General features: G+C 43.4%; 53 protein-coding genes (1 of these 53 running past the window's edge). 17 read left to right on the top strand and 36 right to left on the bottom strand.

Annotated elements, in window-relative coordinates; all coding sequences use genetic code 11:
- The 6 genes from ACTWPM_RS14450 to ACTWPM_RS14425 form a co-directional block, all read right to left on the bottom strand.
- A protein-coding gene (locus ACTWPM_RS14450; RefSeq protein ID WP_443133733.1) for an IDEAL domain-containing protein crosses the window boundary here: on the bottom strand, window positions 1-26 show its 5' end (the start). The gene continues 433 nt to the left of window position 1, outside the view; 26 of the gene's 459 nt are visible here — the first part of the coding sequence; the start codon lies at window positions 24-26; its stop codon lies off the left edge, out of view.
- Between the two features lie 232 nt (window positions 27-258).
- Window positions 259-1,965 (bottom strand): phospho-sugar mutase, encoded by a 1,707-nt coding sequence (locus ACTWPM_RS14445; protein WP_443133732.1) that lies wholly within the window; start codon window positions 1,963-1,965, stop codon window positions 259-261.
- Window positions 1,966-1,997: 32 nt separating this feature from the next.
- Window positions 1,998-2,957, bottom strand: coding sequence for a mannose-6-phosphate isomerase, class I (gene manA, locus ACTWPM_RS14440; RefSeq protein ID WP_443133731.1), 960 nt, complete (start codon window positions 2,955-2,957; stop codon window positions 1,998-2,000).
- 189 nt (window positions 2,958-3,146) lie between these two features.
- Complete coding sequence (locus ACTWPM_RS14435) at window positions 3,147-4,553, bottom strand: sucrose-specific PTS transporter subunit IIBC (protein ID WP_443133730.1); 1,407 nt, start codon at window positions 4,551-4,553, stop codon at window positions 3,147-3,149.
- A 174-nt stretch (window positions 4,554-4,727) separates the two neighbouring features.
- Window positions 4,728-5,717 carry a LacI family DNA-binding transcriptional regulator gene (locus ACTWPM_RS14430; RefSeq protein WP_443133729.1) on the bottom strand — a complete coding sequence of 330 codons (990 nt, stop codon included), beginning with the start codon at window positions 5,715-5,717 and terminating at the stop codon, window positions 4,728-4,730.
- 177 nt (window positions 5,718-5,894) lie between these two features.
- A complete protein-coding gene (locus tag ACTWPM_RS14425) occupies window positions 5,895-6,134 on the bottom strand; it encodes a hypothetical protein (protein WP_014644723.1) in 240 nt (79 codons plus the stop codon).
- Between the two features lie 359 nt (window positions 6,135-6,493).
- On the opposite strand from ACTWPM_RS14425, the gene ACTWPM_RS14420 reads away from it, so the two are divergent.
- From ACTWPM_RS14420 to thrB, 3 genes are read left to right on the top strand one after another with little or no spacing between them, the layout of a single operon-like run.
- On the top strand, window positions 6,494-7,789 hold the full coding sequence (locus tag ACTWPM_RS14420; RefSeq protein WP_443133728.1) for a homoserine dehydrogenase: 1,296 nt from the start codon (window positions 6,494-6,496) through the stop codon (window positions 7,787-7,789).
- A 1-nt stretch (window position 7,790) separates the two neighbouring features.
- Window positions 7,791-8,846, top strand: coding sequence for a threonine synthase (gene thrC / locus ACTWPM_RS14415; protein ID WP_443133727.1), 1,056 nt, complete (start codon window positions 7,791-7,793; stop codon window positions 8,844-8,846).
- Complete coding sequence (gene thrB / locus ACTWPM_RS14410; protein ID WP_443133726.1) at window positions 8,843-9,763, top strand: homoserine kinase; 921 nt, start codon at window positions 8,843-8,845, stop codon at window positions 9,761-9,763. Before thrC ends, thrB begins: the two co-directional genes overlap by 4 nt.
- Window positions 9,764-10,479: 716 nt before the next feature.
- Here the strand turns inward: thrB and ACTWPM_RS14405 are convergent.
- The gene (locus tag ACTWPM_RS14405; RefSeq protein WP_443133725.1) at window positions 10,480-10,962 is read right to left on the bottom strand and encodes a VanZ family protein; all 483 of its coding nucleotides are present in this window, start codon (window positions 10,960-10,962) and stop codon (window positions 10,480-10,482) included.
- 153 nt (window positions 10,963-11,115) lie between these two features.
- On the opposite strand from ACTWPM_RS14405, the gene ACTWPM_RS14400 reads away from it, so the two are divergent.
- Window positions 11,116-11,490 carry a hypothetical protein gene (locus ACTWPM_RS14400; protein WP_443133724.1) on the top strand — a complete coding sequence of 125 codons (375 nt, stop codon included), beginning with the start codon at window positions 11,116-11,118 and terminating at the stop codon, window positions 11,488-11,490.
- A gap of 7 nt (window positions 11,491-11,497) precedes the next feature.
- Here the strand turns inward: ACTWPM_RS14400 and ACTWPM_RS14395 are convergent, their stop codons facing one another.
- The gene (locus ACTWPM_RS14395; protein ID WP_443133723.1) at window positions 11,498-12,022 is read right to left on the bottom strand and encodes a sigma-70 family RNA polymerase sigma factor; all 525 of its coding nucleotides are present in this window, start codon (window positions 12,020-12,022) and stop codon (window positions 11,498-11,500) included.
- A 221-nt stretch (window positions 12,023-12,243) separates the two neighbouring features.
- Here ACTWPM_RS14395 and ACTWPM_RS14390 point away from each other — a divergent pair, with 221 nt between their 5' ends.
- Together ACTWPM_RS14390 and ACTWPM_RS14385 are read left to right on the top strand one after the other, a co-directional pair.
- Entirely contained in the window at window positions 12,244-12,525 is a 282-nt protein-coding gene (locus ACTWPM_RS14390) for a hypothetical protein (protein ID WP_443133722.1), read from the top strand.
- 88 nt (window positions 12,526-12,613) lie between these two features.
- A complete protein-coding gene (locus ACTWPM_RS14385; protein WP_443133721.1) occupies window positions 12,614-12,784 on the top strand; it encodes a hypothetical protein in 171 nt (56 codons plus the stop codon).
- 107 nt (window positions 12,785-12,891) lie between these two features.
- Here ACTWPM_RS14385 and ACTWPM_RS14380 read toward each other — a convergent pair whose 3' ends face one another.
- Complete coding sequence (locus tag ACTWPM_RS14380; RefSeq protein ID WP_443133720.1) at window positions 12,892-13,263, bottom strand: hypothetical protein; 372 nt, start codon at window positions 13,261-13,263, stop codon at window positions 12,892-12,894.
- Between the two features lie 508 nt (window positions 13,264-13,771).
- On the opposite strand from ACTWPM_RS14380, the gene ACTWPM_RS14375 reads away from it, so the two are divergent.
- Window positions 13,772-14,773 carry a linear amide C-N hydrolase gene (locus ACTWPM_RS14375; RefSeq protein WP_443133719.1) on the top strand — a complete coding sequence of 334 codons (1,002 nt, stop codon included), beginning with the start codon at window positions 13,772-13,774 and terminating at the stop codon, window positions 14,771-14,773.
- A 118-nt stretch (window positions 14,774-14,891) separates the two neighbouring features.
- Here ACTWPM_RS14375 and ACTWPM_RS14370 read toward each other — a convergent pair whose 3' ends face one another.
- A complete protein-coding gene (locus ACTWPM_RS14370) occupies window positions 14,892-15,788 on the bottom strand; it encodes an AEC family transporter (RefSeq protein ID WP_443133718.1) in 897 nt (298 codons plus the stop codon).
- Window positions 15,789-16,008: 220 nt separating this feature from the next.
- Here ACTWPM_RS14370 and ACTWPM_RS14365 point away from each other — a divergent pair, with 220 nt between their 5' ends.
- Entirely contained in the window at window positions 16,009-16,566 is a 558-nt protein-coding gene (locus tag ACTWPM_RS14365) for a transposase (RefSeq protein ID WP_443133717.1), read from the top strand.
- A gap of 29 nt (window positions 16,567-16,595) precedes the next feature.
- On the opposite strand, the gene gnd is transcribed toward ACTWPM_RS14365, so the two are convergent.
- Window positions 16,596-17,492 carry a phosphogluconate dehydrogenase (NAD(+)-dependent, decarboxylating) gene (gene gnd / locus ACTWPM_RS14360; RefSeq protein ID WP_443133716.1) on the bottom strand — a complete coding sequence of 299 codons (897 nt, stop codon included), beginning with the start codon at window positions 17,490-17,492 and terminating at the stop codon, window positions 16,596-16,598.
- Window positions 17,493-17,681: 189 nt separating this feature from the next.
- On the opposite strand from gnd, the gene ACTWPM_RS14355 reads away from it, so the two are divergent.
- Window positions 17,682-18,539: a MurR/RpiR family transcriptional regulator gene (locus ACTWPM_RS14355; protein ID WP_443133715.1), complete on the top strand. Its 858-nt coding sequence runs from the start codon at window positions 17,682-17,684 to the stop codon at window positions 18,537-18,539.
- A gap of 217 nt (window positions 18,540-18,756) precedes the next feature.
- Here the strand turns inward: ACTWPM_RS14355 and ACTWPM_RS14350 are convergent, their stop codons facing one another.
- The 4 genes from ACTWPM_RS14350 to ACTWPM_RS14335 form a co-directional block, all read right to left on the bottom strand.
- On the bottom strand, window positions 18,757-20,415 hold the full coding sequence (locus ACTWPM_RS14350) for a sodium:solute symporter family protein (RefSeq protein WP_443133714.1): 1,659 nt from the start codon (window positions 20,413-20,415) through the stop codon (window positions 18,757-18,759).
- A 15-nt stretch (window positions 20,416-20,430) separates the two neighbouring features.
- Complete coding sequence (locus ACTWPM_RS14345) at window positions 20,431-20,733, bottom strand: DUF4212 domain-containing protein (protein ID WP_443133713.1); 303 nt, start codon at window positions 20,731-20,733, stop codon at window positions 20,431-20,433.
- Between the two features lie 32 nt (window positions 20,734-20,765).
- Window positions 20,766-20,951: a hypothetical protein gene (locus tag ACTWPM_RS14340; protein ID WP_443133712.1), complete on the bottom strand. Its 186-nt coding sequence runs from the start codon at window positions 20,949-20,951 to the stop codon at window positions 20,766-20,768.
- Between the two features lie 316 nt (window positions 20,952-21,267).
- Window positions 21,268-22,122 (bottom strand): peptidoglycan-binding protein, encoded by an 855-nt coding sequence (locus ACTWPM_RS14335; protein WP_443133711.1) that lies wholly within the window; start codon window positions 22,120-22,122, stop codon window positions 21,268-21,270.
- 120 nt (window positions 22,123-22,242) lie between these two features.
- Between ACTWPM_RS14335 and ACTWPM_RS14330 the strand changes: the two genes are divergently transcribed.
- The 4 genes from ACTWPM_RS14330 to ACTWPM_RS14315 all read left to right on the top strand — a co-directional run bounded on the left by ACTWPM_RS14330 (window position 22,243) and on the right by ACTWPM_RS14315 (window position 28,536).
- Window positions 22,243-23,070: a hypothetical protein gene (locus tag ACTWPM_RS14330; protein WP_443133710.1), complete on the top strand. Its 828-nt coding sequence runs from the start codon at window positions 22,243-22,245 to the stop codon at window positions 23,068-23,070.
- A 1,226-nt stretch (window positions 23,071-24,296) separates the two neighbouring features.
- A complete protein-coding gene (locus tag ACTWPM_RS14325; protein ID WP_443133709.1) occupies window positions 24,297-26,111 on the top strand; it encodes a glycoside hydrolase family 2 protein in 1,815 nt (604 codons plus the stop codon).
- Window positions 26,112-26,130: 19 nt separating this feature from the next.
- A complete protein-coding gene (locus ACTWPM_RS14320) occupies window positions 26,131-27,525 on the top strand; it encodes an MFS transporter (protein WP_443133708.1) in 1,395 nt (464 codons plus the stop codon).
- Window positions 27,526-27,618: 93 nt separating this feature from the next.
- On the top strand, window positions 27,619-28,536 hold the full coding sequence (locus ACTWPM_RS14315; protein WP_443133707.1) for an ArsR/SmtB family transcription factor: 918 nt from the start codon (window positions 27,619-27,621) through the stop codon (window positions 28,534-28,536).
- 642 nt (window positions 28,537-29,178) lie between these two features.
- Here ACTWPM_RS14315 and ACTWPM_RS14310 read toward each other — a convergent pair.
- The 3 genes from ACTWPM_RS14310 to ACTWPM_RS14300 form a co-directional block, all read right to left on the bottom strand.
- On the bottom strand, window positions 29,179-30,171 hold the full coding sequence (locus tag ACTWPM_RS14310; protein ID WP_443133706.1) for a bile acid:sodium symporter family protein: 993 nt from the start codon (window positions 30,169-30,171) through the stop codon (window positions 29,179-29,181).
- Window positions 30,168-31,565: an FAD-binding oxidoreductase gene (locus ACTWPM_RS14305; protein ID WP_443133705.1), complete on the bottom strand. Its 1,398-nt coding sequence runs from the start codon at window positions 31,563-31,565 to the stop codon at window positions 30,168-30,170. Before ACTWPM_RS14305 ends, ACTWPM_RS14310 begins: the two co-directional genes overlap by 4 nt.
- A gap of 116 nt (window positions 31,566-31,681) precedes the next feature.
- Window positions 31,682-32,080 carry a cytochrome-c oxidase gene (locus tag ACTWPM_RS14300; RefSeq protein WP_443133704.1) on the bottom strand — a complete coding sequence of 133 codons (399 nt, stop codon included), beginning with the start codon at window positions 32,078-32,080 and terminating at the stop codon, window positions 31,682-31,684.
- Window positions 32,081-32,113: 33 nt separating this feature from the next.
- Here ACTWPM_RS14300 and ACTWPM_RS14295 point away from each other — a divergent pair, with 33 nt between their 5' ends.
- Window positions 32,114-32,881 (top strand): DsbA family oxidoreductase, encoded by a 768-nt coding sequence (locus ACTWPM_RS14295; RefSeq protein WP_443133703.1) that lies wholly within the window; start codon window positions 32,114-32,116, stop codon window positions 32,879-32,881.
- Between the two features lie 100 nt (window positions 32,882-32,981).
- On the opposite strand, the gene ACTWPM_RS14290 is transcribed toward ACTWPM_RS14295, so the two are convergent.
- From ACTWPM_RS14290 to ACTWPM_RS14240, 11 genes are all read right to left on the bottom strand, one after another.
- Window positions 32,982-34,289 carry a (Fe-S)-binding protein gene (locus tag ACTWPM_RS14290; RefSeq protein WP_443133702.1) on the bottom strand — a complete coding sequence of 436 codons (1,308 nt, stop codon included), beginning with the start codon at window positions 34,287-34,289 and terminating at the stop codon, window positions 32,982-32,984.
- Window positions 34,282-35,685: an FAD-binding oxidoreductase gene (locus tag ACTWPM_RS14285; RefSeq protein ID WP_443133701.1), complete on the bottom strand. Its 1,404-nt coding sequence runs from the start codon at window positions 35,683-35,685 to the stop codon at window positions 34,282-34,284. The genes ACTWPM_RS14290 and ACTWPM_RS14285 overlap by 8 nt, the downstream gene beginning before the upstream one ends.
- A 201-nt stretch (window positions 35,686-35,886) precedes the next feature.
- Entirely contained in the window at window positions 35,887-37,839 is a 1,953-nt protein-coding gene (locus ACTWPM_RS14280) for a beta-galactosidase (RefSeq protein ID WP_443133700.1), read from the bottom strand.
- Complete coding sequence (locus ACTWPM_RS14275) at window positions 37,840-38,790, bottom strand: aldose epimerase family protein (RefSeq protein ID WP_443133699.1); 951 nt, start codon at window positions 38,788-38,790, stop codon at window positions 37,840-37,842.
- 15 nt (window positions 38,791-38,805) lie between these two features.
- Window positions 38,806-40,317: a UDP-glucose--hexose-1-phosphate uridylyltransferase gene (gene galT, locus ACTWPM_RS14270; RefSeq protein ID WP_443133698.1), complete on the bottom strand. Its 1,512-nt coding sequence runs from the start codon at window positions 40,315-40,317 to the stop codon at window positions 38,806-38,808.
- Window positions 40,318-40,338: 21 nt separating this feature from the next.
- Window positions 40,339-41,328, bottom strand: a complete 990-nt coding sequence (gene galE / locus ACTWPM_RS14265; RefSeq protein ID WP_443133697.1) for a UDP-glucose 4-epimerase GalE — start codon at window positions 41,326-41,328, stop codon at window positions 40,339-40,341.
- On the bottom strand, window positions 41,329-42,498 hold the full coding sequence (locus ACTWPM_RS14260) for a galactokinase (protein ID WP_443133696.1): 1,170 nt from the start codon (window positions 42,496-42,498) through the stop codon (window positions 41,329-41,331). It abuts the gene before it with no gap.
- 47 nt (window positions 42,499-42,545) lie between these two features.
- Window positions 42,546-44,765: an alpha-galactosidase gene (locus ACTWPM_RS14255; RefSeq protein WP_443133695.1), complete on the bottom strand. Its 2,220-nt coding sequence runs from the start codon at window positions 44,763-44,765 to the stop codon at window positions 42,546-42,548.
- A 25-nt stretch (window positions 44,766-44,790) separates the two neighbouring features.
- A complete protein-coding gene (locus tag ACTWPM_RS14250; protein ID WP_443133694.1) occupies window positions 44,791-45,618 on the bottom strand; it encodes a carbohydrate ABC transporter permease in 828 nt (275 codons plus the stop codon).
- Window positions 45,618-46,532, bottom strand: a complete 915-nt coding sequence (locus ACTWPM_RS14245) for a carbohydrate ABC transporter permease (protein WP_443133693.1) — start codon at window positions 46,530-46,532, stop codon at window positions 45,618-45,620. The genes ACTWPM_RS14250 and ACTWPM_RS14245 overlap by 1 nt, the downstream gene beginning before the upstream one ends.
- A 222-nt stretch (window positions 46,533-46,754) precedes the next feature.
- Window positions 46,755-48,074 carry an ABC transporter substrate-binding protein gene (locus ACTWPM_RS14240; RefSeq protein WP_443133692.1) on the bottom strand — a complete coding sequence of 440 codons (1,320 nt, stop codon included), beginning with the start codon at window positions 48,072-48,074 and terminating at the stop codon, window positions 46,755-46,757.
- A 246-nt stretch (window positions 48,075-48,320) separates the two neighbouring features.
- Here ACTWPM_RS14240 and ACTWPM_RS14235 point away from each other — a divergent pair, with 246 nt between their 5' ends.
- Window positions 48,321-49,532 carry an ROK family transcriptional regulator gene (locus ACTWPM_RS14235; protein WP_443133691.1) on the top strand — a complete coding sequence of 404 codons (1,212 nt, stop codon included), beginning with the start codon at window positions 48,321-48,323 and terminating at the stop codon, window positions 49,530-49,532.
- Between the two features lie 77 nt (window positions 49,533-49,609).
- Here the strand turns inward: ACTWPM_RS14235 and ACTWPM_RS14230 are convergent, their stop codons facing one another.
- Entirely contained in the window at window positions 49,610-49,960 is a 351-nt protein-coding gene (locus tag ACTWPM_RS14230; protein WP_443133753.1) for a hypothetical protein, read from the bottom strand.
- 138 nt (window positions 49,961-50,098) lie between these two features.
- A complete protein-coding gene (locus ACTWPM_RS14225; RefSeq protein WP_443133690.1) occupies window positions 50,099-50,992 on the bottom strand; it encodes an ROK family protein in 894 nt (297 codons plus the stop codon).
- Window positions 50,993-51,139: 147 nt separating this feature from the next.
- Here ACTWPM_RS14225 and ACTWPM_RS14220 point away from each other — a divergent pair, with 147 nt between their 5' ends.
- On the top strand, window positions 51,140-52,075 hold the full coding sequence (locus ACTWPM_RS14220; protein ID WP_443133689.1) for an LCP family glycopolymer transferase: 936 nt from the start codon (window positions 51,140-51,142) through the stop codon (window positions 52,073-52,075).
- Window positions 52,076-52,230: 155 nt separating this feature from the next.
- On the opposite strand, the gene ACTWPM_RS14215 is transcribed toward ACTWPM_RS14220, so the two are convergent.
- The 4 genes from ACTWPM_RS14215 to cidR form a co-directional block, all read right to left on the bottom strand.
- Window positions 52,231-52,632: a hypothetical protein gene (locus ACTWPM_RS14215; protein ID WP_443133688.1), complete on the bottom strand. Its 402-nt coding sequence runs from the start codon at window positions 52,630-52,632 to the stop codon at window positions 52,231-52,233.
- An 885-nt stretch (window positions 52,633-53,517) separates the two neighbouring features.
- Entirely contained in the window at window positions 53,518-53,892 is a 375-nt protein-coding gene (locus ACTWPM_RS14210; RefSeq protein ID WP_443133687.1) for a hypothetical protein, read from the bottom strand.
- Window positions 53,864-54,421, bottom strand: coding sequence for an acyl-CoA thioesterase (locus tag ACTWPM_RS14205; RefSeq protein ID WP_443133752.1), 558 nt, complete (start codon window positions 54,419-54,421; stop codon window positions 53,864-53,866). Before ACTWPM_RS14205 ends, ACTWPM_RS14210 begins: the two co-directional genes overlap by 29 nt.
- Before the next feature lie 195 nt (window positions 54,422-54,616).
- Window positions 54,617-55,528 carry a cidABC operon transcriptional activator CidR gene (cidR, locus tag ACTWPM_RS14200; protein WP_443133751.1) on the bottom strand — a complete coding sequence of 304 codons (912 nt, stop codon included), beginning with the start codon at window positions 55,526-55,528 and terminating at the stop codon, window positions 54,617-54,619.
- Window positions 55,529-55,717: 189 nt separating this feature from the next.
- Between cidR and ACTWPM_RS14195 the strand changes: the two genes are divergently transcribed.
- On the top strand, window positions 55,718-57,079 hold the full coding sequence (locus ACTWPM_RS14195) for a TrkH family potassium uptake protein (protein ID WP_443133686.1): 1,362 nt from the start codon (window positions 55,718-55,720) through the stop codon (window positions 57,077-57,079).
- A 177-nt stretch (window positions 57,080-57,256) separates the two neighbouring features.
- Here ACTWPM_RS14195 and ACTWPM_RS14190 read toward each other — a convergent pair.
- On the bottom strand, window positions 57,257-57,671 hold a 415-nt coding region (locus tag ACTWPM_RS14190; protein WP_443133685.1), incomplete at its 5' end, for an RNA-guided endonuclease TnpB family protein.

Below are 57,671 nucleotides of genomic sequence, written 5' to 3'. Positions count from 1 at the left end.
GGTTTTAGCATTTTAATATTTAACACGTTGCCCACCCCTTTAATTTAATCTGAATTTTCAGTATTTTATTCTATTATCGCTGATTTGTCAACAAATTGAAAGTCTTTTATCTCGAAGTCCCGTAGAATTTCAAATATTTTTCAAAACCACTTCCCCGCCCTGATAGAATTCACGTCTATTCTCCTTAAAATTATAGTTAATTTTTCAGTGCAAAATAAAAAAGTCCCTGCTTTCCATAAGGAAAGTAGGGACTCTTCGTTAAATCAAAGCATGCAAACGGTCGTTTACAGTTGCTTTTAATGCTTCAAGGATATTCTCGCTATCTTTTCGGGAACCGGATTTAGCTCCATAGTAAAATTTAATTTTCGGTTCTGTTCCCGATGGACGTAAACAGAACCAGCAGTCGTCCTCTAAAATAAACTTCAGCACATTCGAAGTCGGAAGTTCAATCTCTTCGGTAGCGCCTCCCTCTACATAATGACGAGTCATTGTAGAATAATCCTCAACGGCTACTACTTTCTTACCGCCTGCTTCAGTAATACCTGCGTCACGGAAATCTTCCATAATCGTCTTGATTTTATCCGCTCCTGATTTTCCTTCCAGTTTTACAGATTGAAGATCTTCAAGGAAGTAACCATGCTTCTGGTAAAGCTCTTCCAGTGCATCCAGCAATGTTTTCCCTTGATTCTTATAATAAGCGCCTACTTCTGCAATAAGAATAGCGGCCTGCACGGCGTCTTTATCACGAGCAAATGGTTTAACTAAATAGCCGTAGCTTTCCTCATATCCGAACATGAACTCGTATTCTCCGCTTTGCTCGTACTCTTTAATTTTTTCACCAATAAACTTAAAGCCTGTCAGTGTATCAAGCGTACCGATGTTATGAGCATCTGCAATCACTCGGCCGAACTCAGAAGTTACAATGGTCTTAATGAGAAGTCCATTGTCTGGTACATCAGGGAAATGCTCCAAAATGTAATCAAGCATAAGAGCACCGGTCTGGTTCCCGGTTAATACCTGATATTCACCGTTTTCATCTGGTACAGCCGCTCCCATGCGGTCGGCATCAGGGTCGGTCGCAAGCAGTAAGTCTGCTCCTACCGCCTTTCCTTGTTCAATCGCCATAGCAAAAGCCTGGTGTTCTTCCGGATTCGGAGAAGCAACCGTCGAGAATTCAGGATCCGGCTGTGCCTGCTCTTCTACAATATGAACGGAAGAAAATCCGCTCTGCTCCAGGCCTTTTTGCACGAGATCACGTGCGGTTCCGTGAAGAGGCGTAAATACTAGAGAAATGTCTTTTTTAATATCCGGCTGGATCGTTACGGATTTAAGCTGCTCTAAATATTCGGCATCTACTTTTTCATCGATCCAGTTGAGCAGACCATCCTCTTCTAATTGCTTCTGATCGGCTGCATCTACATTCAGTTCATTTTCAACTTTATTAACAAAATCAATCATGGCTTCAGCCTGAAGGGGAGGAAGCTGGCCGCCGTCTTCATTATAGGCCTTGAACCCATTGTACTCCGGCGGGTTATGACTGGCTGTGACCACGACTCCTGCAGCGGTCTTCAAATGACGCACAGCAAACGAAAGCTCTGGAGTCGGGCGTAAAGAAGTGAATACATAAGAAGGAATACCGTGGTATCCAAGTACGCGGGCTGTTTCTACTGCAAATTCTTTGGACATATAACGGGAATCATAAGCGATGGCGACCCCGCGGTTAGAGAGACCCTGATCATTTACATAGGTAGCAAGCCCCTCGGCAGCTCTTCTGATCGTATAGATGTTCATACGGTTCGTACCGGGACCGAGCTTACCGCGCATTCCACCCGTACCAAACTCAAGGTTCTTATAAAAAGCGTCTTCTAAAGATTGCTCGTCGTCTTCAATTTCTTTTAATTGCGAAGATAACTGTTCGTCCATCTCTTTAAATTCTTTCCAGCGACTGTACTCATTTTTCCACATCCATCCATCACTCCTCTTGTAGTTTATAATGATTATGACTTATTGGAACGGGAGACGATCAAAGAAGCGTTTCCTTCTAATTCGAACGTGTCTACCGTAGCAGGGATAATAAAATGATCTCCTTTTGAAAACGAAAACGTTTCCTGGTCAATCCTGACTTCTCCATTTCCCTGGAGAGCGCTTACTAATAAATAAGGATTGGGTTGAAGTTCCCCGCTTTTCCCTTCCAATTGCCAATGAAAAACAGAAAAATATTCTTCTTCAATCAAAGTTTCCTGCCTGAGGTCCGACTGAACCGCGTCTGATCGATCAATTTGAGGGTCCCTATGTGGTACCGTTGTTACTTTAAGTGATTTATCCAGGTGCAGTTCACGTTTTTCTCCGTCATTTCCAACACGATCATAGTCGTAGACGCGGTACGTGATATCCGAACTCTGCTGGGTTTCAAGAATCTGAATGCCAGCGCCGATCGCGTGGATCGTTCCACTTGGTACATAAAAGAAGTCCCCAGGCTGAACAGGAACCCGCCTAAGCAGCCTCTCCCATTCTTCATTCTCCACCATATCCTGTAATTCCTTTTTATTCGAGGCGTGATGACCAAAAATAATTTCGGAGCCTTCCTTACAATCGATTACATACCAGCATTCGGTTTTTCCGTAATTCTTACCTTCGATTTCGCGCGCATATGTATCATCTGGGTGGACTTGAACAGATAAGTCCTTCGCAGCATCCAAAATCTTCACTAACAATGGAAATTCTTCACCTTCTTCATGGGCGAACAACTCCCGGTGTTCCTTCCATGCTTCAGCCAGCGTTTGTCCAGCTAATGGTCCATTCTTAATCGTGTTCGGCCCATTCGAATGACCGGAAATGCACCAGGCTTCTCCTGTCTGATTTGAAGGAATGTCGTATTGAAAAATCTCATTAAGGGCCGTTCCGCCCCAAAGACGTTCTTTAAATTCAGGCTGTAAAAAGATAGGTTCCTTATACATGGCAACTCACCTCTTTCTCTCATGATTACCCTTTATTATATCATACTGCCTACCACAAAAAGACAAAAAACAAACCAGGCCAACTGGAAAATACTGTTTGACCTGGTCCTCTAGTTATTTCCATATTCCCCACCCCGTCCTGGTAATTACTGGAGGAACTGAGGTGAAAGGAATTGGAATAAATGGTTATTATTTGTTTTTGTCGAGCATGCCGTCTTCGTAACCGAAAGCCCATGTAAGACCGAAGGCTACTCCAATAGCAATTGCGTTCGAAATGATGTAATTGGCAAATGGAAACAACCCGTCCAAGTATAGAAGCATACCAGGAATTACGGTGATAGCCATCCCGGTTCCTGCAAGTCCCATCAGGGATGCATAGAACCCGCCGGCAGCACCGCCGATCAGACCCATAACAAATGGCTTCACATAACGAAGGTTAACACCGAAAATCGCAGGTTCAGTGATTCCTAGAAATGCCGAAAGTGAAGAAGGAAGAGCTAAAGCTTTCATTTTCTTCTCTTTTGATTTCAAACCAACTGCTAGTGCCGCTGCACCTTGAGCCGCGATACCTGCTGAAATTAATGGGTTGAAAGGATTCTCTCCTAGTCGTTCAAGCAATTGAATTTCAAGCAAGTTGAAGATGTGGTGCACCCCTGTAATAACGATCACCTGGTGCAAACCACCGATAATCAGACCACTGATTCCTAATGGTAGTTCCAGAACTACACGTGTAGCAGCAAATATTCCATTTTCTACAATGTGGAAAATCGGTCCAATGATAAACAAGGCTGCTGTAATCATGATTAATAGAACTAAGAATGGTGTCAGGATTAAATCCAGAGATTCTGGTATTTTCTTCCTTAAAGCTTTCTCAAGCTTGGCCCCTAATATACCCGTGAAAAAGGCAGGAAGCACAGATGCCTGATAACCAACGACAGGGATAAAGCCAAAGAACATAATCGGTTCAACTTCTCCGGAACCGATATCCCAGGCGTTCGGAAGCGAAGGTGACACGAGCATCAATCCAATGACAATCCCGAGCAGCGGACTGCCGCCAAACACTTTAAAAGTGGACCAGGCGACCAGTGCCGGCAGGAATATAAAAGCGGTATCCGTTAGAATCTGAGTATATAGAAGAAAGTTCTCTGAGATATCTTCAGGAGCCAGTCCAAATAATTGTAAAACCTGCGGCTGAGTGACAAGTCCGCGCAGACCCATGAAGAGCCCGGTAGCAACAAGTACGGGTATGATCGGAACAAACACATCTCCGAATGTACGGATCCAGCGCTGTAAAAAGTTCCCCTGATTCTTCGTTTCTTCTTTCATGTCTGATTTTGTTGTTCCTTCAACGTTCAGCTTCGTCACTTCTTCGTAAATACGGTTAACCGTACCTGTTCCAAAGATAACCTGCAGCTGTCCCGAGTTGTAAAAGGCACCTTTTACTTTGTCGATCTCTTCAATTGCAGAAATGTCGGCTTTCTCTTTGTCGTGCAGCATAATCCGAAGGCGGGTGGCACAGTGAGCTACCGAAGCGATGTTTCCTTCGCCGCCAGCAGCCTCAATGACGTCTTTTGCGATTTGAGAATTCTCGGCCATTATGAAAACCCCTTTCTTGTATTAGCATTGGCATGTAATCGATTACACATTTCATAAAAAAATAAACAATCAATGATTTCCTATAATGAGTGCGTAATCTACTGGGTTTCTTTAAGAATTAAATTGTGTCCCTGAAATGTGTGAACGATTACATGATTGCGTTTTCAATTAGAACTATACACTATCTCGTAAAATTAGTCTATACGTTAGCTCAAATTTTAGGTTTACTTTTTCATTTTTTAATTTTGCCAGTAATAGTTCGGCTGCCTGCTGACCAGCTTTCTTATTAAAATAATCGATCGTTGTCAGGGAAGGGCTGACATATTGAGACAAACTCGATGCTCCAATTCCAACGACAGCCATGTCTTCAGGAATCCGGTAGCCTTGTTCCTTTAAGTATTCCATAGCCCCGATAGCCATTCGGTCCGTAACAGCATATACCGCACTCGGCCTGGTTTCGCCGCTTGCTCTTAAAATCTTTTTCATCTCTTCATAACCGGAATCAATCGAAAAATCCCCTGTTCCTATCCAGTGACCTTTGATCTCTCCTCCTTCTCTCTCCATCACATCGCGAAAAGCCTGTTCTCGCAAGACCCCAACGGAAGGGTCTTTATGGCTCACCCCAATGAAAGCAATTTTATGATGCCCTTTATGAATCAGCATATTCGTCAAGTCTGCAGATGCATGGTAGTCATCATATACAAGAGAAGTTACTCCAGGAAGGTCCTGCCCGATCGCAAGGAAAGGAATATCCACTTCACCTATCGTTTGAATTAATTCTTCATTAACATTAGTGGCAAGCAGGATAATTCCATCCACGTGTCTGCTTTTCAGTAAGCGAATGTATTCAATCTCTTTTTTTCTGTCCAGTTCTGTATCTGTTAACAGAATTTGAAAACCTTCTTTAGCTAATACTTCATTAATACCATTCACTACACGAGTGGAAGTTTCCGTACTTAGACGCGGCAGAATTACACCAATAACGCCTGATCGCTTTGTCCGGAGGGATTTCGCTGATTGATTAGGCATATAGCCGGTTTCTTCGACAATTTTCATAATTCTTTTTCGGGCTTCTTCACTTACGTATCCACTATTGTTCAAAGCTCTTGAAACGGTAGTCCGGGAAACGTTGGCCCTTTTTGCGATGTCATTGATTGTTGTCATAGGTTTCATCCTCCATGGAATCCTTTTCACATCATATCGTATTGAAAAAATTGGGCATTGTCTAGCTTTTGGTAAAAAAATTTCCGTTCCAAGTCCTGCTCATTCAAAAATCTTCCACCAAAAAAGACTCTGGAATTTACATGATTCCAGAGTCCATCCCTTCTATGTAACCTTCACTCAGCTGCCAAGAAGTTCAAGAAAACGCTGGCGGATCGTACGGTACATATACGTATCTTTATTCATATCCGTTATAATGGAGTAGAAGGCCGTCTCCGCTTTATAAACCGCCTGCTTCCCTTCATCCTTGAATTCCTCCATCTTCCCCTCTACTCCCATCTCCCTGATGATCTGATCGATGACCGCGTCATACTTCCTTAATGAATCAGGAAGCGGACCGGAATATAAACTGTCCATCATTGCTGTCCTTCCCCCTTACTTTTTTATAGGTACAATTATTTATATTTTATTTGTAAAAATAAGTCAAGATACTAAAAATTAATACAATAGTTTCATTTTTGTCGTTTTATGTCGAATAATTGACTATTTTTTAATATTTATAAACTTTCTTCTATAAATTTACCTGTTTTATTCACTTTTAACTAATAAAAATAGCTAAATCAATCTAATGTAAAGTTTTTAAAAAAACGTCTATTTCCTATCTTTTATAAAAATTCGAATCGTCTGAGAATTCGCTCTTGTACTTGACTTCCCTTTCCGTTACAATGTCCTTTATATAAAGAATAATGTATATTTCAAGTGGACAAGGAGTGTGAACGATGAAAAATACCATTACCGTAGGGTTATTAGGTTTAGGGACTGTAGGAAGTGGAGTGATTGAGATTCTCCATGACCATAAGGAGCGTATTCAGCACAGAACGGGGTGCGAAGTAACGATTAAGTCCGTATTGGTCAATAATGTCGAGAAACCTCGAGAGCTTCCTGATGACTCAACGAACCTGACCGATCGATACGAAGATATCACCCGCGATCCAGAAATCGATGTAGTAGTAGAGGTGATGGGTGGAATCGATCACACGCTAACCATATTATTAGAAGCGATTCAGCACGGGAAACATGTGGTGACGGCCAATAAGGATTTAATCGCCCAGCACGGAGCCGAACTTTTCGCCGCCTGTCAGGAAAGCGGCAGTGATCTCTATTATGAAGCCAGTGTAGCTGCAGGTGTACCGATTATCCGCTCCATTATGGACGGCTTATCCTCTGACCGCATCACAAAAATGATGGGAATTGTTAATGGAACAACAAACTATATCATGACGAAAATGTCTCAAGACGGAGCTGACTTTGACAGTATATTAAAGGAAGCACAAGATCTTGGTTTTGCCGAAGCCGATCCTACAGCCGATGTTGATGGTCTTGATGCAGCACGGAAAATGACCATTCTTTCAATCTTAGGATTCTCCATGCCGTTTAATCTGGAAGATGTAGAAGTCAAAGGGATCCGCGGCTTATCTCTTTCCGACATTCACTACGCTGAAGAACTTGGCTATCGAATTAAATTAATCGGCATTGCTGAAAATGATGTGAATGGCGTTTCTGTAAGTGTGGAACCTACCTTCCTGCCTGCAACTCACCCACTTTCCTCCGTGAACGATGAGTATAATGCGGTGTATGTGTATGGTGATGCCGTAGGAGAAACGATGTTCTATGGTCCGGGAGCCGGAAAGCTTCCAACCGCTACAGCAGTCGTATCGGATTTAATTGCTGTGTTAAAAAATATCCGCCTGGGTACCACAGGCACTGCTTACGTGCAGCCTCAATTCCCTAAGCAAGTCATGCCGAAGGACCAGCAAATGACGAAAAAGTATATACGTCTGCACGTACTCGATCAAACAGGCATGTTAATGGAAATAACGAAAATTTTTGCTCAGTACAATATATCGTTCGATCAAATCATTCAGCGTTCCTATGAGGAAGATGGAGAACGTGAACTGATGATGGTCACTCATCAAGTTAGTGAAGAAGACTTTTCCCAGGCGATGAAGGAAATTGAAACGCATCATTCCGTGAAAAGTGTTGAAAGTATCTTCCGAGTAGAAGGGGGCAGCTAAGATGTGGCAAGGATTGCTTCATCATTATCGTGAATTTCTTCCTGTTACTGATCAGACGCCGAATCTGTCTTTACAGGAAGGCAATACTCCCCTTTTATCCATACCTACGATTTCTAAGGAGTATGGAATTGAAGGGTATGTAAAAATTGAAGGCGCCAACCCAACCGGATCGTTTAAAGACCGCGGGATGGTGATGGCGATGGCGAAAGCAATTGAAGAAGGCTCGAAAGCTGTCATCTGCGCATCAACCGGCAACACATCTGCTTCTGCGGCAGCCTTTGCCGCCCGTGCCGGTCTCCGGTGCATCGTAGTCATACCTGATGGCAAAATCGCTCAAGGGAAACTCGCCCAGGCCGTCATGTACGGTGCTGAGATCTTCTCCATTAAAGGGAATTTTGATCAGGCATTGAAAATGGTAAGAGAAATAGCTGAACGCGAACCAGTAACGCTTGTAAACTCTTTGAACCCTTACCGGATCGAAGGCCAGAAAACCGCTGCCTTTGAAGTATGTGATGTTCTAGGCGAAGCGCCTGACGTTCTATCTATTCCGGTTGGCAACGCTGGCAACATTACTGCTTATTGGCGCGGCTTCCAGGAATATCACGAAAAATATGGTCATCAGCTTCCTAAGATGATGGGCTTTGAAGCCAGTGGTGCGGCTGCCATCGTCCGTAATCAGGTCATTGAAGATCCTGAAACGCTGGCAACAGCGATTCGGATTGGTAACCCCGCAAGCTGGGAGAAGGCGATTCATGCAAAAGAACAATCAGGCGGCCTAATTGATGAAGTAACGGATGAGGAAATCGTAGAAGCGTATCAGCTCCTGGCTCAAAAAGAAGGAGTGTTTGCTGAACCTGCTTCATGTGCGTCGATCGCAGGTATGCTTAAGAAAGTGAAAAGCGGCGATATTCCACAAGGGGCAAAAGTGGTGCATGTTCTGACTGGGAACGGACTGAAAGATCCAGCTGCCGCGATTGATACAAGTCCGGTCAAACCAACCGTTATCGAAAACGATATCAATCAGTTTGCCGATGCGATCTCAGGAGTACGCTCATGAATACGTTTCAAATCCGGGTCCCCGCAACTTCCGCTAATCTAGGTCCAGGATTTGACTCCATCGGCATTGCCCTTTCCAAATACGTGACGCTCCAATGCCAGCCTGCAGATAAGTGGTCGTTCGGCGTGCCTGATGAGGATAAGCCTCATATCCCATCCGGAAAAGATAATTTAATTTACATGACCGCCATCTATACCGCAACGGCTTACGGATATGATGAACTCCCTCCGTACCATGTGGAGTTAATCAATGATGTACCGGTTGCCCGTGGTCTTGGCAGTTCCTCTACCGCTGTTGTAGGAGGAATAGAACTAGCTAACCAGCTGCTGAACCTTAACCTTAGCCGTTATGATAAATTACAGCTTGCCTGTGCTATTGAAGGTCACCCGGATAATGTCGCTCCGGCCATCTACGGAGGAATCATGGTCTCAAGTTATGACGGGAACCATTTAGATTTTGTCCATTTTACCAAAGGACTGGAAGACCTGACCTGGCTTGCTATAGTCCCCGATTTCCATCTGGAAACGGAAAAAGCACGCAATCTGCTGCCTCAGGATATCAAGTATAAAAAGGCCGTTCATGCCAGCGGGACAGCCAATGTGCTTGTTGCTGCCCTGGCTGCCCAGAACTGGGAACTGGCTGGCAAAATGATGATGAAAGACCAGTGGCACCAGCCGTACCGGAAAGAGTTAATTCCTGATTTTGATGCCATAGCAGTCAAAGTGAAGGAACTGAATGCAGCCGGAATGTATATTAGCGGCGCAGGTCCAACAATGGTGGCTTTATTTGAACAATTAAGCGAAGAGAAACTTGTTCTTCTGCAAAAAGAACTTCCCGCCTATCAAGTGGAAGCTTTACAAGTGGATAATCATGGATTGGAAGTGACTTCTTCTAGTCTTCCAAGCAGACACGCTTAGTAAAAAGATCCCGGTGATGGTTAAATCACCGGGATCTTCTATGCTTTATAAAAGTTGGTTTAGATAAAACTGCTGTTTAGTCTTTCTCTCACGTAGATTGTTACACTATCTGGCCGTATACTGTAAGAGTTGAATTCGAGATAAATGGGGTCCGTTTACGAAAAGCAGATGAGGGTGGCTACAGAAACAACTCGCTTTCCTGCGGGGGAACTGGCAAGCCTCCTCGGTCGCTGTCACTCCCTGTGGGGTCTCGCCTAGCTCCTTCTCCCGCGGGAGTCTCCTTGTTTCCTTCGCCACCCTATGATTGAAAAGTAACGGACCCTTTCTATATACGATTGGGGTGTATGGTCCTGCTCAAATGCTTCTATAGCGGGAAGTAGCCACACATACACGCTCATGGTTTTAAGTTTATCTCCATCATAATCTGGAGCGTTACAAGCATGATTTCGAGCTCCATATTTCGCAAGGTCCGGAGGGGGGCGACGAAGACGCCTGCGGGATGAACATGATCGGTGATATCCCGCAGGGCTGTTAAGCCCGAGGAAGCTTACCACAGAAGAGGAGGTTCGACTAAGAACTCCACGTCCTGTGGCAACGTCGAACGACCCTGCATCGTGCAGGGCCGGAAAGCGAAATCGTCCCACGAAGGACCTTCCTCATAACCAATCACTTGAAATTAAGCCTTACAGTAACGGGAGCTTTTCTGTAATATGGTTTTAGTGGAGTCTTTTATAAAAAATAGAAAGTAGGACTACACCTGTTAAAGCCCCGGCTGTATCGATCATCACATCTCCTATGTATGGAGTTCGGTTAGGGGTTAAGGACTGGTGAAATTCATCAAATGCGGCATAGAGGACCGTTATGCAAAGGGCATACAGGAGTTCACGGCCAAACGGCAGCCGCCACGTTTTGTGAATAGCGTTCCATAAAGTTACCATAAGCAAAAAGAACATAAAAAAATGAGCGGACTTCCGTATTAAAAATTCAATAACACCATCCACGCCTTGGGTTTCAACACTGACTTCCTCCCCGTGGTAAGTGAAGTGAATAGGATCCGCTAGAGGCCGCAGCCATTCCACTGGAATCCATTGGTTCATCGCTGGTTTAATATTTTGTTCCTCATAAGGCTGCGAAGAAAAAATAAATAAAATAATCATAATAGTAACGGGCAATAGTTGATAAATTACATTTTTAAACATATCATTACACTTCCTGTGATCTTTTGTACCTTTCTATACTATTAGTTTACTATACCTTCCACTATGAAAAACATTAATTAATATTTCACACTATTAATAATTGATATTTTTGTATACAATATATTTGTAGATTAGAAAAAAGGGGATTTTTACATGGCGAAGAGAAGCAAACAATATGATTACGACCTGAGTGAAGTAAAGCGATTAATCAGTGAATCTGATAAAAACTATCGCGAAATCTCCGCTGAGACTGGCTGCCCATATGCTAGTGTAGTCTATCATGGACGCAAAATACGCGGCCGAGTAAACCGCATGCATAATCAGCAGGCCAGTGAAGAGCAGGAGAGCATCGTCCTTCCTATCACGGAAGAAACCGAAGAGACACCTACAATGATGTCTGGCGGGACAGCATTAAGTATCTCAAGAAATGACGTACACATTCAGGATGCCGAGCAGGAAGCTGCTAAAATGATTAAAGCAGCGAAAGCCTTAGGATTAAGTAAAATCAACATAACTATAGAAAAATAAGCTTTTGTCAGGCCCTGGAATATTTCTCCAGGGTTTTTATATTAAGAGCCGCACTGTTTTCCAGCTTTTTTCTGGCATGCCGTCCCCAGTTCTTAACGGCATCTCTGGTTACTCCCTCTCTAACAGCGATTTGATCCACAGAAAAGTCATGGATAATCGAATAATAGATCCATTTCCACTGATTATCGGTAAGCAGTCTTCGAATACTTTTCCATAAATACGGGTCAAACACCACATCCTCCACTTGATAAAGTTGCATATGAATCACATGGTCCTGAAACCGCGTTTCTGATTCCACCGTCCGATTATCTTTTCTTATTTTATCGATCAATGTGTTGCGAATCTTCCAATTGATGTAAGACTTCAGGGTACCCGCTTCTTCATCATATGTATCATAGGCCTGCCACAAGGCATACAGCCCCTCAGCGAAAAAATCCCCATTCCGGTCAATAATGTTCAGTTTTCTTATATGGTAATAGATTAACCGTTTATTTTCCTCAACAACTTTTGCAAAATCACGATCCTTTATCATGAATGACACCCGCTTTCGATTTTTTTCATTTCATAATTATAATCGATAGAAAATTAGATTTTGGTGTCATCTTTTTGCATAATTTTTTAATTTTTAACAAAAAGTGAGGTTAAAAATTGGTTTTTCAGTCTTAAACTCTATTGATTTAACATCTTCAAATGTTTATGGTTTACCGAATTAGGCAATTGAATAATTAAATGATAATTACGGAGGCGTTATTCTTGAATTCGCCACGCTCCTTATATCCTCTTGTTCGCATCTGGTTGGATGGGACCCCCACGACCTTCATGCACGCTTTTTTTGAAGAGCTTGCTTATGAGTGGATTGTGGAAATTGTGAATCCTCATCCTTTGCCGCTTATGGAAGACAAAGAATACGTAATGAATCTATCTTTTGAATTGGACGATGGAACGATGTATTCTTCACTTGCGATTCAATCTTATACAATGGAACAAGGAAATGAGTTTACGGTTTATCGCTTTTTTATGTATCCTCATATTTAAAATCTCCTCGATCATCCCAGGCTCTTTTCTTCTATGGATCATCTAATGTTATACTAAAAAGAACGTTTGTGAAGAAAGGAAGAGACCTGTGTCTTATCTATTATTTGCCTTGTTCTTTGTCGGCTATTTGCTCGTTGGATCTTTCACCGACCTGGTGGAACTATCCTCTTTTGCAACGATGATATCGATAGCACTGATATTTACGAACTTATATTTGTTCATTAAATCCAGAAAGAATACGGATAAAGAAGAAACGTAACAAAAAAGTCCCGCCAAAATGGCAGGACTTTTTCTATATCAGTCATAAAGCTGCTTCGATCATTTAATTAAAAAAGAGTCAGAGAATTCTTCTGACTCTTTTTTTATTTAGTCTAGTTCTGCTAACAGCTTAGCAATTATTTCAATAGCTGTCTGAACGATTACTTCTGTTTGTACTTCTGTTTGTCTGACCGTTATACCCTCTGAATATTCAATTACAATATTCTGGTTTTGAACTTGAACAGCAGAAATATCTTCTGCAAGTTTTTCTAATTTACTAGTATCTCTGCTATTTACTTGAGAATCGAATGTTAGAATTGCTGCTTCAATTACAGCGGCAAGAGAACTTTGAACCAATACCAATGTCTGAACTTCAGTTTGAGTAACGTCAATGTTTTGGCTGTTGCGAATATATAAACCTTGCGATTCTGTATTAACTCCTGTAGCCTCTTGCAAACTTTCATATTCAGTTTCATTCATTTTTTGGCAACTCCCCATGTTATTAAACCTCCTTTATCATTTTTTGTCTTACATGGTAGCTTATTCACATTGGTAATTTTTGTATAGAACAAATAACTAGATTTTACTATTTTTTCAAATCTTCCATACTAAGAAGTTACGTCCCTATGAAGTCTCGCTTTTTGTATCCACTTCCTATAGGGATCTTCAAGACAAGTTGAAGTTCTTTTTTTGTACCACATAGATACTAGAAAAAACGATCCAATAGGTTTAACAAATGCATACAAATCTAATATTGCATAACAGCTCCATTTCGAAAGCTTACATAGAATCACCAAAATAAACCTACCGCATATTCAAATAAAAAAAGTAGCCCACCGCGAGAAAACTAAATAGAATAAATTAGATTCTATCCCTTTAAGGATAAGAGACAGATGTGGATTTTATCGCTTATCTCTAATATGTACAGACCGATAACCATAAATCGAATATAGATGGTATATAGAACACAAAAATAGGAGTTATTGAAATGTGTACAAATATATCGATTCCACGTAAGTCAATTCGCTTTCCTCTCATTTCGGCAAGGACAATGGATTGGGTTGAAGTGCTTCCTACATCCGTTGATTTTATACCGCGAGGACAGTCTTTTCCAGAAACAAGAGAGCCCGGAGAAATACAATGGGAAAATAAATTAGCTTTTATTGGAGCAGGTCTCAAACCTCTTAAGCCTGAACGGGACACACGTTATTATTGGGATGGAATAAACGAGGCAGGTCTATCTGCAGCAAGCTTGTATTTAGGTTGTACGGAATATCCCCGCACCAAAAAAGACGTCCCTCTTCTAACTCAGGTGAATGTAGTTTCATATATTTTGGGAAATTTCCAAAAGATTGGGGAAGTGGAGAAAGCACTATCTGAAATTACCATCATAGGCTCTACGATTTTTGAAGGAGCAAACTTCCACTATATTTTTAGTGATCCCTCCGGGAATCATTTAATTATTGAATTTATAGGTGGAGAAATGCGGACGTATAAAACCACGTTAGGGGTACTGACTAACGATCCTCCTTATGATTGGCATCTCAATAATCTAGCTTTATACGAACACTTAACTTTAAAAGATAAATGCAATTCGATTTGTGAGGAAGAAATCACGGGCAGTGGGCAACTTGGTATCCCAGGAGATCCTACCCCACAATCACGTTTTGTTCGATCAGCATTTCTACAACAAACACAATTTTTCCCCGATAACCTCCAACAAAGTATCGGAGGAGCACGACAAATCATACAAACACTGGCTGTACCTGTTGGGACCGTCTATTTAAAAAACTTCGAAGGCGTATATGATTGGACTCAATGGAGTGTTATAAGGGATCATACCAACCTTAGCTATTATTTCTTTACCGACTTCAACACTAACCTTTACGGCTTTCACCTGGGAGAGTTAGATTTAAACGCCAGGGACAAAGTTAGAATAAATATCAACCAGCCTTTGTGGTTTCTAGATATTACTCAAAAATTCCAATAAAAACAATAAGTAGAGATATTAAAGGAGAAAAGGTCTATGTTGAGTCAGCTGCTGTTCATTAGATCCAGAAAGCACACAGATTAATTAAAAAGTCCCGCCAAAAAATGGCAGGACTTTTTTATGTTAATATATTGAGAGTAATAGGAATCGTAACTACGCTTAACAGCGTCGTGATTAAGGTAATGCTTGAAACGAGCTCGGGCTTCGAGTCAAATTGGACAGCATACATAGTCGTCGTGGCTGCGGATGGCATAGCTGCGGAAATAATAAGTACATTAGCCATCATGTCATTCATAGGAAGAATAACCGTCAGGGCCCAGGCAATCAGCGGAGAACCTAGTAATCTCAAGAGAGCTGCATAAGAGATTTTACTCCAGTCTAAATTTTTCACGGTTATGTTCGCAAGCTGCATACCCAGGAGAATCATAATGGACGGGATCGTCGCGTCACCGACCAGCTGGATGCTGGACATGAGATTCTCAGACACCGGAATCGATGCATATTTAAAAAGCAGTGCAATCCAGACGGCATGGGTGGGGGGCATTTTAAGGACTGTCTTGAGAGCCATCCCAATACCGGTTCCGCCTTTTGCCGCATAATAGACCCCAAAGAAGTTCATGACGATCTGCTGGAGAACCATAAAGGAAACGGAATAAACGAAGCCTGCTTCTCCAAAAGCGAATAAGACAATAGGAGCTCCGTAGTTTCCCGCGTTCATAAACGCGGTGGATAGAATCAACCCGCTTTCTGTAGGGGTATCAAAATTGAATACCTTAGCGGCGATTTTGTTCACTGCCAGTATGGAAAACAGTAAAAAGACAGAAAACAGCACCATCATTAAGTAACTTTGATTAAACTCTGCTTCGTAAAAGGTTTTGAATACCAGGCAGGGAAGCATAATATACAGGGTTACAGTAGAGATCGATTTAATTTCTAAATGTAAGATTTTTTGTAAGGCGTATCCTGCGAAAAATACGAGAATGACAGGAAGAACGACCTGGAAGAATATCGTCATTGTTAAACCTCCTGCTTGCGATAAACTAGATTACAATTTAATTAGTTTACCAGAAAAATAATAGATTCCATAACCTTATGATCAACCAAAACCTGTCACCTCAGGTCATCCATAATTTGGATGACCTGAGGTGACAGGTTTTTACATTGATGGAAGAAGGATTATTTCATAGGTATAGCGAATAAATGGTATTGGATATATATTTGAAAGGATGATTATTATGGCAAACCCTAAACGCATCTGGTTTCCCCGTGCCTGTTTCCATATTACAGCTCGAGGCAACAGAAAAACGGATATCTTTTATGAACCGAACGATCGGTACCGTTATTTGCAGCTTTTAACTGAAGCTAAGCAAAGTTACCCTTTTAAACTCCACGCTTACTGTCTCATGACCAATCACATCCACTTGCTTGTAGAAACCATTAACCATCCCCCTGGTACTTTCATGAAAGAAATCCATTCTAAGTATGCCATGTATTTTAATAAGAAATATGACTATGCCGGGCACCTTTTTCAAGGTCCTTATAAAGCAGATCTTCAAGGTGATGTAAACGCCCTGCTTCAAGTAAGCCGGTATATTCACTTAAATCCATGCCGGGCATTAATTACCTCAAAGCCTGAAACTTACAAATGGAGCAGTTATCCTCACTACCTATCTCTTCTGCCTTACCCTTCTACAATAGTTACCACCTCCACCATCCTCTCCTACTTCAAAAGCCCTGAGGAATACGCCTTCTTTGTGAATCTGGGAAATAAAACCACCTCAGGTCATCCATAATCTGGATGACCTGAGGTGGAAGAAATAGGTTACTTTTTCACGACGGCGTGCCCGCCGAATTCGTTCCTGAGTGCTGCAACGACTTTGCCTGAGAAGGTATCATCTTCCTGAGAACGATAGCGCGTCATCAGGGACATAGCGATAACTGGCGCTGCCATTTCATACTCAATGGCGGTTTCCAGTGTCCATTTTCCTTCACCGGAAGAGTTCATCACTCCGCGAATATCTTCAAGCTTCGCATCCTTCGAGAAGGCACTCTCCATAAGTTCGATTAACCATGAGCGGATGACAGAACCGTTGTTCCACACTTTGGATACCGCTTCGTAATCATAATCAAATGGACTCTTTTCCAAGATCTCATAGCCTTCTGCAATGGATTGCATCATTCCATATTCAATACCGTTATGCACCATCTTCAGGAAGTGTCCGCTCGCGGCACGTCCTGCATAGTGGTAACCGTTTTCAACGGAGGTATCTGCAAAAATCGGCTCGATCTCTCTGAACTGCTCTTCGTCTCCGCCGATCATAAAGCAGCCGCCGTGCCGGGCCCCTTCTGTACCGCCGCTTGTTCCTACGTCAAAGAAGAACATATCCTTCTCTTCAAACTGTTCCGCGCGGCGCAGGCTGTCTTTATAATTGGAGTTTCCTCCATCAATGACACGATCACCTGCTTCTAGTAAACCGGACAGCTCGTCCAGGACAGATTGAGTGATTTCACCTGCTGGAACCATGACCCAAACCGTACGAGGTGCTTCCAGATTTTCAACAAGCTCTTTCAAATCGTTAGCAGGAACCGCCCCCGCATTCGCGATTTCTTTTATTTGATCTGCGTTCACATCGTTTGCTACTACTTCATGTCCATGATCCATCAGGTTCAATCCCAGGTTGTACCCCATTTTTCCAAGACCTATTAATCCAATCTTCATTGTTTTACCCCTTTCTCTTAAAACGCATCGATTCTCTTTTTGAAAATTTTTTTCTATATTTTAGATTATACAATAATTTTTTTTTAACACAATGGGTTCTGAAAAATATTTTACACCTCATAACTTTATTTTGAAATTTTTTTCATTTACAATGGAGATAATAGAAGATGCAGGACAGGAGGAACAGTCATGGCAGAAGCCCCAACCAAACACGTGATCAATCGAATCCGTTCATCATATAGTCAATTTAGTGAGAAAGAAAAATTAATTGCCGATTACATTTTAGAAAACAGGGATCAAATTGTGCATTCGACGATTAATCAAGTAGCAGATGACCTTATGGTCGCTGATGCAACCGTTTTCAGGTTTTGTAAAAGGCTCGGCTTCAAAGGCTATCAGGCGATGAAAATTGCCCTCGCCTCAGAAACCGTAAATCCCATTCAAGATATACATGAAACCATTACAGAAAACGATACGGACCTTGAGATAACAGAAAAAGTATTCCAGGCTAACATCCGCGCTCTCGAAGCCTCTCGCGATATTCAGAATCATGAAACTCTGGCAAAGGCTATGGAAGATCTGCTTTCAGCCAAGCGTGTCTTCTTTTATGGCAGCGGTGGCTCAGGGATACTTGCGATGGATGCACATCACAAATTTTTACGCACTGGTATGGAGACGCATGCTTATACTGACTCTCACCTGCAGTTAATGTCTGCTTCACAGCTTAAAGAAGGTGATTTAGCAGTCGTGATCTCGCATACAGGTTCCAATAAAGACATCCTTGATATTGTAGATGTTGCTAAATCAAATGGCGCACGTGTAATAGCCATTACCAACTTTGCGAAGTCGCCTTTAACTAAATCGGTCGATTTGAGCCTCTATACGGTTGCCCAAGAGACGGAATACCGTTCCGAAGCACTGGCTTCAAGGATCGCCGGATTAACCCTGATCGACTCCCTGTTTGTTAATTACAGCATAAAGAAAAAGGAACAAGCGAAAGCATCCACCCAGAAAATGAGAAACGCTATCTCCAGAAAACGAATGTAAACCGTCCCCTGCCGGAATTTAACTTCCAATATATGTATGACCTGAGGTGGAATATTATGGTTGACTAAGAGCACATTTAATGGTGTGGGGGCTGCTGATTCTTAATAAAGGATGCTGCATCCATCGTAAATTAACAGCCTCTTGTATGTGTGGTAAATAAATCCACCTCAGGTCATCCAATATTTGGATGACCTGAGGTGGAACTTTCTTCCTTATGTTATTTGGCGTCTTTGATCCAGGCTTCTCCGTCTTTATACTGAATTTGCTCTGGATAATGCATATCCTGAACTTCCTCCTGCAATTTTTGAGAAGGCGGAGGCGTCATAAGCGAGACTACAATGTTTGTGATCAGCGCAGCTGAAGCTCCAAACACCCCTGCTCCCGTATCAATAATTCCGAGAATTGTGAAGCCGCCATATTTAGCAGCGAAAATGTAACCAAGTGTCACCGACAATCCGACAAGCATCCCAGCAACTACACCAGGCCCGTTGGCCCGTTTCCACCAGACCCCGAGTATGAGCGCCGGGAAAAATGAACCGGAGGCAAGAGCAAAGGCCCAGGCTACAATTTGGGTAATCGCTCCTGGCGGGTTCAGCGCCACTAGACCCGCCACAACGGTAGCGGCCACAATTGAAATCCTGCCGACGGCGAGACGCTTCTGCTCGGTGGCTTTTGGATTAATGGAACGATAATAAATATCGTGGGACAAAGCAGCTGATATGGCGATCATCAAACCTCCCGCTGTCGATAAAGCAGCTGCCATAGCCCCTGCCGCCATAAGACCAATGACGAAGATACCGAGGTCTGCAATTTCCGGTGTCGCCATTACGACAATGTCATTACTAATCACAAGCTCAGACCATTGAAGAACTCCATCACTGTTTCCATCCGCAAGCGACAGTCGTCCAGTGTCCACCCAGGCTTCAGTCCAGCCAGGCAGATTATTGAGAGATGATCCGGCCACTTCGGTCATTAAAATAAAACGTGAAAAGGCCGCGTAGGCAGGAGCAGATAAGTAAAGCAATCCAATAAATAATAGCGCCCATGCTCCGCTCCAGCGAGCCGCTTTCATTGTAGCAACTGTATAAAACCGGACAATAACGTGAGGCAGACCAGCTGTTCCAGCCATCAGCGTAAACATTAACGCCATGAACTGCCACTTCGTCGCTTCCGTAAAAGGAACTACATATTCAGAAATTCCAAGCTCCTGATCCAGCACTCTCATTTCTGAAATTACATCTCCGTAAGAAAGCCACGGAATAGGATTCTGAGTGAGCTGCATGGACATAAAAATAACCGGGATTAAGTACGCGATAATCAGCACTAAGTACTGAGCAACCTGCGTCCACGTTATCCCTTTCATACCGCCTAATGCTGAATAAAAAGCAATGAGAACCACACCAATCAGCGTCCCGATTACCGTGTTGACCTCAAGCAAACGTCCAATTACTACCCCTGAACCGGAAAGCTGACCGACTGAGTACGTGAAGCTGATTATAATTGTTGCTACTGCGGCAATCAGCCGGGCCGCATTACTTTTATAACGATCACCGATGAATTCGGGCACCGTATAGCGTCCGAATTTTCTTAATTGCGGTGCCAATAGGAAGGTTAACAGTAGATATCCGCCTGTCCACCCCATAATATAAGCCAGTCCATCATACCCGAGCACCATTACCGTGCCGGCCATTCCGATGAATGAAGCTGCACTCATCCAATCAGCGCCGATAGCCATTCCGTTAAAAACAGGAGGTACACCGCGTCCTGCCACGTAAAAGTCAGAGGTGGCCCGTGCCATATTGAACACGGCAATCCCTATGTATAGTCCAAACGTTGCTAAGATTAAAATTAGAGATACTACAAATTGTTCGTTCATCCTTCTCCCCCTTCCCTATTGATTCGCTGCCTGGTCTTCATCCTGGCTGCTCACATGCTTAGGATTGATGCCGTATTTACGATCAACAGCGTCACTGACAATGGCATTAACAAATAACAGAGCAATGAAAGTGACCACCGCTCCCTGAGCTCCCATATAGTAAGGGAGCGGAATCCCCATTACGCTAAAGGACGAAAGCTGCTGCGTAAATAGCACAACTCCATAGGACACGGTTACGCCAATCAATAAATAAACAGTAATCAGGATCGTTCGTAAACGTACATAAGACTTCGCTTTAGCCGGATCCATTTTTTTCAAGTGGTTTCACCTCCTTTCAAGTTTCTATCTTCTCAGCCTCTTAAATTAAAAATGAACTGCACGGTTTCCCAGAACGGGAGAGGTACCATCATAATTTTTACAACCGCGATCACGATAATGGATGCAATAGGTAAGGCAAATAAGACGGGACGCTTCTTTTTTAAAGCCATTACTACAGACAGAATCGTGATCAATCCTAATACAATTGGGATAATCAAATCTTTTCCTCCTTTTATGTAAGCGGTGTCATAATTGTGTTAAAAAAAAGACCCCCCCTCTTATTAATTTGAAAAATTAGAATAAACTGAATATTATAAGTGTTATTATTCTAAATATATCAATTAATGTCAACCGGTCGAAGGTACTTCCCATTGAACATACCCACCGTTCAGTAGCGAAAAAATGGATTTCAGCTCGATTAAAGAAGAAAAGGTTAATTTTTTGTAAATCGACAAATAGGATCGAAAGCGAGGCAAAACAAGTAAAAACCTTCACCTCAGGTCATCCAGATTCTGGATGACCTGAGGTGGAAGGTTATGGAAATAGCTTTCGCCAAGTGGCAGGTCCTGTCATGCCGTCAATCTGAAGTTTGTGATTCGCTTGAAATTCGCGGATGGCAGATTCCGTCTGTCTTCCGTAGCTTCCATCCACATCTATACCAAGTACGCGCTGGACCTGTCTGACAAACTTGCCGGATGCGCCCCTTTTTAAGGGAAAACCCGGATAACGGCTTGCCTTTAATGCTCCCGAAGTTTCCTTCCCCACCACGCCATCGACTTGAAGCAGCCAATCTTTCTGAAACTCCCGCACCGCTGCTTCTGTACGCGGTCCAAAATGTCCGTCGATGCCTGTCTTCCCCAATCGATATCCCCGTGCCATTAGCACAGTTTGAACCTCTTTCACTAAAGGACCGCTCATCCCTCTTCTCAACACGCTCACCCCACCGGGAGCACTCCCCGGCGCTAACTCCAAATGCGGATAATCAGGGAAGGACTTCCAATCTCCTCCCCAGGAAAATCCGAGACCTTTAGCAATTGCTGCTGCCCGCCTCCACCGTTCATCCACCTTCCACAAAGCTTTCCGGCCATCTTCCGACACAATAAAATAATCAATTGCCCATCCTTTATTGTGATTGCTTTGACCGGGCTGAGCTTTCGTTACGATTTTTCCTGGCTTTCCGTATTTTTTCCCCTGCCACACATAATTCGGACGCCCCTGCCCGTAAAGCCTGGCCTGCTCCTCCATGGATCGAAACCCTGAAGAAATTTGTACAGGAATTCCTTTTTTATAAGCTAGTTCAATGAACTCCAGGGCACGTTTTCGGACTTCCGTTTGCACGTTTCCCATGTTGCGAATGCTGCGTTCCTTAAGCTTCTGAACCTCAATCATATAATCCCCTCCTCCCTTTACTAATCGTTTGGATTGTTCATTACGTGTCATGTTTTTGGAATTGAACTTATACACTTATAAAAAAGGCACGTCCCCTATCTCAAGAAAGGATGCGATACTATGCTTTGTCCCTCTTGTCATTGTGAACAAGCAGCTGGAAACTTCTGCTCCATCTGTGGAACCTCTTTTCGTGAAGCTGAAACGAATGATGATGATGCGATCTATGAGGTTATTCCTGTCGCCGAACCCTATGGTTCCGCAGAAAGTGCCGTGTTAACCCGAGTATCCAGAAATAATTACGAATCGAAACGGCTCAGAGGCTACACGGACTATTTTCATCGGATTATAAAAAATCCTGTTCAGTCTTTAGCGACAGAACACGATCATTTTTACTACGGGTTGCTATCAATCGGAATTTACATGATTACCTTTGCGTTAAGCTTCTATTTTCTTGCTAACAAAATTTACACGTCTATGCTTGGCGGACTTTCAACCCTATTTTCTGAACAAGGCAGCCAACAAGCTCTGCCCTTTATTAATTTTACCTCATCAATTTTCTTTTTTGTTCTCTTATTCGTCGGCTCAGCTATTGTCGGCATGTACACTTCGAATCTGCTGATGGGAAAGGGAATGTCCCTTAAGCGGCTCATAGCCCAGTACGGAAGTGTAGTTCTTCCTTTCGCCGGTCTCAACGTACTCGCTATCGTCTTTGGACTTGCAGGATCCGCCACACTTACTTTACTCACGGCTGGACTTTCTTTGCTCTTTACCATCTCTATCCTTCCGGCACTTTTCATCTATCACCATGGACTGAACCAGACGGCATCCTCCCGCTCTTTTTATTGGAGTGTAGGTACAGCTGCTGCCTCCATGGTTATCTCTTACTTAATTGTCCGTATCTATGTGATAGAGTTTCTGTCCCAATTGTTAGCAGCTGGAAATTCCTAATAATTTTTAATAAAACTGAATGGAAGGTTAATGTTTTTACTAATAAATAGGCGCTGTTAAACTTCCATGTTGATCTTAAGGATAAGCTCCTGTTACTTGAAGACTCAGTTTCGAGATATCTAGTGAGAGAGTTAGGTCCTGCGGGGAACGACTCGCTTTCCGTGGGCATGGGCTGAGCCTCCTCAAGCTAAAGCTTTCCGGGGTCTCACCGATCATGTTTATCCCACAGGAGTCTCCCCGTTCCCCTCCGGACCTTTCCGAATCAGAAACTCGAAACCACTTAACACACATCTGCTTGGTGAGGAAAAGCATAGGATAAAGCATTTATTTTCATGCTAGAATGATGTGAAAAAGCTTGTCATAGAAGCATTTAGGACCTATTTAGAAGGGGAGCATTCTCTCTTCTGGAAGGGTCCGTTATTCTCCAGTGGCTGGGTTGGTGGGGAAATGGCGAAACTCCCATGGGAGAAGGGACTAGGTGAGATCCCGCAGGGAGTGAAACGAGCGAGGAAGCTCATGGTAAAAGGAGGATCGACTAAGGTCGCCACGTCCTGTGGCAACGTCGATCGACCCTACGTCGTGTAGGGCCATAGGAAAGCGAGTTATTTCCCCACCAGCCCCCTCCTTATATCGTAACGGACCAAATATATCTCGAAATCGAGTCTTCAACTATCCGGCCCTATTGTTTAAGAAGTCTCTTATGAAAAATCAACAATAAACTTTAACAGAGGCAAAGAGCGTGAAAAATCCGTTTCTTAACATTTGAACGGCTGAAGATGTTCAAGAAAAAGAGTCGTCCCTCCTTTCCCTGTTCAGATTTAGATCCCATAATGATACCTATAAAAAGAAGAGTTGAGCTTTACATTCAACTCTTCTTTTTTGTCTTCTTCAACAGAGGAATTTACCTATTAAACCTGTATATGCCACTTGAAATAATTTGAATCTGTAAAAAAGCTTCAAGGTATCTCCGCAATAATAACTGGTCATTTTCCTGCGTTCGATCCTTCTATGTGTTACAAGCCCAAGCATTCTTTTGTCCCTTCACACCAACTCCCAGAACTTATCATCCCCCTGCTTGAAATCCAGTTCTCTCACTTAGATCACTCTAAAATTCAAAAGAATATTATTTTTATTACTAAAATACTTGTAATAAAACAACTATATATGTAATAATAAAAAACAACATATGAAAGCCCTTACTTATAAACAGAACGGGAGAGGTTGTAATGGTGGTGAGCTCTGTTTCTCGCCTTGAGAAAAAGTCTAGCAGCAGTGTCGAGTACCCTCGACCACAGTTTAAAAGAAATCATTGGTACGACTTAAATGGAACCTGGGAATTCGCCTGGGATGATCAAAATATTGGCGAACAGGAAGGCTGGCATCAGGCCGAGGAAAGCCTGCCGCAGCAGATTAAAGTTCCTTACGCTTATCAATGTAAGAACTCTGGTATCAATTCACAGGAACCACACGATGTAGTCTGGTATAAACGTAGTTTTCACTGGGAAAAAAAAGATGATCTTGAGCTTCTCCTGCACTTTGAAGCCGTCGATTACCATACAAAGGTATGGGTAAACGGCCAGTTTGTTGGAGATCACATCGGTGGTCACACTCCTTTCAACTTTTCAATTGGCTCCGCTGTACGGGGTGGAAACAATGTGATCACTGTCCGGGCTGAAGATAGAAATGGGGTCGAGCAGCCTATCGGGAAGCAATCATGGAAGTCAGAGAACTTCTTATGCTGGTACACGAGGACAACGGGGATTTGGCAGCCGGTATGGCTCGAAGAAGTATCCTCTCTGCATTTGAAAGATGTGAAGATGACGCCCGATTTATCCCAATCCAGTTTACAAGTTGAAGCTGAACTTCCGTTTCATCAGTCGAAGGCTTATTTGGAAGCCCACGTTTACTTCAAAGATGAATGGATCCATTCAGCAGGAGCCTGGATTAAACCCAATCAAACAAAAGTTGATTTCCAGGTAGACGCCGAATCCGACCAGGCTGATTTTCGAGTTTATTATTGGACGCCGGACCAGCCGCAATTATATGATATTTACTTTTCTTTAAAAGTCGATGACGAAACCGTCGATCAGGCGGAAAGCTACTTCGGCATGCGAAGCATTGAAGTGAAGGATGACAAAATTCTGCTGAACCAGGAATTTTTCTATCAAAAGTTAATCCTGGATCAAGGCTATTATAAAGATTCACTAATGACGGCAAGTTATGAGCAGATGCACTCTGATTTAACGAAAGTAAAAGCAATGGGATTCAATGGTGTCAGACGTCATCAAACGATTGCCGAACGCAGATATATGACGATTTGCGACGAATTGGGGCTTGTAATGTGGGCTGAAATGCCAAGTATATTTAAGTTTTCCGATTCATCCATGCAGGCCATGCAAAAAGAAACCAGAGAAATGGTAACGAAGCATTATAATCATCCTTCAGTGATTGTCTATACGCTGATGAATGAGTCATGGGGAGTTAACGAAATTTACCACCGCAAAGATCAGCAGAATTTTGTAAACGCTCTATACTATCAGACCAAAGCTCAGGACCCTACAAGGCTGATAGTTGGAAATGACGGCTGGGAACACACCGTTACGGATATTTTAACGATTCATGACTATAACTCTTCTGCAGAAGAAATAACTGCCACCTATAAGGAGAAAGCTTCCTACGTAAATGGAAGTCCATCAAAAACAAGCAAAAAGCAGAACTTTGCCGCTAATTATGAGTACAGTGGTCAACCTATCATTATGAGTGAATTTGGCGGGATCGCCTTCAGCTCTCAAGGAGACGCGAATACATGGGGATACGGTTCCCGCCCGCAAACGGAAAAGGACGCTTTAGCAAGATTTGAGAAACTAATGAAAGCAGTTATGGAAACCAGTTCATTTCAGGGATTCTGCTATACGCAGCTGACAGACGTGGAACAGGAAGTCAATGGTTTGCTGGACCACGATCATAACGAGAAATTTGATCAGCAGGAAATTCGCTCGATTTTATCTTCCGCTCAGGCCGATGGGTTTATTTTTGAATAACAAGAAGGAGGAGAGAACTGTGGAAACAGCTAAACAGAATTCGCAGACAGAAGGAACGTATAAGGAGGATATCCGGAAAAAAGAGATTGCTTCCTATTTCGGTTACGGCTTTGCGCAGTGTATCAGCTTTGGTCTATTAGGTTCTTATGTACTCTTTTTTTACACCGACATTTTAGGAATATCAGCGGCAGCTGCCAGTCTGATCTTCCTGATCGCGAGAACGTGGGATGCCATAAATGATCCCTTAATGGCTTCCATTATGGATACCCTTCATTCTAAACATGGCAAGTTCCGGCCCTATCTTAAATACATGCCGTTTTTAATTGTTCTATCTACTATTGCCTGTTTTATTCCACTGGATGGTTTAAGTATGACCGCCAAAGTTATCTATGCCGGTGCAACTTATATCATCTGGGGGATGGTTTATACCGCTTCTGACGTTCCATTCTGGTCCCTGTCCTCCGTTATGAGTCAGGACGCACAGCAACGAACAAAATTGATAACGTTTGCCAATATGGGAGTGTTTACAGGGATTGCTTTGTCTCCTACGATTTTCATTCCGCTGACCGAATGGCTTGGCGGGGATGACATGGGACAGGGCTACCTGCTTGCCACCATCGTATTGATGGCGATTGCTCTGCCGATTATGTTAAACGGCTTTCGCAATACGAAAGAACGAGTAAAACCGCCTAAGGCTAAGGTGCAGTTTTCAGACGGGGTTCGGGCTATTAGAGCCAATAAACCGATGTTTGCCGTGCTGGTCGTCTTCTTCTGTAATGTATTCATGAATATTACCCAGGCTTTGAATATTTACTTTTTTACGTACAATCTTGGAAACGCTTCCTTAATGACGATTTTCGGAATTATCAGCTTTGCCAGCTGTATCGGATTTTTTATCATTCCAAAGCTTGCTCACAAGTATAAGAAAAAGCACATGCTTATGGTGATCGTTGCAGCGGATGTTCTCATTCGAATTGTCTGGTTCAGTCTTGGCTATTCCAGTGTCGTTGTATCCTTTATCTTTATCGGAATTACGATGCTGCTTTATACCACAACCGGTCCTTTAATCTCAGGAATGCTTGCAGAAACGATTGAATACACCGAACTTAAGACTGGAAAACGAAACGAAGCTGTTATTTTCTCCGGGCAAACCTTTACCGGCAAATTGTCTGTAGCTGTTTCCGGAGGAGCTACCGGATTGATTCTGACAGCCATCAACTATCAGTCCAATCAGGCGCAGAGTGAATTTACACTCGACATGCTGTTTTTCGTCATTGCTTTACTTCCTGCACTAGGTTCCATCATCCGATTTATCATCATGTACTTCTACTCCTATACAGAAACGGAATATAAAGAAACTGTAGAAAAAATAAACCTCAGAAAACAGGAAACCGAGGCTTCCCCTCAAAGCTAATGGGAAAGGAGAAGGAATACGATTCGTATCCTTCTCCTTTTATAATTTTGTTATACTATGGAAAAGATCCTTTTAGACACGGAGGCCTACGCATTGAAAAAATTGTCCCTAACCTTTGAAAATATGCTGCCGATCAGCAAAGTTTTATCCAATCCTACGAGAATTAATATATTGAATCTATTAAGTGATAAACCTCATAACGTAAATGAATTAGCAGAAAAGCTGGAACTCCCCTTTTCTACGACCGCCTCTCATATTAATAAGCTGGAGGAAGTCGAATTAATTGTGACGGAACTGGTGCCGGGAAGAGGAACCCAAAAAGTAAGTGCCATCAATTATGACCGGATCATCATGGACTTATTTAACAAAGAAGAACAGTCTAATGAACAGGAACTTACTCTTGAGATGAATATTGGAGATTACCTGGATTGTTACGCTGTTCCTAACTGCGGACTGGTGGGCACGGATGAGTATATCGGACACCAGGATGACCCGCGCTCTTTTTACGAAACGGAACGAAAGCATGCCCAGCTGCTTTATTTCAGAGATGGATACGTCGAGTATCGATTCCCTAACCGTATTCCTTACGAGTGGACCACAAAAGAAGTCACCTTTAGTGCAGAAGTTTGCTCAGAAGCGCCAAACTACAAACTGGCCTGGCCTTCTGATATCACCGCCTGGATTAATCATAAGGAGGCCGGAACCTGGACCTCTCCGGGAGATTTTGGGGGCGAACGGGGAATCTACACTCCTGAATGGTGGCGGACCAGCTTGACTCAATATGGGCAGCTGAAACAATGGAAAATCAAAGAGGATGGCTGTTATATTGATAACGAAAAAGTATCTGAGCTTTCCATTGAAGATCTCAAGCTTCGTGATTACCCGTATGTAGCTTTCAAATTAGGCATCAAAGAGGAAGCTGTGAACAAAGGCGGTATGAATTTATTCGGCCCCAACTTCGGAAACCATGATCAGGGGATTGTGATGACCATTAAATATGAAAAGTCTTAATTTCCATAAAAAAGAGCTTCCCGCTAGTAGCAGGGAAGCTTTTTTGTCGTTATACCGTAACTTTTTCCATTTCAAAATAGGGCAGCATACATCCATGTGCCTCCATTCAAAATACCTTTATATAAGAGGCTGTTAAAGTTTATGGTTGATTTATAATAAAAGGCTTACTTCGCTAAAGGGCCGGATAGTTGAAGGCTCGATTTCGAGATATATTGGGTCCATTACGAGATGAGGAGCAGGTTGGTGGGGAAATAACGGCCCCTTCCAGAAGAGGGGATGATCTCCTTCTAAATAGTTCCTAAATACTTCTATGACAATCTTTTTTACATGGTTCTAGCATGAAAATACACTCTTATCCCATGCTTTTTTTCTCACCAAGCAATCCATGTATGAAGTGGTTTCGAGTTTATGATTCGGCCAGGTCCGGAGGGGGACGATGAAGACTCCTGCGGGATGAACATGATCGGTGAGATCCCGCAGGGCTGTTAAGCCCGAGGAAGCTCAGCACATGCCCGCGGAAAGCGAAATCGTCCCCCGCAGGACCTAATTCTCACAAAAGTCTCGAAACTGAGTCTTCCAGTAAGGGGAGCTTTACCTTAAAATCAACACGAGAGTTTAACAGAGTTTATATAAAAAAGGTGGTCAATTGCCTGTCCTTTGAACTCTTCTCTCCACCTCCTCACTCTGAGCCTGCAATTCTTCCTCTTCCTTCACCGGTTTCTTGGACCAGAAAGTAGCCAGAATGGGGCCAGAGATATTATGCCATACCGCCGCAACCACATTCGGCAGGGCAGCGAGAGGTCCGAAATGTGCCGTTGCAAGCGCCACGCCTAGACCTGAGTTTTGCATGCCGACTTCAATGGAAATCGCACGCCGTTTGCTCTCATCCAGTTTCATCAGCATAGCAGCCCCATATCCAAGTATAAGACCGAGCAGATTATGAAGAGCTACAGCCGTAAAAATCTGCAGTCCAGAGCTAGTAATACTTTCCACATTCGCCGCCACAACAGCACAGACAATAATAATTATAGCCAGTACTGAAATGAGTGGGATCGCCGTTGCACTTTTATCCACCGTTCGCGGAAATAGCTTCCTGATAAGAACTCCCAGCGTGATCGGTACAATGATGACCTGGACAATCGATAGAAACATAGAAACCGGATCCACCGGAAGCCACTGTCCCGCGAGCATCAATAAAATCACCGGCGTAAGAATCGGAGCAAGCAGAGTAGAAAAAGAGGTCATCGCCACGGACAGCGCAAGGTTACCTTTGGCTAGATAAACCATAACATTAGAAGCCGTCCCACCGGGTACCGATCCAAGCAGGACCAGTCCAGCCGCTAATTCTGCAGGAAGATTAAGCAGATAAGCAATTCCGAAGGCGATAAGCGGCATAAGTAGATACTGAGCCGCTACCCCTGCTACAACAGGAAGTGGTTTTTTGATCACCAATTGAAAATCCACCGGCTTTAGTGTTAGCCCCATCCCAAACATGACGACTCCGAGCAGGATCGTAATATACGCTCCGAGACCGAGAAATGCATCTGGTAAAAAGAAAGCTATGAGAGCTGCTGCTATGACCCATAGGGCAAAATACTTTCCAGCGATTCGACTTATGGATTCGATCACCTTCATTGATCATTCCTCCTTTCATTATCAACCAGTTTACCAGGATTCATGATTCCTTTAGGGTCAATGGCTGCTTTGACCGCTTCCATCACTGGAAGAGCTTTCCCATGTTCCCGCTCCTGATATTTCATTTTTCCTTTGCCGACTCCATGCTCTCCGGTGCAGGTGCCTCCTCGGGCCAGTGCATACTCTACAATTTCTTCATTGAATTTCTCAGCTTTTTGGAGTTCCTCTTCATTTTCCATATCGATCATAAGGAGCGCGTGGTAGTTCCCGTCCCCAACATGGCCTAGAATACCTGACTCAAGATCCAGCTCAGCAATTTTTTCTCTGCCATGTCGAATCGCACCCGCAAGTTCCGAGATCGGCACGCAGACGTCAGTCACCATCATTTTTTTACCAGGACTGCCATGAATGTAGGCATAGGCTAAATTGTGCCTTGCCTCCCAGAGCTTCGTGCGCGCCGCATTATCTTTTTCAAAATGGATGACTTCACACTCATGAGTCCTCACGATTTCTTCCATAAAAGCGACGTCCTCTTGAAGTCCTGCCTCATTACCGTGAAATTCTAGAAACAGAGTTGCTTTTTCTATGTAATCCGTCCCATTAAACTGATTCACTCTTCGAATAGAAGCTTCATCCAGCAGCTCTACACGGGCAACAGGAACGCCTGCTTGCAGCATCGAAATCACAGCCTCTACCGCGTGATCAATGGTCGGGAAGGAGGCTCTCGCCGCCATAACGTGTTCAGGAATACCATAGACTCTTAATGTTAACTCTGTTATACAGCCAAGCGTCCCCTCCGAGCCCACATAGAGACTGGTCAGATCATATCCAGAAGATGATTTTCTCGCCAGGCTTCCAGTGTGAATGATTTCTCCATTGGGTAAAACAACTTCCAGATCCTGAACCTGATCCTTCATTACGCCGTATTTCACTGATGTTGTCCCACTCGCATTTGTAGCAGCCATCCCCCCAAGAGTAGCATCAGCCCCTGGATCTACCGAGAAAAATAATCCATGCTTTTTTAAAGCCTTGTTTAACTGCGACCTGGTTACTCCAGGCTGCACTTTTACCAGAAAGTCTTTGTCCCGTATTTCGGTGACCTTATTCATGGAAGAAAAATCAATTGTGATCCCTTTATCGTAAGCGATTACATGTCCTTCCAGACTTGATCCTAATCCAAACGGAATAACTGGTGTACCGGAGTCATCTGCCACTTTTATCACTTTACTGATTTCCTCCGCGCTTTCTGGAAAGACCACAAGATCAGGGAGACTTCCTTCATGATAGGATTCATCTTTACTATGTTGATAGAGAATCGTCTCATTGATACTCACTTGATCCTCTCTCAAAAATTGCAGCAGCTTCTCTTGTAAAACTACTACGTCTGTACTCATATTATTCGACTCCTTTCTCCATTTGCAGGGTTAAACTGTTGGATAATATTATCACAATTATCTGAAAACTACAACGTATGCTGGAAGTGCATTCATAAAGAAAAGAGAAGGCAGATTTATGCTGCCTTCTCTTCCTTAAGATGCATCCACACATTCAGCGCAAAAAACAAAATCCCCGCTGTCGTAAGTGTCGCACCACCCGCAATAACCGGCGTCAATGATTCAAGCTGAAGAGTACTCATTAGAAAAAGTCCAGCCATCATTAGAGGTAAGCCGATATTATGAAGCCAAAAGTGAATTTTCCCTAACTTTGAAACAGCGAGCTGCGGGAATAAATGATATAAGATACCAGCAAGTGTTAAAGCCGTCCATCCTAATAAGTTGATATGCACATGTACAGGCGCTAATGCGTAATCATGGACGATAGACATGTAGTATCCCAGTAAAACCCCCATTACAAAATAAATCGTGGAGATTTTTATTAGTGTTATTCCGATGATACTCACCTCCTTCATTCACTCTATTCCAGATCCCAGTTAATCAGAATAATGGATTTCACACCTGCACATCCTTACAATGGAGATGTATCCTATGGAAGAGGTGAAGCAGTTATGAAAATTGAAATTTGGTCAGACTTTGTCTGTCCGTTTTGTTATATTGGAAAACGCCGATTAGAACAAGCTTTGGAGAACTTCCCAAATGAAGAAAAAGCAGAAATCGTTTATAAAAGTTTCGAACTTGATCCTAATGCGGAGCGCAGCTCTGAACATTCCATGCATGAAAAGCTCGCTGCTAAGTATGGACGTTCATTAGAGGAAGCTAAAGAGATGACCAGGAATATGGAGGAGCAGGCGTCCATGGTTGGTCTTGATTTCCGGTTTGACACAATGGTTCCAACGAATACGCTGGATGCTCACCGTGTCGCAAAATTCGCTGAAACAAAAGGACTTGATCAAGAGACAGCGGAGGTTCTTTTCCGTGCCGTGTTCACCGATTCTAAAGATATCGGCGATCATGAAACCCTGATCGAGCTGGCTCAAGAAGCAGGACTCGACCAAAGTGAAGTTCGTCAGGTATTGGGGAGCACAGACTATATGGAACTCGTTCGCACGGAAGAAACAGAAGCTCATCAGGTAGGAGTACAAGGCGTGCCTTTCTTTGTAATCAACCGCAAGTATGCAGTTTCCGGCGCCCAGCCGAAAGAAATATTCACCCAGGCGTTGGAGAAAGCTTACTCAGAAGAGAAGAAAGCCCCCGCGTTTGAAACTTTTTCCGGTGAAAAGGGATCAACCTGCACAGATGACAGCTGCGAATAAGACAAGGAAATAAGCAAATAGAAAAAAAATCCACCTCAGGTCATCCAGAATCTGGATGACCTGAGGTGGTAATTTTTTGTATTTCTTCATTGCCGTTATATTATTTCCAAGCTGGTTCGGGATCGGCTTCCATTAATAAATCGACTAAATGAATAGAATCAATTTGGTCACTCTTGCCTTCGCGTTCAACCCCGAGTTTCATCTGCAGCAGGCAGCCTGGATTGGACGTTACAATTCCATCTGGATCCACTCCGCAGACATCTTTCATTTTTACATCGAGAATATCCATGGAATCTTCGTAGTTCACAATGTTATAAATCCCTGCTGATCCGCAGCAGAAATCTGGACGATCGAGTTCTTTCAGCTCAATTCCTGGGATGTTACGAATCAGCTGAATCGGAGCTTCCGTGACTCCCTGAACATTCGTCATATGACAGGAAGGCTGATACGTAATCGTCCGATTCAGAGGCTGATTGAACACCAGCTCGTCCAATCCGGTCAGCACTTCAGAAATATCTTTTACTTTAGCCACAAACGCCAACGCGCGTTCATGCCACCGTGTTCCTTTTTCAAAGAGATGGTGGTATTCGATTAGTCTGGCTCCGCAGCCGCCCGCATTATTGACGATGTAATCAAACTTCTCCTCTTCAAATGCTTCAATATTCTGCTTCGCAAGTTCGATCGATGTATCAATTTTCCCTGAGTGAGCGTGCAGCGCACCACAGCACGTTTGCGCTTCTGGCAAAACCACTTCTGCCCCGCTTCGCAGTAACAGTTCAATCGTTTTCTGATTCGATTCATAAAACATACTATCCATAATGCAGCCTGGGAAAAAAGCAACTTTTGCCGTAGCCGGACGTTTGCGAATATAACGCTTAGCGCGCTGTTCTTTCCTACGCTTAGGCGAAGGCAAATCTGGAAGGACTTTTTCAAATTGATCCAGATGCAGAGGAGCGACTTTAGTTAACTGAAAGGTCTGGGCCACTTTTTGCAAGCCGGATTTTTGATACAGCCATGTTGCGTGACCGAGGGTGTTCATCCACTTTGAGGACGGGAAAAAGGAATCGTATAAGAAGTCTTCGGTCACTCGCTGGGAGGTTGATTTCACCTCATATTCGTCAATGACCCCCATCGCTCCTTCCAGAATTTCACCGTACTGAACGTTAGTCGGACAAACGGTCGTACAGGCCATACAGCCAAGGCATTTCTCAATCGGTTCCTGTAAATCTTCTACGCTTGCCTTCCCTTCCGCAACCATCTTTACAAGATTGATACGGCCGCGCGGGGAATGAGTTTCTCTTTCCATTGTTTCATACGTCGGACATGCCGGTAAGCAGTATCCGCACTGCACGCAGTCGAACGTTTTATCATAATTCAGCTTTTGGCTTAACGTTTGCAGATCACTCATTACGAAGCACCAACTTCTGCCCTTTTTCCGCGAAAATTTTACCGGGATTCATAATTTCATTTGGATCCCATGCTTCTTTAATCCGCTTCATCATATCGATTCCGATTTCGCCAACTTCCATTTCCATGAACGGGGCTTTCATCGTGCCGATGCCATGTTCACCGGAAAGCGTTCCACCAAGCTCTACCGCTGCCTCAAACAACTCTTCTACCGCAAGCTCCGCCCTTTTCATTTCTTCCTGGTCACGTTTATCACACAGGATGTTCGGATGCAGATTTCCATCTCCTGCATGACCAAATACGACGACTTCTACATCATATTTTTCCTTTATCACCTGCAGTCGATCAATCAAATCTGGAATTTTACTGCGGGGAACAGTAGCATCTTCTGAAACTTTTGTGGGCTTAATTTTAGCAATCGCCGGCGAAACCTGTTTTCTGGCGTGCCAGATTTTTTCAGCTTCTTCGCTTGTCTCGGGCACCACCGTGTCACGCGCTCCGATGTTCTCCATAATTTCTTCTATTAATCGGCGTTCGATTTTTAGTGTTTCGGGGTGACCGTCCAGTTCAATAATGACAATGGCTGCCGCATCCACAGGCAGACCGGCGGGCTGGAAATTTTCCACAGCTTCAATGCAGGCTTGATCCATGAATTCCATCTTAGAAGGAAGAATCCCCGACGTTAAGGTCCGTGAAATGGCTTCAGCTGCTTTTCTCACCTCGTCAAAAGAGACCATTAACGTTTGGACAGCCGGAGGTTTAGGCAAAAGCTTCAGGGTCGCTTCTGTAATTACTCCAAGTGTGCCTTCTGAACCGACAATCAGCTTCGTAAGGTCGTAACCGGTTACATTTTTAATGGTACCGCCACCCGTTCGAATCAATTCTCCTTCCGGTGTAATCACTTTTAACCCAATGACGTGATCCTTAGTTACTCCATATTTCAATCCGCGCGGACCTCCTGAATTTTCTGCCAGGTTCCCGCCGATGGTAGCCACGTGGGCACTACTCGGATCTGGAGCATACATCAGCCCGTGCTTCTCGGCTTCTTTATTAATATTTCCGGTTAGTACACTCGGGGATACGGTAACCGTTAAGTCATCAGGACTCATTTCAATACGCTCCGGCCACTGGGACATGTCCAGCACAATACCTCCGTGTACAGGAAGCGGACCTCCGCTTAGACACGTCCCCTGTCCTCTCGGATAAACTGGGATATGATATTCATTAGCTATTTTAAGTACTTCCATAACTTCCTCATTGCTTTTCGCCTGAACGACAGCCTCTGGAAGGTGCTCTCCAAAAGAAGCGTCAAAACTATAACTATAGCGGTCTGCTAGATCTGTTAAAACTTGTTTAGACGGGATAACCTTCTTGAGCAGCTGAATCCATTCTTCCACAAAACCTTCTCCTTTCTGTGAAAATATGTCATTTTCAGATAATTATATCTAGTAAAAAGTATAAAACAAATTTCCATAAATTGATAGAGAATAGAAAGAACCAGCGCAGTACGATTGCGCCGGTTCTTTATCATGGGTATTTCTTCCACCTCAGGTCATCCAGATTCTGGATGACCTGAGGTGGAAATTAATCCCTATCCTTTATCTTTTTATAATTTTGCTTTCATAGGGTTGAAGCTGACTACCTTCGAAACTCTTAACGGAAGGGCTGTGATTCATGACGAATAAATAGCTTATGCCATCTACTACCCGCTGATAAACCTCTACATCCTCAGGAGAGTCGATATATTCGATCTGCTGTTCTTCAAGAATCCGCTCCGCCATCTGATCAAGAGGAGTTTCATTTAATCCGCCGCCAATATAATAGACGCTTCCTTTTTCCACTTCATTCCTAGTTACAGCCGCATAGTTTTCATAGAATTGATCCTGATAATGGTAGAGAACCTCCGCTGTTTCCGCCACAAGGAGATCCCTCCACACAGCTACCGAGCCACTTGTCTGAGCGAAATCACCTTCGCCTTTTAGCTCGACTGCATGTTCTTTCGTCAGCGATTCGATTTCTTCCACACGTACACCAGTCAGGTCGCGCACCAATCCCGGCAGCACTTCACCAAGCCTCAGGTTGTTATCTTTTCCTTTTAATCCGGCTCTGAAAGAGAACAGGACGGTACCTCCGTCAGCCGCAAACGAGCGCAGACGCTCCGCCAGTGCTTCGTCCATCATCTGCATAACAGGTACCACGACCACCTTATACTTCGTAAGCTCCCGGTCCGCAGGAATGACATCGATCGGAATATTCCGCTTATAAAACGGGCGGTACATTCGCAATAGCTCTTCATTAAAGTCAAAATCTTTACTCTGAATCTGCGATCGCCACGACCAGATATTATCGTAATCATATAAAACCGCTGTTTCAGCTTCAATCCGGGATTCTAAAAGCTCTCCATACTGTTGAATGTCGGTAAACAGCGCCTGAACTTCTTTATACTTTCTGCCGTAGACATTATCGTGATCAACTACACCGTAGCAGAATTGCTCCGCGCCTTTTGTCATGCCGCGCCAGCGGAAATAGAGCATGTTGTTACAGCCATGAGCAAACGCCTGGTACGACCACATCTTCGCCTGGTTTGGTCTTGGTAAATAGCCAATTACATCGTGCCCCTGGGCGCCCATCAACTCTTCCACAATCCAGTAGTTCTGATCCTTAAGGCCGCGGTTAAAGTCATGCGTCATCGCAATCGCTTCTGGCGGGATCGGTTTTTCCAGCCCGCCCCAAACAGGATAATTGTCATAAGACACGTAATCCATAGGCTTCACATTTTCCGCATGGTCGAACCATTTATCAAAAAATCCACCGGAAACATTCGTGGTAACATCCTGGCCGCCTCCTTTAGCTTCCCTGACAATCTCCGTCATTTCATGAGTAAAGCTGTTTACAGAAAACGAACGAAAACGGGCCCATTCCAGTTTTAAACTCGGATTGTGAGTCGTTACGGTCGGCTTCGGCACAGGGATTTCTGAAAAGTCATTGTACGTCTGCCCCCAAAAAATCGTCCCCCATTCCTCATTCAAAGCTTCGATGGATGAATACTTTTCTGCAAGATACTGCTGAAACTTGCTATGACACTGGTCGCAGTAGCACATATCACTGCCTTCATGACCAAATTCATTATCCACCTGCCAGGAAATAATCGCTTCTTCACTGCTGTAATGCTCGACCAGCTTCCGCGTAATTCTTCCAGCGTATTCACGGTACACGTCGGAGTTAAAACAATATTGACGGCGCCCGCCGAATACCCTTGTATGACCATTCTCATCCTCTGATAATATAGAAGGTTCTTTATGAGCAAGCCAGGCAGGGAAGGTCGCTGTCGGCGTTCCGAACATTACGTGCATCCCCTGTTCTTTCACTTTTTCAATTACGGCATCAAAATAAGAAAAATCAAACTTACCCTCTTCCGGTTCCATTAAATGCCACGCAAACTCACCGATCCTTACGATGTTCGCCCCAAGACCTTTTATACCTTGAAGATCTTCATCAATCATTTCTTTCGGCCAATGTTCCGGGTAGTAATCTACACCTAAGTACGTCATTTATACCCCTCCAATTTCAAACGTTAACGACCACGTATAAGAGCCTCGAGCAGGAATCCGTGAAACCTTCCCGATTTTTTCAGCGAGGTACACGTCATCATAAACTCCAGTACATGGTTCAACTCCTACATTATACTCCCCTCGATAGCCTCCACGGGTTTTCCAAATTCCTAGATACGGGACTTTATCTTCCGGAAAACGGTAGGTTAGCTTGCGACGGATGTCTTCCTGAATGAGTGAACACCAGCCCTCGTCAAGACGATCGGTAAAATAATACTTTTCCACCGTATCGTCTTCTTTTGGCTCAAGTTCGGCTAAATCCAGCGTCTCCCCTGTTTTCAGCGACTGAGTTTCGGGATACGAATGAGTCGTTCCCCACTCTCCTAAATGCTGCGTCCCTTTTTCAACATTTATGACTTCATCTAACCCCTGCGGAATTTCCAATTTCGTAGAATCGTTTAAATTCCATAAGGCGTGAGGCGTCCAGATAAAAGGAAAGGGTTTCTCACTCTTATTCCATGCTTCATACTCAATCTCGACGTTTGAGCCTTTTAAAGCAACTGTTTTTCTTAATGTATAAGGAAATTTGGGACTTTCCACTTCCAGAGTGATCCCTGCCTCTGTCTTTTGCCAGTTCCATGGCAGCGCCCATACCTCTCCATGATCGGGAATCTCTTCCCAATCGGCAGGATGAGGGCCTTGATCGATCCCTGGAAACATTTCATCAAAGCCACTCGAATCATATTTCGAAAAATCGGCCCCATAAGGTGGGACAATTAACTCTGAAGCTGCCGTCTGAAACAGCCATTCATAGGCTGCTTCCTTATCGTAGAAACTGACCATTTTCCCGCCATAAGAAGGAAGAATGACACAGCGGATCTGCTCATTTTCAAGTACGACTGCTTCTAGTCCTTTAAATGTAGTTCTTTCTATTACCGGCAGGTCAACCATGTTCCACTCTCCCTTCTACATGATTTGTTTAATAAATCGAGTAAATGCCTCTTGCCCTGATTGCGTCCGTTTAAATACACCCGCATGTTCTAATACGGTCGAAAAGCGTTTGCCGACTTCCTGCCTCAACCGCTCTTCAATATCTTCGTTCTCTGCCATATCCATCTGTTTTGCCCATGCCACATGCTTGGCAGTCATTTCATCTTTAAGAGCCTGGCCGTCCAGCTCGTCCGCCCTGATATACTCGGTCAACTGCTCCATTTCTTCAATTAATCGTCCGGGTAAAACGGCAAGACCCATGACTTCGATTAAGCCGATATTCTCCTTTTTAATGTGATGAACATCTTCATGAGGATGAAAAATGCCCATCGGATGCTCCTCACTCGTCCGGTTGTTCCGAAGCACCAGATCCATTTCAAACGCTCCGTTCCGGTAACGTGCAATTGGAGTGATCGTATTGTGAGGTTCTCCCTCTGTTTCCGCGTAAATATCCGCTTCTTCATCCGTGTACCCGCGCCAGGACTGCAGAATTTGATCGGCAAGAGCCGAGAGACGCGAACGATCTTCAGAAATCAGACGGATCACTGACATCGGCCAGCGGACGATTCCTGCTTTTATATCCTTAAATCCTTGAATGGTAAATTCCTGTTCAATGGGAGCCTGGGCCATAGGGAATTCGTGGTGGCCACCCTGGAAGTGATCGTGGCTTAAAATCGAGCCGCCCACAATCGGAAGATCCGCATTCGAACCGATGAAATAATGAGGCAGTTGATCGGTGAAATCGAGCAGCCGGTCAAAGCTGTCCTTCGTAATACTCATTGGACGATGCTCCCGCGAAAAGACTATGGCGTGCTCGTTGTAATAAACGTATGGAGAGTACTGCAGAAACCAGTGCTCCCCTTCAAGATCCATCGGGATCACACGGTGATTATCCCGCGCTGGATGATCGAGCCGGCCGGCATAACCTACGTTCTCTTTACAAAGCAGGCATTTGGGATAGCTCGGACCATCTCCCTCATTTGCCCGTGCCGCTGCAATCGCCTTTGGATCCTTTTCAGGCTTGGAAAGATTTATCGTAATCTCAAGATCCCCATATTCGGTTTCACTGTACCAGTGCTTATTTTTAGCAATTCGATTGGTACGGATATAATGACTGTCCTTAGACAATTGGTAAAAGTAATCCGTGGCTGCGATCGGTCCCTTTGCTTCAAAGGTCTGGTAAAAGGTACGAATAACTTCCGAAGGTTTCGGCATCAGCTGATCCATAATTTTCGGATCGAACAAATCCCTCTCTGTCGTTGTGTTATCCTCGATTAATCCTTGATCCACTGCATAATCAAGCATCCGGTCAAGAACCTGCACCGGCTCATCCGGAACCTCCTCTGCCTGGACAGGTTCAGGCGTCTTTCCATCCAGCCTGAATAAATGAAAAAGGGCATTCCGAACGTAATCGACGTCCCAGACGGAAACCATTTTTTTGTTAAGACCGTATTGAATAAACTGTTCAATATCGCGATAAATTCCCACTTTGTTCACCATCCCTTATGTTTATTTTTTATAACCTTCCGGATGCTTCTGAAACCAGTCCCAGGCCGTTTGAATCATCGTATCAAGGTCAGCATAAGCAGGCTTCCAGCCGAGCTCATTCATCGCCTTTTCAGACGAAGCGACCAGCTGAGCCGGATCACCCGCACGTCTAGGAGCAACTTCCGCCGGAATCTCACACTGAGTGACCCGGCGCGCTGTATCAATGACTTCTTTCACACTGAATCCTTGTCCATTCCCAAGGTTGTAGACAGCACTGCTTCCATCTTTTTTCAACTTCTCAATCGCTAAAAGATGAGCCTCTACCAGGTCCGTAACGTGGATATAATCACGTATACACGTGCCGTCTTCGGTCGGGTAATCTTCTCCGAAAATCATGATTTTATCACGCTTGCCTTGAGCTACTTGCAGGACGATTGGGATCAGGTGTGTCTCAGGGCGGTGATCTTCACCGACTCTCCCTTCCGGATCCGCTCCCGCAACATTAAAGTAGCGAAGAACCACATGGTTGATCCCATGAGCCTGTTCTGCCCAGTGAAGCATCTTTTCAATGGCCAATTTTGTTTCCCCATACGGATTGGTGGGTTTGGTACGGTCATCCTCCTGAATCGGCACCTGATCCGGTTCGCCGTAAACTGCGGCAGTAGATGAGAATACAATGCGTTTCACGTCATGCTCTGCCATCGCCTGGAGTAAACCAATTGCACCGGAAACGTTATTATCATAATACTTCAAGGGCTTCTCGACGCTTTCTCCAACCAAAGAATCCGCCGCAAAGTGAATCACGGAATCGATTTCATTTTCAGAAAATACCTGATTTAAAAATGCTTCATTTCTTAAATCTCCATTGTAAAACCGTGCTCCCTGAAAAATGGAGCCCTCATGCCCCTTTTGTAAATTATCTACGATCACAACTTCTTCGTTACGATCCAATAGTTGGGCGACGGCGTGACTTCCAATATAACCGGCACCTCCGCAAACGAGTACTGTCATTTAAGAACCTCCTTCAATTTTCTTGGCCCCATCACCAATTTCTACTTTATAAAAGTCAGCTTCAAGTCCAGTCTGCTCATAGTACTTACGGCCAACCTTGTCCATAAAAGTTTCGACTTGGGATCGATCCACAATACTGATTGTACAACCGCCAAATCCGGCTCCTGTCATTCTCGAACCAACCGCACCTTCACCCCAGGCCGCTTCGACAAGAGCATCCAGTTCTTTTCCGGTTACTTCGTAATCATCGCGCAGCGACTCGTGTGATTCGTTCATCAACTGTCCAAATCCTTCTATATCTCCAGCGTTCAGCTTCTCCACTGCTTCCATCGTACGGCGATTTTCATAAACGGCATGCTTTGCACGCTTCCGGGCTAAAGAGTCTTCTATAAGATGTTTATGTTCTTCGAATTCTGCTTTGGTTAGATCACCTAAAGTATGAATCGATAGCTTCTGCTGCAGAGCACTCAGAGCTTCTTCACACTGCTCTCTCCGCTCATTGTATTTAGAGTCAGCTAGTCCGCGACGCTTATTCGTATTGGCAATAATTAAAGCATGCTGTGACAAATCAATAGGCGTGTGCTTGTATTCAAGAGAATCACAGTTTAATAAAATTGCATGGTCTTTCTTTCCCATTCCAATCGCAAACTGATCCATGATGCCGCAGTTCACTCCTACAAACTCATTCTCCGCCTGTTGAGACAGTTTTACCATCTCTACCGGATTTACGGAGAGCTCGTAAATCTCCTTCAAGATTACAGCTGTGACGAGCTCAATAGAGGCAGAAGAAGACAGTCCTGCTCCATTAGGAATATTCCCGTAAAAAGCAATGTCCATGCCGGAAGTAATATCGTACCCTGCGGTTCTAAAAATCTCGATGACACCTTTCGGATAGTTGGCCCAGTCATCTTCCTCAATATAATTTAAATTGTCTATATCTGCTTCAATAACTCCTAGATCAGGAAAGTTCATTGAATACAATCTTATCGTTGTATCCTTTCTTTTTTGTGCTGCTGCATAAGTTCCTACACTTAAAGCACATGGGAAGACGTGCCCTCCATTATAATCAGTGTGTTCGCCAATCAAATTCACTCGCCCCGGTGCAAAAAATAAATCTACCGGTTTATCAGTTCCTAATTGATCCTGAAATGCTTGCTTTAATTCTTTCATACTATTCACCTCTTTTTCTAGAATGACATGGAGAAGCGAAGGAAGACCTAGCTTTCCTTCAGCAGGAAAATTTGGGACTGATAATCTCCTCCGCGTTCTGCCTGGTGAGGGTTGGCGCCATTAAATTCATTGCCCAAGGGCAGGCCCCGATTCATCAGTTCGTCCCCATAGAACAAACGAGTAAACCCTTCAATTTTATATGGTTTATCAGGTTGCAATCCTTTCAGTTTCAAGGTCTGGTTATGTGCCGGGTTCGGTAGGTAATTCTCTTTATACCACCCTATAACCGCCTTCGTTCCATTGGTGCTGCACACCATCCAGGCCGTTTCTTCTCCTTCAAACGGGCTTTTGAGACGGTAAAACGTTCCCTGGACGATCAAGTTCCTGATCTTTTTAAAAAATTCAATCTGCTGTTTCACTTCAGACTTTTCTTCTTCACTCAGCTGAGAAGGATCTAATTCGTATCCAAACGTTCCAAAATACGCGACATCTCCTCTGAATTTGAGCGGCGTTTCACGAAGCGTCTGATGATTGGGAACAGCCGATACATGAGAGCCGATTGTTGCTAAGGGATATCCCAGGGAAGTTCCATACTGAATTTTCAATCGTTCAGCCGCATCGGTATCGTCACTTGCCCATGCCTGCGGAGCGTAGTACATCATTCCGAGATCAAACCGGCCGCCTCCACCTGCACAGGATTCAAATAATACATTCGGATATCGGGTGGTTAAACGCTCATATAAGTCGTAAACCCCAAGGATGTAGCGATGATAAAATTCTCCCTGGTTCTGAAGATGCTGAGAGAATGGCTCTGTAATATTGCGGTTCATGTCCCACTTAATATAATCGAGATCTGCTTCTTCAATTAAACTGCTCATTCTATCATGTAGATAGTCCACGACCTCAGGATTGGAAAAATCAAGAACTTTCTGATTCCTGCCCAGGGTCTGATGACGACCTGGTGAACCAATGACCCAATCCGGGTGTTCTTTTATCAGTTCACTCTTAGGACTTATCATTTCAGGCTCGAACCATAAACCAAACTGCAGCCCTTTCTGTTTGACCTTACGAGATAGTGCGCTGATGCCATTCGGCAATTTCCTCTTATCGACAAACCAGTCCCCTAAAGAACTGGTATCGTCATCCCGTTTACCGAACCATCCGTCATCCAGAACGAAAAGTTCTATTCCTAATTTGCCCGCTTCCGACGTAAAGGCATCCAGCTTCTCTTCATTAAAGTCAAAATAAGTAGCTTCCCAATTATTAATGAGAATTGGACGCTCTTTGTCTATCCATCTGGAAGGGATTAAATGGCTCCGCTGCCATTCATGCAGCGCCTGACTCATGCCATTTAACCCATCATCTGAAAATGACAGCACTGCTTCAGGACTTTGAAAGCTTTCCCCTTTTTCCAGTGTCCACTGAAATGACCCCGGATAAATACCCATGAACAAGCGCGTTTGATCAAAATGGTCCACCTCTGCCTGCGCAAGAAAGTTTCCGCTGTAGATAAACTGCAGACCAATCGCTTCTCCCTGGTGTTCGGTAGCCTCTGGTCTTTTTAGCATAAGATAGGGGTTATGCTGGTGGGAACTTGCCCCTCTATTACTTGCGATCGATTGAATCCCATGCTCCAATTTTCTTTTCTTAACATGCCGTTCACGTGCCCAGGCTCCGGAAAGATGCATCAATTCGTAATCGGCATCCGGCAGATCCAGCGAGAAGGACATCAGCCGCTTTATTACGATCGGGGAACCTTCACCATTTGTAACCGCATGACTCCGCGTTAAAATTGGCATGTTTTCAAAGATAGTATAGAACAGCCTAATCTCTGCTCCGGTCCCTTTATCAACCAATCGAACCGTCAGCGTTTCCGCTTCATTTTCATGGGCAAAGGAAGAAGGAAGACCTTCCAGCTTCGGCTTACCTTTTTCTACCTCATACCCCTGGAAGGAAAAATCAGAAGCCTGGATTTGATGCTCGTCTTCGATTTGAAGAGCCGGTTCCCTGAAGTCTCCCTTCCCGTATAGTGGAAATTCCTGTTTCACTGTTTCCAATGAAAAATCAGGATCACTCGCGAACGTATGAGTGGTGGACGGTACACTATTTTCATAGGTTTGAAAGTGAGTGAAATCCTCGCGATCCACTAGTGCCTTGCCATAATACAGATGACCTAACTGCCCATTTTTCATGACATGAAAAATGTAACTGATCTCACCATTAGTAAGATGAAATTGTTGTCTTTCTTCATTTATATAGATCGTCACAACAGCACCACCAGTCATTTATTCTCTATTCTTTAACAGATCCTCCAAGAATACCGGAGATAAACTGTTTTTGTAATAGTAAGAAGAAAATCATAATTGGCAGGGTCGAGAGAGTCGTTCCCATCATGACCTGCCCATAATCTATTCGAGACATCCCTACCAGACTGGATAGGGCCACTGGCAAGGTGTACATGTCTTGTGACTGCAGTACAACAAGCGGCCAAATAAAGTTGTTCCACTGGAACATGAATAAGAAAATACCGACGGCAGCGAGTGCTGGCCTCATGACCGGAAGTACAATCCGGAAAAAGATGTGGAATTCTCCAGCTCCGTCCACACGTGCCGCTTCCAGTAGAGAATCAGGAATGGCCTGCATGTTTTGACGCATTAAGAAGATCGCGAATGGATAGGCCGCTTGAGGCAGAATTACTGCCTGGAATGTATTCAGCCAGCCGACATTAGAGAAAATTTCAAACAAAGGAATTAACGTAACATGGTACGGAATCATAATCGCCACTAACAGCATAAAGAAGATCTGGTTTCTTCCTTTGAACTGAAACTTGGCAAAAGCGTAACCGGCTGCAGTACAGATAATGGCAGCTAAAGCTGTGAATGTGAGCGTAATAAGCAAGGAGTTACCAAGCACTCTAATAATCCCAACATTTTCATTCAGATTCTTAAAGTTTTCCCAACCATGAGTTCCCGGGAAAAAGTTAGGCGGAACTTTGAAAATTTCACCCGATGGATTGGTTGCGCCTACAAACATCCAATAGAATGGAAAAACTGAAACAATGACACCTACAACGAGAAAGAAGTATAATAAAGTCTTTTTTAAAGGACTGACGTTTTTCATTATTTATCTTCACCTGCCCATTTCATTTGTGCCCAGGATAGAACACCAATGATTAGTACGAGTACATATGCAATAGCAGAGGCATAACCGAAGTCAAAATATCTGAAACCATTCTGATATAAGTACAGCGTAATGGTTAAAGTAGAGTTATTCGGTCCGCCTTCGGTAAGGATGTATGGTTCATCAAATAGTTGCAGTGTACCAATGGTAGAAAGTACGAAAGTAAATAAGAAGATGGGTTTAAGCTGAGGGATCGTTATATAAAAGAACTGCTTCAGCTTACTTGCCCCGTCCATTTCCGCAGCTTCATAAAGGGAACCAGGTATATTCTGAAGACCTGCCAGGAAGATAACCATGTTATAGCCCGTCCACCGCCAGGTAATCGCAACCATAAGAGCTACTTTCGCCCAGAATGGGTCGGACAGCCAGGCAATAGGCTCAACACCTACAAAAGAAAGCAAATAGTTAATCAGACCATAGTTTTCATCAAGCATAATCATAAAAATGATGGATGAAGCAACCAGCGCTGTAATAGCTGGCATGAAAAAGGCAATACGGAAAAAGCTTTTCATTTTAACAAGCTGAGAGTTTAAAGCCACCGCAATGATTACGGCAAGGAATAACTGAATTGGTACTTGAATAAGTAGAATTAAAAATGTATTGCCAAGCGCCTTATAAAAGAGACCGTCTTGAAATAATCGAATATAGTTTTCAAGACCGGCAAATACATAACCGGAACCTTCACGCTTTTGGAAACTTAGTAATAATGAAGAAATAACAGGATAAACCGTGAAAATCAGAAAAAAGGTGACTGCCGGCAGAATGAATAAATAAGGAACATTCTTGGGTGTGATCCAGCGCTTACGCTTCTTCGGTTGATTGGATTTTGCTGATTCAGCATTGGTTTGACTCAAATGAATTCTACCTCCTTAATTAAAGTACCCGCGCCTTATCTAAGCGCTTTCAATTAACTGAATGACTTTATTAATTAATTTAATTTACTTAATAATAACACAACCAATTTTATATGTCTGCTTTAATTCCAAAAAATCTAAAAAGTCGGTCAATCTCCTTATATAAAGGAGACTGACCGACCATTTTTTACTATACGGATAAAAGCAGGAAGCACATAAGGATCACTCGTTCACTTCACGACCTGTCTCACTTTTCAGCTTTTCAGCCGCATTTTGTAATGCATCTTCAATTTTCGTACCGTCAAGCAAGATAGAAGCTTGAGTATCGGACATTGTATCAAACGCACGAGCATAGTCAGCTGTATAATTGGCTACAGGAATATCAGCCACTTCTTCAGAGAACAATTTGTAGATTTGTTGATTAGAGAAGTATTCAGACTCCTGTGTAAAGAACTCTTCATCATAAGTAGAGCTCAAGGATGGGAAAATCCCTTTTTCTTTAAGTGCTTTCATTTGAGGATCTACTTCTGTAGTGAAATATTCCACGAAAGCATAAGCTGCACTTTGATTATCTGTAGAAGATGGAATGACAAGATCCGATCCACCTAAGTTAGCTGCACGGTTTCCGCCCTCTTCAAAAGCTGGCAGTTGAAAGACTCCCCATTGACCATCTTGATCAGGGGCCTGGTCTTTGATGGTACCTGAATACCATACACCAAATGGAACAGTTGCTACTTCGCCGTTAACTGTCGCAGATACTACTCCATTCCAGCCATCATTGTTCAAGACAAGCTCTTCGTTTTCAAGTTGCTGAATCACTTCAAATGCTTTTTTAGACTCTTCTGATGTTACGTCAATATTTCCTTCTTCATCATAATAATATGCGCCCTGCTGGTTCAGCATCATACGGTATAAGGCGTCATCTTTTGCAATATCGATAGGTACCATCTGCGTACCAGTTTTCTCTTTAATTGTTTTTCCTGCTTCGATGTAATCATCCCATGTTTTAATATCTTCAGGATTTACTCCTGCTTCTTCAAAGATATCTGTACGATAGAAAACTCCTGTCGGTCCAACATCCCATGGGGCAGCGAAGAATTCTCCATCCGCATTTTGAGTAACAGATTGCTTATACTCGCCGAACTTGTCCTTATGGTCATCATAACCAAGTTCAGAAAGGTTAGTAAGAGCATCAGGGAATTGATCATAATAGTTAGCCAGGCGATCTGACTCTACCATAACCACGTCAGGCAAACCATTACCTCCCGAAGCTAGTCCTACAGTCAGTTTTTCATAAACATCCAGTCGCCCAATATCTTCTACCTTCACTTCAACGTCAGGGTATTGTTCTTTAAATCCATCCACCGCAAGTTCCATCGATTCGGCTGCCACGTTCCAGCCCCAAACTGTTATTTCACCAGATGGCTCTCCACCCTCATCACCTGAAGATTCGTCTCCTCCACTTCCACTATTACCTGAACAGGCAGCTAGCACCCCAGCAACAAGGCCGACTACCAGAAACATTTTCCACCAGTTTTTCATAATTTTCTTGCTCCCCCTTCTTTGATAGCGTTTTCAAAACTTACTAAAATAAATTAATTAACTAGTTATAAGTTAGCATACTAAACGCGAAATGAAAAGAGTTTTTTCAAAATTACCAAAATTACTTCTGTGAAAATAAGTTGCTAATTAATAAATAATTCAAAATAACTTCCACTTAGTTAAATAAATTAAATTAGTAAGATTTATGATATGATAGGGAAAGTAAGAAGTGTTGGAGGAGATGAAATGACTACAAAGTACACACGAGGCAGTTTCCAATTAATGAAATCAATGAACAGATCCATCATCTTAAATATGATACGCGAAGAAGGACCTATATCCCGGGCGGAAATCGCTAAACAAACCCGGCTTACTCCCCCTACCGTCAGTAACATTGTGAAGGAACTTATTAATACCCAGTTTGTTATAGAAACTACACAAGGGATGTCTAAGGGCGGCCGTAAACCTACTTTGCTGGAAATTAACGCTGACCAATTTTACACTCTCGGCATAGATGTGGGTACTTTTCATATGAAGTTCGTGGTAACTAACCTGTTTGGAGATCTAAAAGATGTGACCAGCTTGCCCATAGGTGATTATCCAACGAATGAAGATATCTTATCGATTATGAAACAAGGGATTCAGGACCTTCTTTATTCCGGAAAGAACGATCCAGGAAAGTTCCTGGGGATAGGGGTGGGCATGCACGGGATTGTCGATCCTGTAGAAGGTGTTTCCCTTTTTGCTCCCTCTTTTCAACTTCGACATATTCCTATCAAAGAAGAACTGGAAAAAGACTTCAATATGATTGTAAAGGTTGAAAATGATGCTCGTACTATGACTTTAGGTGAATACTGGTTCGGGAACGGAAATGATGCCGACAACATGGTTGGAGTTAATGTTGGGAACGGAATCGGCGCAGGAATGATGGTAAAGGGAAGACTCTTTCACGGAGAAAATAATATTGCTGGTGAAATAGGTCACGTTACGATTGACCTTTCCGGCCCGAAATGCACGTGTGGAAATTACGGCTGTCTGCAAACCTTGGCTGCCGGACCAGCCATTGCCGATCGAGCCCGAAAAGAATTAAAAACTGGAAAACCTTCAATCATACATGATCTGGTTGATGGGGATTTTGAGAAGGTAGATGGTCAGGTGGTCTATCAAGCGGCGTGTGAAGGCGATGAGTTCAGTGTTGATCTTTTAAATCAAACGGGGCGTTATTTAGGAATCGGATTAACCAACCTGATACACACGGTCAACCCGAAACGGATTATCGTTGGCGGCGGGGTATCGAATGCAGGAGATTTCCTAATGAAAGGAATAGAGGAAACCATTCAAACGCGCGGATTAACTGAACAAGCAAAAGAAACCTCCATTGTCCTATCAAAGCTTGGCGAACACGCTTCCGCCATTGGAGCCTGCGTCCTCGTACTAGAAGAATTCTTCGTACGATAAACGCTAACTGCCAAAAACCCCCACCTCAGGTCATCCAAATATTGGATGACCTGAGGTGGGGGTTTTTGGTAAATCTGCTAATTAAGCTGAAGTACCATTCCTTCCAGTACTTGAGGGCTTCTTGCTTTTAGGCGGACTCCTTTATAATCAAAGACAATAATTTGTTCATTCTCTACCTGCAGCAGTTTTCGGTAATTTTTTTGATCCTCGATTTTTTGGTAACTTATCCTAGCTGAAATATTTTTTCTTGCTAAAAATACTTTGATTCCATTTAATGATGACTGATAGGCTTCTTCGGGTGGATCTTTCTCGTAAAACACGACGATGTGCCATTCATTATCCATAGAAGGTGTAAACTCCTGTATGGCTCGCCCCGAAGCATCAGCGCACCCCGCCATAAAGAAAGCAACGAACAGCATAGATAACATCTTCTTCACGTTTTCATTCCTCCAAAAGATTAACCTATTCTACTGTACGCTTGCTTTATGCCAAATATCACTAAAGGGAAAAAAAGGGACCTCAGGTCATCCAGATTATGGATGACCTGAGGTCCCTTTTAATGGATATTACCGGGTGAGCAGGGAAGCTCCTATTACGCCGGCGTCTCCGCTTAAGGAAGATGGCTGGAGATTAATATGAGGCACCAGCTCTTCATAAACATATCCTTTCACTTTATCTCTAAGTGGTGTCCATACAAGATCACCGGCGTTCATCACGCCTCCGCCGATCACAAACACATCAGGATTTATAACATGAGTTACATTTGCAATGCCTACAGCTAAATAATCAACCGCTTCATCTACGATTTGCTGCGCTTCTTCATTTCCCACTCTTACAAGTTCGAAAACGGCTTCTGCTCCTCCTTCTATGCCATGAAGCTCCTTGGCCCGTTTTCCAATCGCCGTACCGCTCGCGTATCCTTCAAGTGAGCCTTTATTCAGATTACTATATGGAGAACCACCATGATCAATAATCATGTTCCCAATTTCACCAGCGTAACCCTGGGCCCCTTGGAAGACTTGTCCATTGACCACCAGGCCGCCACCTACCCCGGTACTTACCGTTACATAGTAAACACTTTCATAGTCCTTGCCGCTTCCGTAAGTGGCTTCAGCAAGGGCAGCTGCATTCGCGTCGTTTGTTAGATAAACGTTTGCGGAGAAATGCTGGCTCACTTCATCAACCAGATATACTTCGTCCCAGCCTGGTAAATTTGGCGGGCTTAATATCACTCCCCGTTTCGGATCGAGTGGTCCTGGAGCCCCGATTCCAATTCCATCAATACGCTTCTTACCCTCAGTAATAGTGTGAATCATGTTTATCATTTTTTTTATGGTATGAAGATAGCCCTTTTCTACCTCTGTTGGTTCTTGCAAAAGTTCCTCTACCATGCCGTTTTTATTTACAATCGCTACACGAATGTTCGTACCGCCTAAGTCAACTCCTATATTAATTCCCATAGCTAACTCCACTCCTTTAAAAAAGTAACTCTCCTATTTCTATTGTACTGGTTTTTTCTATGCCGTTAAAACGTTGTCTACTATTTTTACAGAATTCTGCAAAAAAAGTATAATAGAAGAGAACTCCTTAAAAAAAGAGGTGGACGAATGGGTCGGAGTGAACGTTATAAAAAGAAACGAAAGCAGAGAAGAATGTGGAAAATCCTTCTCTCCGTACTAGCCGTCTTTCTAGTTGCAGTCGGAATCTTCATTTTTAAACTCTTCAATGATGTCCGAACGACAATCAACAATGAACTTCATGAAGATGTATCTACCATTGATACAGATGAAACGAAAGAAAAAGTTGATAAGAAAGAACCGATTAATATACTCCTTCTAGGCGTAGATGAGCGCGAGAATGACGTCGGACGATCTGACACAATGATCGTTATGACACTGGATCCGAATAACAATCAAATGCAAATGGTCAGTATTCCCCGTGACACGAGGGTAGAGATCGCAGGAGACGGGCGAACCACCCGGATCAACCATGCCTATGCTTATGGCGGAAGTGATATGGCAGTTGATACTGTTGAGAACTTTTTAGATATCGATCTTGATTATTATATAAAGGTTAATATGGAAGGTCTTTCACAGCTGGTCAATGCGGTTAACGGCGTAACCGTTCAAAACGATCGTGCTTTCAGTGCTGGCGGACACAGCTTCGAGGAAGGGACGATCGAACTAAACGGTGAAGAAGCATTGGCGTTTGTGAGAATGCGTAAAAATGATCCAAGCGGTGACTTGGGCCGTAATGAACGTCAGCGTCAAGTCATCCAGGGAATTATTGATAAAGGAGCAAGTATCGGGGTGGTTAACAAAATAGGCGATATCCTGGATGTCCTCGGTGATAATGTAAACACGAACATGCAATTTGAGGACATGCGCAGACTTGCGGCTAACTATAGAAGCGCCCGACAGAACACTTCCTCTTATCAAATGAGCGGCGAAGGAAGAATGATTAATGGTATGTATCTCATGATTATGTCCGATCAGGAAGTACAAAAAACGCACGATATGATTGTTAATTTTGGTTCTAATTAAGAAAAACCGCCTCGATTGTCGAGGCGGTTTATTTTCATTTTTCATGAGAATATGTGAATGAACGTAACAGTTGATATCACTGTGTACTTTTTATATAGACTCTTTAACCTAAGAACCTGGTAATGAGTAACTCTCGCATTTAAGTTACTCGCTTTCTATGAAGTAGTTTGATTACGGCGTGAATTCTGAATCCATCTCCAAAGCATCCGAATCACAAAGTAAACTCCGCAAAACACGAGAAATCCGAATATACTTGCTGCCGCATCCCCAAATTCCATATTTCCTCTTCCCGTAATCTTCTGCTGGATTTCGACAGCGAATACAAAAACCAGAATCATAGAAAAGGTGAATAAAAACGAAATCGCTGTAATGCTTAGTTTAGATAAAGCTTGAAAAATAGCATCGACGAATAATAACGCAATGATTCCTATAATACCAATCACCCAAAAGTGAAGGTCTTTGTCGGTTAAATCCCATCCAAGTGCCCTCGTTAGATCCAGCAGGACATCATGCCAGATATTCACCAGTTCAGCCAGAATTAAAATTATTTCCTTCATATAAGCTCCTTTACATTCCTGAACTTTCCATTTTACTCATTTTAAAATACTTTATCACATTTGTATGTAAATGAATATAAAAATATGGAACGTTTTGAGGGCAATCGTCCAGGGCGGTAAATAATTTTATATTGGCTTTAAAAAAAGCTCTGTTAAATGCTGTTATTGATTTTTTTAGCAAAGGTTTATTAAGCTATAGGGCCGGATAGTTGAAGACTCAGTTTCGAGATACTATATGGAGAAAGGGGCTCCAGGGAACGACTCGCTTTCCGCGGGCATGAGGTGAGCTTCCTCAGGCTTCGCCTTCCGGGATCTCACCGATCATGTTCATCCCGCAGGAGTCTTCGCCGTTCCCTTCCGCCCCTTTGCGATTATTGAGAGCTCAAAAGTTTTTGCATAAACGCCTTCCAATGAACAAGGACCATCTATAATTCCCACTGGTCTTTACGTGTGTTTAATTGTAGAAACCCAGTTATATAAGCATTTGAGGCAAATGCAGCATGGCTTCTTTCTCCTATAGCAGGGTCCGTTCACTAGATATCGTGGGGCGGCGGAGGAAACGAGGAGACTCCCGCGGGAGAAGGAGCTAGGCGAGACCCCACAAGGAGTGGTAACGACTGAGGAGGCTTATGGTCAAAGGAGGATCGACTAAGATCGCCACGTCCTGTGGCAACGTCCATCGACCCTACTTCGTGTAGGGCCGCAGGAAAGCGAGTTGTTTCCGTAGCCGCCCCCACCTTTTTTTGGCAATGGACCCGGGTTATCTCGAAACTGAGTCTTCCACAAACGGGAGCTTTTCTGGAAGATCAACACTCTGATTTAACATAGCCTAAAAACAAGCGCACCGGGGTAATGTCCCGGCGCGCCTGTTTTTCAGAAAAATGGTTACTTAAAAATGGTCGAACCTTTCAACATCTCCGGCTTCGCCCCAAGAATAAGCAAGAATAATTTAGGATAGCCGATCTCGCGGTGTTTCCTTAACATATATCTCACGACTTCTACATCCTGGTGCTCCGTGAGCTTTTGAACCTCTTTTTGATAAAGGGTAAGAATCGAGTCTTTCATATACTCCGGTTCATAGACAGTAATATCTTCATCCATGAGCAGACTGCCCATATAGCCATATTTCATTTGAAGCTGGCGCGTCAGACTTACTACATGAAGAAGCTGGTCATATACCTCCGAATGCTGATTTCTCAACTCACCAAAATCTTCTTTAGCTGCATAAAGATCACCCAAACTGGCTAATGTTTTCACCATATAAATATTCTCCTTTCTCCCAGGGCTTTTCAAGGCCGATAATATCCGTTAAGTGCCTGCTGTGCTTGCGGCGGACTCTTCTTGTCTGAGCCCTTTCTTCACCAGATTCATAAAGAAACTTCTCCTCTTCCGTCTGTGGAATTACATCGGGAACTTGTACCGCTTGTTTATTCTCATCCAGAGCCACGAACGTTAAAAACGCCGTAGCAGCCATTCTTCTTCTCCCGGTAATCATATCTTCTGCAATTACTTTACAGAATATCTCCATTGAACGGTTACCCGTGTACGAGACAAAGGACTCTACGCAAACCGAATCGGACTGGTGAACCGGGTTTAAGAAATCAATCGAATCTGTTGAAGCCGTTACACATTCTTTCACACGGGCATGACGCCTTGCTGATAACGTGGCACTATTATCTAATTTTTTCATCAATACGCCGCCAAACAGCGTATTATAGTTATTTAAATCATTCACAAGCACTTGATCGGTGCTGATAATTAAACTTTCTTTTGGTTTTTTTGCATCCATAGCTATATCGTTCCTCTCTGTAAGAATTTCTTCATAAGCGCTTATTCGTAAAGACATGCCTCTACAAAAAGGAGTATAAATTCAGTGTAAGAGCCTGTTCCAAAAAAGTGAAATAGTTATTCATCATGCTTTAGATAGACATTATCTATGTAAATGTTTTCATCCATTCAATTCAGGCATAAAAAAACAGCCCGCTTATTCGTTAAGGGACTGCTTCTTTCCCGCCTGTGTGGCTATACGATCCTGAGTAAACTTCAGCCATTCCTTCGTGGCGTATGCTAAATAACGGTCCTTCGGCCAGATAATCGCTAAGTCCCATTCAAGGACAGGCTGGACAACTTTTATGATTCTGACATCTTCTTTTAATAAATGGGCGACACTATTTGGAAGAATCGAAATTCCAAGGTTCGCGGTGATCATTTTGCCTATAAAATCCCATTGTGAGCTCTCGGAAACAACTTGAGGCAGAAAACCCGCTTCCTTACAGGCGGATACAATTCGGTCATTTAGTACAAAATCTTTGTTAAACAGGATAAACGATTCCTCTTCCAGTTCGTTTAAATGAATCTGTTTACGCTCGGATAGCTTGTGAGACGGTGGGAGTACAACGCTCAGCTCCTCACTCATAAGGAAGAAGTAATCAAATCTTTCTTCTTCCGTAGGCAGTACCGTGATTCCGACATCGAGCTCTTCCTGAATGATATTGTCTTCAATTTTTTTAGCTCCATTTTCCAGAAGCTGAAATGTAATATGCGGGTACTGATCATGAAACCCTCCAAGCGCCTTAATGAACTGATCCGCATCCATAATCGGAGGCAGCCCAATCCTAATGTGGCCTTTCTGAAGCCCGAGAAGATCATCAAGCTCCGTCTGGAGATTATTGAAGGCTTTATCAATGACTTCTGCCTGAGCTAAAATGACCCTCCCAGCATCGGTAAGCGTAATTTTCTTACGGGAACGCTCAAATAACTCTACCCCTAGATCCGCTTCCAAGTTCTTGATCATTTTACTAATCGTCGGTTGGCTAATGAATAAATGGTCAGCCGCTTTTGTGAAACTGCTGAACCTCGCAACCTCAATAAAATACTGCAAATGGCGGATATCCATATGCACGTCCTCCCCTCCAGCATTCTTCCTCCCATCATAGACAACCCCTGCTGCCCCCGCAACCATTAATTCCCACCTCAGGTCATCCATTTTCTCCCATGGACACCCTTGCTATGTTCTTTAAATATCTATAAAATCCATAAGTACAGACGATATGGCAACTAACTTGTTTCTAAGGAGCACTTATCCATGGCACATGCATTTAAAACTTCCCATTTTTTTGACAAGCTGTCTCCCTTTCAAATTATCGTATTATTCTATATAACTGCTGCGTTACTATCTACCTTGCTGATCAGCTTGCCTTTTCTCCACAGAGAAGGTGTAAATCTAAGCTTTATTGATAGTTTGTTCACTGCCGTAAGTGCTATCAGCGTCACGGGATTAACCGTGGTCTCTACAGCTGATACCTTTAATACGCCCGGATATTTTGTATTAATGTTCATTTTGCAATTTGGCGGAATCGGAGTCATGACGCTCGGAACATTTATCTGGCTGCTGCTCGGCCAGAAAATCGGTTTAAAAAGACGTCAGCTTATTAAAACGGATCAAAACCGCTCCACTTTCGCTGGAATGGTCCAGCTGATTCGTCAGATTTTACTAATTATTATCATTATCGAAATCATAGGCGCCCTTATTCTAGGAGTTTATTTCACTCAATACTTCCCAACCACAAGCGAAGCATTTATCCAGGGGGCTTTTGCCTCGGTCAGTGCAACGACTAATGCTGGATTCGACATCACGGGGTCCTCGCTTGTCATGTTTGAAAACGATTATTTTGTACAGTTCATTAATATTCTGCTGCTGACACTTGGAGCGATTGGTTTCCCTGTGTTAATTGAAGTGAAAGATTATCTTTCGAGAAGGAACGAAGACTTTTTTAACTTTTCTTTATTTACTAAACTTACCTCGGTTACTTTCGGTCTGCTTGTTCTTGTAGGAACCGTGCTTATTTACTTGTTTGACCGCACTCATTTTTTTCAAAATAAATCCTGGCACGAATCGTTTTTCTATGCTTTTTTCCAATCGGTAACGACAAGAAACGGTGGCCTTGCCACAATGGATGTAAGTGAATTTACGCCATCTACGTTATTAGTCATTTGTGTACTTATGTTTATCGGTGCCTCACCAAGCAGTGTGGGCGGCGGCATAAGAACTACTACGTTCGCGATTACACTGCTTGCGATTTTTGCTTACGCCCGCGGAAGAAGTCATGTTCGCATCTTCCACCGGGAAATTGATCAGGACGATATCTTCCGCTCGTTCATCGTAATCAGTACTGCTATTATGATTACAAGCGGAGCGGTTATTTTACTCTCCCTGTTTGAGCCTCAATTTTCATTGCTTGAAGTTATGTTTGAAGCCTGCTCTGCTTTTGGTACGACCGGTCTATCAATGGGCATTACTTCAGACCTTCATTCCATTGGAAAAGTAATTATCATTGGGCTCATGTTTATCGGGCGGATCGGCATCTTTTCTTTCTTGTTTATTTTAAGAGGAAGAGTGACTACTGATAATTACCGTTATCCTCGAGAGCCGATGATTATTGGCTGATTCACTACGTAAAAAGCAAGGCCCTGACTTGAGGGCCTTGCTTTTTTAGTTTAAGATTTAAAAATTTTCCACGCGGATAGGATGCCAATCACCCTTGAACTACCCCCACTTACTCGCTGACACTCCTTGAAGTTGGGGGATTCCTAAGAGCACGAACCTAACGGTTCGTTCAAATGATTAGGCTAGCCCCGTCGCACTGACGGTTGGAAGGATTCTTTGAATCTCCTTCAATATATTGAAGCTCGCATTTAGGTCGCGGTCGTGGTGGCAGCCGCAATCTGGGCAATCCCACGTTCGAACAGCGAGATTCTTCACCTCACTGTTTTGGTATCCGCACTTGGAACACAGCTGTGAACTTGCAAAAACTTTCGATACGGTTACCAACTGCTTCCCGTACCACTTTGCTTTGTATTCGAGCATAGACGTGAACATCGACCAGCTCACATCACTAATCGATTTGGATAATTTTCGGTTTTTGAGCATATTGGAAATTTGGAGATTTTCTACACCGATCACATCGTGGTTTTTGATGATTTCGGTAGAAATCTTATGCAGATAATCTTTGCGGGAGTTCGCTATCTTCTCGTGAAGT

This window comes from Halobacillus sp. K22, assembly GCF_052246795.1.
Classification (GTDB): Bacteria; Bacillota; Bacilli; order Bacillales; family Halobacillaceae; genus Halobacillus.
Note: the sequence above shows the minus strand (reverse complement) of the source record. Positions and strands in the feature narration are given on the sequence as shown.

What these genes read in the sequence shown, in the direction of transcription:
- cidR (WP_443133751.1), bottom strand. Translation starts at nt 55,528, where the DNA reads ATGGATATCCGCCATTTGCAGTATTTTATTGAGGTTGCGAGGTTCAGC.
- ACTWPM_RS14425 (WP_014644723.1), bottom strand. Translation starts at nt 6,134, where the DNA reads ATGATGGACAGTTTATATTCCGGTCCGCTTCCTGATTCATTAAGGAAG.
- ACTWPM_RS14400 (WP_443133724.1), top strand. Translation starts at nt 11,116, where the DNA reads ATGGCGAAGAGAAGCAAACAATATGATTACGACCTGAGTGAAGTAAAG.
- ACTWPM_RS14220 (WP_443133689.1), top strand. Translation starts at nt 51,140, where the DNA reads ATGGGTCGGAGTGAACGTTATAAAAAGAAACGAAAGCAGAGAAGAATG.
- ACTWPM_RS14350 (WP_443133714.1), bottom strand. Translation starts at nt 20,415, where the DNA reads ATGAACGAACAATTTGTAGTATCTCTAATTTTAATCTTAGCAACGTTT.
- thrB (WP_443133726.1), top strand. Translation starts at nt 8,843, where the DNA reads ATGAATACGTTTCAAATCCGGGTCCCCGCAACTTCCGCTAATCTAGGT.
- ACTWPM_RS14215 (WP_443133688.1), bottom strand. Translation starts at nt 52,632, where the DNA reads ATGAAGGAAATAATTTTAATTCTGGCTGAACTGGTGAATATCTGGCAT.
- ACTWPM_RS14310 (WP_443133706.1), bottom strand. Translation starts at nt 30,171, where the DNA reads ATGAAGGTGATCGAATCCATAAGTCGAATCGCTGGAAAGTATTTTGCC.
- ACTWPM_RS14260 (WP_443133696.1), bottom strand. Translation starts at nt 42,498, where the DNA reads ATGAAAGAATTAAAGCAAGCATTTCAGGATCAATTAGGAACTGATAAA.
- ACTWPM_RS14205 (WP_443133752.1), bottom strand. Translation starts at nt 54,421, where the DNA reads ATGGATGCAAAAAAACCAAAAGAAAGTTTAATTATCAGCACCGATCAA.
- galE (WP_443133697.1), bottom strand. Translation starts at nt 41,328, where the DNA reads ATGACAGTACTCGTTTGCGGAGGTGCCGGTTATATTGGAAGTCACGCC.
- ACTWPM_RS14365 (WP_443133717.1), top strand. Translation starts at nt 16,009, where the DNA reads ATGGCAAACCCTAAACGCATCTGGTTTCCCCGTGCCTGTTTCCATATT.
- ACTWPM_RS14275 (WP_443133699.1), bottom strand. Translation starts at nt 38,790, where the DNA reads ATGGTTGACCTGCCGGTAATAGAAAGAACTACATTTAAAGGACTAGAA.
- ACTWPM_RS14445 (WP_443133732.1), bottom strand. Translation starts at nt 1,965, where the DNA reads ATGTGGAAAAATGAGTACAGTCGCTGGAAAGAATTTAAAGAGATGGAC.
- ACTWPM_RS14430 (WP_443133729.1), bottom strand. Translation starts at nt 5,717, where the DNA reads ATGACAACAATCAATGACATCGCAAAAAGGGCCAACGTTTCCCGGACT.
- ACTWPM_RS14305 (WP_443133705.1), bottom strand. Translation starts at nt 31,565, where the DNA reads ATGAGTACAGACGTAGTAGTTTTACAAGAGAAGCTGCTGCAATTTTTG.
- ACTWPM_RS14240 (WP_443133692.1), bottom strand. Translation starts at nt 48,074, where the DNA reads ATGAAAAACTGGTGGAAAATGTTTCTGGTAGTCGGCCTTGTTGCTGGG.
- ACTWPM_RS14195 (WP_443133686.1), top strand. Translation starts at nt 55,718, where the DNA reads ATGGCACATGCATTTAAAACTTCCCATTTTTTTGACAAGCTGTCTCCC.
- ACTWPM_RS14210 (WP_443133687.1), bottom strand. Translation starts at nt 53,892, where the DNA reads ATGGTGAAAACATTAGCCAGTTTGGGTGATCTTTATGCAGCTAAAGAA.
- gnd (WP_443133716.1), bottom strand. Translation starts at nt 17,492, where the DNA reads ATGAAGATTGGATTAATAGGTCTTGGAAAAATGGGGTACAACCTGGGA.
- ACTWPM_RS14225 (WP_443133690.1), bottom strand. Translation starts at nt 50,992, where the DNA reads ATGGGAATTAATATAGGAGTTGACTTAGGCGGTACGAACATTCGTGTA.
- ACTWPM_RS14330 (WP_443133710.1), top strand. Translation starts at nt 22,243, where the DNA reads ATGCTTTGTCCCTCTTGTCATTGTGAACAAGCAGCTGGAAACTTCTGC.
- ACTWPM_RS14325 (WP_443133709.1), top strand. Translation starts at nt 24,297, where the DNA reads ATGGTGGTGAGCTCTGTTTCTCGCCTTGAGAAAAAGTCTAGCAGCAGT.
- ACTWPM_RS14370 (WP_443133718.1), bottom strand. Translation starts at nt 15,788, where the DNA reads ATGACGATATTCTTCCAGGTCGTTCTTCCTGTCATTCTCGTATTTTTC.
- ACTWPM_RS14235 (WP_443133691.1), top strand. Translation starts at nt 48,321, where the DNA reads ATGACTACAAAGTACACACGAGGCAGTTTCCAATTAATGAAATCAATG.
- ACTWPM_RS14295 (WP_443133703.1), top strand. Translation starts at nt 32,114, where the DNA reads ATGGATTTCACACCTGCACATCCTTACAATGGAGATGTATCCTATGGA.
- ACTWPM_RS14435 (WP_443133730.1), bottom strand. Translation starts at nt 4,553, where the DNA reads ATGGCCGAGAATTCTCAAATCGCAAAAGACGTCATTGAGGCTGCTGGC.
- ACTWPM_RS14290 (WP_443133702.1), bottom strand. Translation starts at nt 34,289, where the DNA reads ATGAGTGATCTGCAAACGTTAAGCCAAAAGCTGAATTATGATAAAACG.
- ACTWPM_RS14380 (WP_443133720.1), bottom strand. Translation starts at nt 13,263, where the DNA reads ATGAATGAAACTGAATATGAAAGTTTGCAAGAGGCTACAGGAGTTAAT.
- thrC (WP_443133727.1), top strand. Translation starts at nt 7,791, where the DNA reads ATGTGGCAAGGATTGCTTCATCATTATCGTGAATTTCTTCCTGTTACT.
- ACTWPM_RS14395 (WP_443133723.1), bottom strand. Translation starts at nt 12,022, where the DNA reads ATGATAAAGGATCGTGATTTTGCAAAAGTTGTTGAGGAAAATAAACGG.
- ACTWPM_RS14250 (WP_443133694.1), bottom strand. Translation starts at nt 45,618, where the DNA reads ATGAAAAACGTCAGTCCTTTAAAAAAGACTTTATTATACTTCTTTCTC.
- ACTWPM_RS14375 (WP_443133719.1), top strand. Translation starts at nt 13,772, where the DNA reads ATGTGTACAAATATATCGATTCCACGTAAGTCAATTCGCTTTCCTCTC.
- ACTWPM_RS14230 (WP_443133753.1), bottom strand. Translation starts at nt 49,960, where the DNA reads ATGTTATCTATGCTGTTCGTTGCTTTCTTTATGGCGGGGTGCGCTGAT.
- ACTWPM_RS14405 (WP_443133725.1), bottom strand. Translation starts at nt 10,962, where the DNA reads ATGTTTAAAAATGTAATTTATCAACTATTGCCCGTTACTATTATGATT.
- ACTWPM_RS14280 (WP_443133700.1), bottom strand. Translation starts at nt 37,839, where the DNA reads ATGACGTACTTAGGTGTAGATTACTACCCGGAACATTGGCCGAAAGAA.
- ACTWPM_RS14420 (WP_443133728.1), top strand. Translation starts at nt 6,494, where the DNA reads ATGAAAAATACCATTACCGTAGGGTTATTAGGTTTAGGGACTGTAGGA.
- ACTWPM_RS14355 (WP_443133715.1), top strand. Translation starts at nt 17,682, where the DNA reads ATGGCAGAAGCCCCAACCAAACACGTGATCAATCGAATCCGTTCATCA.
- ACTWPM_RS14300 (WP_443133704.1), bottom strand. Translation starts at nt 32,080, where the DNA reads ATGAAGGAGGTGAGTATCATCGGAATAACACTAATAAAAATCTCCACG.
- ACTWPM_RS14335 (WP_443133711.1), bottom strand. Translation starts at nt 22,122, where the DNA reads ATGATTGAGGTTCAGAAGCTTAAGGAACGCAGCATTCGCAACATGGGA.
- manA (WP_443133731.1), bottom strand. Translation starts at nt 2,957, where the DNA reads ATGTATAAGGAACCTATCTTTTTACAGCCTGAATTTAAAGAACGTCTT.